Genomic DNA, 52,908 nt, shown 5'->3' on the forward strand with positions numbered 1-52,908 from the left:
AATGGGCGCCACCGACTGCGTCAATCCGAAGGATCACGACAAGCCCATCCAGCAGGTGATCGTCGAGATGACCGGCTGGGGCGTGGATCATTCCTTCGAATGCATCGGCAACGTCAATGTGATGCGCGCGGCGCTGGAATGCGCGCACCGCGGCTGGGGCCAGTCGGTGATCATCGGCGTGGCCGGCGCCGGCCAGGAAATCTCCACGCGTCCGTTCCAACTGGTCACCGGCCGTCGTTGGATGGGCACCGCGTTCGGCGGCGTCAAGGGCCGTACCCAGTTGCCGGGCATGGTGGAAGACGCGATGAAGGGCGACATCCAGTTGGCGCCGTTCGTCACCCATACGATGGGGCTGGACGAGATCAACCATGCCTTCGATCTGATGCACGAAGGCAAGTCGATCCGCTCGGTCGTCCACTACTGAACAATCCTCCTGTAGGAGTGGTGCCGGCATGCCGGCACCGGTAAGTCGCGATGCTTTGCGTGTAGCCCCATCGCGACGCACGTCGCTCCTACAGGAAAATACCCACGGACCACTGGAGTAGCGCTTTGGAACGCATCGAACACCGCGCCTGTTTCGGTGGCTGGCAGGACGTCTACCGGCACGCATCGGAAACGCTGGGTTGCGGCATGAACATCGCCGTCTACCTGCCACCGCAGGCGGCTACGCAGAAGCTGCCGGTGCTGTACTGGTTGTCCGGGCTGACCTGCACGGAGCAGAACTTCATCACCAAGGCAGGCGCGCAGCGCTATGCGGCCGAGCACGGCATCATCCTGGTGGCGCCGGACACCAGTCCGCGCGGCGACGACGTGGCCGATGCCGAAGGCTACGACCTGGGCAAGGGCGCCGGCTTCTATGTCAACGCCACCCGGGCGCCGTGGTCGACCCACTACCGCATGTACGACTACGTGGTATCCGAACTGCCGGCGTTGATCGAAGCGCATTTCCCGGCGAGCGCCGCGCGCGCCATCAGCGGCCATTCGATGGGCGGACATGGCGCATTGATCGCCGCGCTGAAGAACCCGGGCCGCTACCGCAGCGTGTCGGCGTTCTCGCCGATCGTCGCGCCGTCGCAGGTGCCGTGGGGCGAGAAGGCGTTTGCCGCCTACCTGGGCGATGACCGCCAGGCATGGAAGGCGTGGGACGCGACCGAGCTGGTGGCCGCTGCGCCGGAAAAACTGCCGCTACTGATCGACCAGGGCGATGCCGACGAATTCCTGGCCAGCCAGCTGAAGCCGGAACGGCTGCGCGACGCCAGCGCCGCCGCCGGCCATCCGTTGCAGCTGCGCCTGCGACCAGGCTACGACCACAGCTACTACTTCATCAGCAGCTTCATCGGCGAACATATCGCCCACCATGCCGCGGCATTGCGGTCCCCTGCACGCGCCTATAAAGAAGACGCCAGCTCAAAATCGGTATAGGCGAAGCGGCCATCGCGCAGCACGGTGTCGCCGCGCTCCAACCTTATCGGCGCGGAAAACATCGGCCCGTCCCAAACGCAGGTATGGAACTCGCCGTTCTCGCCGCAGGCATCCACCTGTGCGGGAAGACTGTCCAGCAATGCGGCATCGAAATCGCGGCCGGCGAAGCCTGCGTCGAGCTGCGTCGTATCCACGCAGCACAGGTTCGCGCGCAGGCCGCCTGCCATCATCTCGCGCGCCAATTGCGCGGTGTCGCTTCCGAACAGCGGGGTCAGGATTTGCCAGCCCAGCCGCGCGCAGCTGCCCTCGCGATAACGGCGGATGTCTTCCAGAAACAGATCGCCGAAAGCGGCGGTCGCCAGTCCCGGCCAGCGCGCGGCCGCCTGCGCCAACGCATCGGCCATCGCCGATTCGTACTCCTGGTTGCCGCAGCCGGCCGGAATCATCGCTTCCAGCAACGGCAACCCGGCCGCCCGGGCCTGCGCATGCAGCACCGTGCGGCGGATGCCCTGCATCGAGACGCGATCGTATTCGGCGGTCACCGTGGTCAGCAGCGCAATCACCTCCACGTCGCTGCGCTGGCGCAGGGCATGCAGCGTCCATGCCGCATCCTTGCCGCCGCTCCAGGCCAGCAGCACCGGCAACGGGCGGGACATCAGGGCTTGTTAACGCTATTGGGATAGGTCACGTTGCTTTCCAGCGGTTGTCAGGTGGTTGTGCGTGGCGCAGCGGCAGGCTGGTGGCCTGTCCAAGCCGCGCGCGGCTGCCTGGCGACCGCTGGGATAGCAACCCGGAGGGCCGTCACTGAGTGCGCGCGGTACTGCGTCATCACTCGGGCGTGTATCGACATACACTTCCTCATTCTTCCTTGTCCCGCACGCACTCAGTGGCGGCGTGACCTATCCCAATAGCATTAATAAGCCCTAGGCCGCGGACACGTCGCGCAACTCCCAACTGCTGCCGGCCAGCAGGCGCAGGCGGTGCTTCAGCACCAGGCCGGGAATCGAGGTGGTGGCGACCAGCGCGATCTGCAGGTTCTTCTGCTGGCCGCTGACCTGGGCCTGCGGATCGACCACGCCCAGCGAGGCATCCACCTCATCGGGGTCGTCCTGGGCCCGGCGCCAGCGTTCGAACAGGCTGGCGCTGCGCAGCGCATCCTGCAGCTGCGCGGCAAATTCGTCGGCGCCCTGGGCGCTGAAACTGAAGGCCGCATTGTCGCCGCGCGCGCGTGCGGGAACCGGCAGGTTGATGTAGTAGCGGACGGACATTGCTGGCTCGCCTCCTTGGAGGCGGCTAGCTTAATAAAGCCGCGTTAGGCGGCCGTTATGCGACCTTGAAGGTATGCGGCTCGGAGGCGAAACCGACCACCACCGCACCCTTGCCCACGTTGACCATGCCGGTCAGGCTCATCACGCTTTCGAATACTTCCACATTGTGGTTGGCGCAGATGTCGCGCAGGCGCTGGTAACCGGGCAGGGCGCGCAGCTCGGCCAGTTCGCCGCCGTAGCTCAGGCAGACGGTCGGCGTCATCAGCCCGGCGGCGACCCGGTTGCCGGCGAACTTGAACAACTGTTCGACCGCGTTCTCGAAGCCCTTGATCTTGGCCACCGGCTCGGTATTGCCGCGGTAGCCGCGCAGCACCGGTTTGATGTCCAGCGCGCTGCCCAGCGCGGCGCTGAGCAGGCCCACGCTGCGGTCGCCCTTGGTGCGGGCGCGGGCGCGCAGGTAGTACAGATCGCGCGGAATCATGTAGCCGTGGGTGTTGGCCGCCAGCAGCTCCAGCCGTTCGCGGATCTGCTGCACGCCGGTGCCGGCCGCGCGCATGCGCACCGCTTCGACCGCGGTCACGCCCTGGGCGGCGAACAGATTCTGGGTGTCGATGACCCGCAGCGCGAACGGCGAGTTGTGCCCGGCCGCCTGCCGCACCGGCTTGTAGTCGTTGAGGATGGCGAAGCTGGCCTGCATCGCGTTGTCGTAGATCGGGCTGCGCGTCTTGGTGATGGTCATGCAGAAGACGTGGTCGTAGTCGATCACCAGCTGGCCCAGGAACAGGTCGCGAATCTGGTTGACGGTGAACGGCGTGGTCTCGGCCTCATGCCCGCGTTCGGCCACGTGCGCATGCAGGAAGCCGAGCGTGGCTTCCTCGTCGCGATGATCGGCCAGCACCGCGTCGCCAATGCGCACGGTAATCGGCAGCACCACGATATGGTTCTGCTGCAGGAAGTCCTGCGGCAAATCGCAGGCCGAATCCACCACAATCCCGATGCGCATCTCGGCCCCTCCCGGCTTTGCTCGCATTCGACTTACGAAACGTAGTCCGATTAGACACGATTGGCCGTGACGGTGGCTACTGATTTGTGCGGCGCATCACTTTTCCTGTTCTACCTCCATCCAGCCGGGACGCAGCGTATGGCCGCGTCCCGGCTGTGCGCTCAGTACGAATATGCCCGCGGCAGCCCACCGGCATCGCGCAGGTAACGGTCGCGCAATTCGGTCTGGCGCGAGCGCATCGGCAGCGCACGGCCGTCCAGCCAGATCTGCTCGGCGGTGTGCGCCACGTCCAGCGGGTCGCCGGTCCACAGCACCAGGTCGGCGCGCTTGCCGACCGCAATCGTGCCCAAGCGCTCGTCCACGCCAAAGGCCTGCGCCGGCACCCGGGTCAGCCCGGCCAGGCCGTCCTGCCACGGCAGGCCGTTGGCGACCGCGTTGCCGGCCAGCTGGCGGATCTTGCGCGCATTGTGCGAGGCATCGCCGGACTGGCTGAAGCCGACCGCCACACCTGCGGCCTGCAGCCGCGCGGCGTTTTCCAGCGTTGCGCCGATCTGATCGAAATCGGCCGGCAGGTCCGCCAGCGCATCGACGAACACCGGCACCTTCGCCTGGGCCAGCTGCGGCGCCAGTTTCCAGGCTTCGGCGCCGCCGGCGATGGCGATGCGCACGTTCTCGCGCTGGGCCCAGCGCAGCAGCTGGCGGATGTCGGCGGCGCGGTTGACCGCAACCACGATGCGGCCATTGCCGGCCAGGTAGCGGGCCAGCGTGGCACGCCCGGCGGGAGTCAGCAACGCGTGCGGCGAATCGCTGGGCATGCGCCCGCGCGCTTCGGCGACCAGTTGGTCCAGCAGCATCCACTGCGCGGCACGCGAATTGCCGCTGAGGCTGGCGGCCGGGCTGCCCAGACGGATGAACAATGCGCGCGGGCCGGCCGGGTCGGCGCTGCCGTCCAGCCGCATCACCGCGCCCTGGCCGGCGATGAACGAACCGCCGGTGGTCGCGCCCAGCAGGGTGAAGCCCAGCCCTTCCACGCGCGCCACCGGAATCAGCACCGAAGCCGGGTTGTAGGCCAGGGTGACATCGAATTCCGGCCACATCGGCTGCTGGGTCAGGGTCAGCGCGCCATCGTCGGTGGCCGATTCGCCGGACACCTCCTCGATACCGATCTCGGTGATGCCGCCGAACAGGGCCGGGGTCAGCGGGCGGCCATTGGCCTCGACCACCGTGGCGCCGGCCGGTGCAGCCAGGCCGCTGCCGACGGCGCGGATGACCCCGCCTTGCACCAGCACATCGCTGGCGTTCAACGACCCCTGCGGCCCGGCGGTATGCACGGTGGCATTGCGGATCAGCATGTCCTGCGCGAACGCGTTGACGGACACGGCCGCCATGCATGCTGCCAGCGCCACCGCTTTTGCCGTCGTTTTGGCCGTCATCCCGGTGCAAGCCGGGACCCAGCGACGTCCGGTCGGACATCCGCCAGGTGCAGCAAAAGGCACTGGGTCCCGGCTTGCGCCGGGATGACGAGCAGAAACGGGATGACGGGCGGGATGACGAATGGAGAGAACTCGAATGAACTTCATGGCGCCACCTCCTGGCCCAGCAGGAAGTCCGATTTCGGTTGCCGCGCCGGATCGTTGCGGTCGTAGATGCGCGCGCCGTCGATATAGACCTGTTCGGCCTTGGCGTAGACGCTGAAGGGGTTCTGGTTCCATACCACCACGTCGGCCATCTTGCCCGGCTCCAGCGAGCCGGTGACATCGGCCACGCCCAGCGACTTGGCCGCGTTGCTGGTCAGCCAGCGGATGGCGCGCTCGGGCGCGATTTCGATGCCGGCGCGGCGCGCGTTGGCGATCACCTTGGCCGCTTCCTGGTTGAGCCGCTGGATGCCTTCGTCCGAATCCGAATGCACGATCGCGCAGCCGTTGGCCGGGCGGTCGACCAGCGCGATATTTTCCTGGATGCCGTCGAAGGCCTCCATCTTGAAGCCCCACCAGTCGGCCCACAGCGCGCCGCAGACGCCTTCGGCGGCCAGCCGGTCGGCCAGCTTGTAGGCCTCCACGCCATGATGGAAGGCGGCGACCTTGAAGCCGAATTCGTTGGCCAGATCCAGCATCGTGGCCATTTCGTCGGCGCGGTAGCAGTGGATGTGGACCAGGATCTCGCCGTTGATGGCGCCGGCCAGCGTGTCCAGCTTCAGATCGCGCTTGCCGCCGGAGTCGCCGCCGCTGTCGGCCTTGTCGTCGCCGGAAGCGCGTTCCCACCAGCGCTTCTTCTTCGACTGCTGCGGCTTGGTCTCGTTCTTCTTCAGGTACTCGGCCGCATCGATGAAGGCGGCGCGGTAGCCGGCCACATTGCCCATGCGGGTGGCCGGACCGCCTTTCTGCCCGTACACGCGCTTGGGGTTTTCGCCGCAGGCCATCTTGACGCCCCACGGCGCGCCGGGGAATTTCATCGCCTGGTAGCTGGTGGCCGGCACGTTCTTCAGCGTCACGCCGCGGCCGCCGACCAGGTTGGCCGAGCCGGGCAGGATCTGCAGCGAGGTCACCCCGCCGGCCAGCGCGGTATGGAAACCCGGGTCCTGGGTCCAGATCGAATGCTCGGCCCAGACATTGGCGGTGACCGGCGCGATCATTTCGTTGCCGTCGCTATGCGCCTTGACCCCGGGGCTGGGATAGACGCCCAGGTGCGAGTGCACGTCGATGATGCCGGGCGTGACCCATTTGCCTTGCGCGTCGACGGTGGCGGCGCCGGCGGGCGCCTGCAGGTCCTGGCCGACAGCGGCGATTTTGCCGCCTTCGATCAGCACGTCGGCATTGTCCAGCCGCTGTCCGGTGCCGGTCAGTACGGTGGCGCCGCGGATCAGCAGCGGCGCCGATGCCAACGGCCGGTAGGTGCTGGGATAGGGGTCGTGGGTGAAGCGTGAGGTGGGCGTGGCGGCGTGCGCGCCGCTGCATAGCAAGGCCAGGCCAAGGGCGGCCGTCAGTTTCAATCGCATGGTGGATCCCCGCGGAGGTCGCCCAAACCTAACCGCCCGGGCGCCCGCTTGCCAAGTGCCATAATCGCGGCAAACAACAAGAACCAGACCCGCCATGAAAGACAAGACCGAAATCGTCGACAACTGGCTGCCGCGCTACACCGGCGTGCCGCTGGACCAGTTCGGCGAACACATCCTGCTGACCAACTTCGGCGGCTACCTCAATGTGTTTTCGCAGCTGACCGGCGCGCCGATCGTCGGCCTGGACCGGCCGATGGCCAGTGCCACCTTCGACGGCATCAGCATGATCAATTTCGGCATGGGCAGCCCCAACGCCGCAACGATGATGGACCTGCTGTCGGCCATCATGCCCAAGGCGGTGCTGTTCCTGGGCAAATGCGGCGGTCTGAAGCGGAAGAATCAACTGGGCGATCTGGTGCTACCGATCGCCGCGATACGCGGCGAGGGCACCAGCAACGACTACCTGCTGCCGGAGGTGCCGGCGCTGCCTGCGTTCGCGCTGCAGCGCGCGGTATCGACGATGATCCGCGACCTGGGCCACGACTACTGGACCGGCACCGTCTACACCACCAACCGCCGCGTCTGGGAGCACGACGTGGATTTCAAGGAATACCTGCGCAAGCTGCGCTGCATGGCCATCGACATGGAAACGGCGACCGTGTTCGCCGCCGGTTTCGCCAACCGCATTCCCTGCGGCGCGCTGCTGCTGGTTTCGGACCAGCCGATGATTCCCGAAGGCATCAAGACCGAAGCCTCCGATGCCAGGGTCAGCTCGCAGTTCGTCGAAAACCACATCACCATCGGCATCGAGGCGCTGAAGCTGATCCGCCGCAACGGCAAGTCGGTGCGGCACCTGCGTTTCGATGAATAGGCGCGCGCATACGCAACGGCGGCAGGCCTCTGTATTATTCAAACACCACAAGGTCCGGAGGAAACGGCAATGACGACGCAGACGTATACCGGAAGCTGCCACTGCGGGGACGTGAAGTTCGAGGTCGATCTCGACCTCGCCGAAGGCGGCGGCAAGTGCAACTGCAGCATCTGCCGCAAGACCCGCAACTGGTCGGCAAGCGTGAAGCCCGACGCCTTCCGCCTGCTCAGCGATACGGCAGCGACCACCGACTATTTCCGCAACGGCGTCGTCCACTGGCCTTTCTGCAAGACCTGCGGCGTGCGCCCTTACGGCTATGGCGATATCCCGGAAGCCGGCGGGCCGTTCGTGTCGGTGCAGCTCGCGTGCCTCGACGATGTCGACAGCCAAGCCCTGGCCGAAGCACCGGTGCGCTACGCCAACGGCCGCGACAACGACTGGTGGCACGAGCCTTCGGATGCGGAGAAGGCGTTCCTATGAGCGGAAGCGTCGCTCCCGGTCCGGTGGTCGATTTTTGGCGCGAAGCCGGCTACGAAAAATGGTTCGCCAACGATGATGCCTTCGATGCGGCCTTCGACCAGGGCTTTCGCGAACTGCATTTCCGCGCGGCGCGGCGGGAGTTGGAAGATTGGATGAGCGGTGCGGAGGGCGCGCTGGCCTTGGTATTGCTGCTGGATCAGTTCCCGCGCAATTGCTTCCGCGGCAGTGCGCATTCCTATGCCACCGACGGATTGGCACGGCACTACGCTGACCGCGCGGTCGCTTCAGGCTATGACCGCCAGGTGGTCCCGGCGCTGCGCATCTTCTTCTATATGCCGTTCGAGCACTCCGAATCGCTGCAAGACCAGCAACGCTCGCTGGATCTGTTCGGCGCGGTAGGCGACGACAACTATCTGAAGTACGCGCAACTGCACTACGACATCATCGAGCGCTTCGGCCGCTTCCCGCACCGCAATCGCGCGCTGGGCCGCGAGTCGACCCAGGAAGAAGTCGACTATCTGGCCAACGGCGGATTCAGCGGCTGACGCTTTTTCCCTTCTCCCCTCGGGAGAAGGGGCCCCGAAGGGGCGGATGAGGGCGTGTGTTTTCAGAATGACGGAAGCTCCAGTGAGCGGCATTCTCCCGCCCTCATCCGGCGCTACGCGCCACCTTCTCCCAATGGGAGAAGGGAAGCGATGGACCACCGGATGGGTCCGAATTCACCTTTGTCAGTGCAGATCAATACTTCGCCAGGCCCGCATCCACGTCATCGGACCAGGCATTGGTGCCGCCGGCGATGTTGTAGACGTTGCCGAAACCCAGTGCGCGGAATTCTTCCGCGATCTGCTGGCTGCGGCACGGAACGTGGATAGTCATGCCTCATTCGCGGTGCCGCGTGGTCCTGAAGGTCAGCCGTTTGTGTCCTACGTAGCTGGTGACCACCGGCACTGCAACGCCAATGGCGTGAGCGACGGTCTCCGGGTGAAAAGCCATGCCTATTGCCGGGAAGGCCCAGCGGGCGAACAGCAGGCTGACCGCGAGCGTCTGCAAGAGAGCCGCCAGGTTGATTGCGATAAACCAGAGAGCCTGGTGATGCAGCCGGGTTCCCGGATTGGCGAAGACGAAGGCGCGATTCAACAGGAACGCGGTCAACATGCCGATGCAGTACGCCAGAACGATGGCTGGCACATAAGCCATGACCAAACCCAGCGCGATCCGGGAGCCGAAGTTGGCCAGGGCGGCGATCCCGCCGGCGAGAAGGAACAAGAAGAACTGGCGGCTGAGCACGTCTGATGTTGGCCTATAAAGGATTGCCTGGATCAGTCCAGATAGATCAAGCCCGCCCGCAGGGTGTGCGTGGACGCATCGGCCGCCTGCAGTCTGGGAGAACCGGGTTTCGGCGGGTAGGTCCATATGGCCAACGGATGACTGGCGCCTTCGGTGACGATGCGGAATTCGACGGCCGTACCGGCCTGCAGCCATATCGGGTCGGAAAGCTCCATCGCAAACGAGCTGTTGTCGCTGGAGGTGGCCAGCGGCCTTGCCCCGTGGGTGCAGGCGCGGGCAGAACAGACCTCCACGTTCAGGATTCCGTCCGATGCGCCGTGGTAGTTGCCGATGAACACGGAAAAGCTGCGGACAAAGCCGCTGCGCGGTGCGTCGAACGTACCGCCAAGGGGGCGGGTGTCGTCCACCTGTCGGGCCATGCCCTCTACGTTCGCGGCCACTGGCAGGGCGACAAAGTGGCGCAGAGTTCCTCGGTCGGCCAGATCGAACAAGCGGCGGAGAGCAGCTTGCAGATCGAGTGCCACTGCGCTCAACGGCGCGATTTCTGTGGGTGAATCGAAGGCCAGCCAACCTTCAGTGGTGGAGTCCGTCACCTGAAGCTGAAACGGCCGGCCTGGTGGGACCGGGAGCAAGGCATTCGGGGTTTTCGGTTCCACCATGATGTCAGCGCCTTTCCCAGCTTCCGAGCCCAGGCGCAACGACAGGCCTTCCGGATTGCCTCCGGCCGATAGCGGAACAAGCACTTGGCTATAGCGGCTCCGCATCTCCGGGCCTTGCCATTGGCCGGTACCGCTTTCGCAGCGGGGACGGGTACAGGAACTGAACGCATAGCCTGAATCGGCTGGTCCGACCCTGAAGTCGCCGGATGGCGTACCGTTGCCGACAGCAATAGGCGCCCTTACCGAAGCCGGAAGAAGCTCGCGCAAGGTCGGATCCGACAGCAATCCGGCCAATCGTTTGCGATCCGGATAGGGAATATCCATGAAAGGCTGATCGAGTGTGGAAGCGTCTGCGCTGAACACGAACCGGCGTACGTTCTCGGTCTGGATCAGCGAAACGGCATTCTTCGCGCGCGCATGATTGAGGTCGATGGGGGTGTGACGCAACATCACGGTGAGGATCAGCAGGCCGTAGACCGTCACGGCGCCCGGACCGAGCCAGCGGACGGAAGACGGGCGGGATTGCAGCCATCCTTGGCCCAGCCTGACGGCAAGCCAGAGATTGACAACCACACCGACCGCCAGGATGTCGACGTATCGTGCGCCGACCACACTGGATTCGCTGCCGCGGGAATAGCCGATGGCGGCGCACTGCAGGATCACCCAGGCACCCAGGCCCAGTGCCATCAGCTCGTCCGCACGCGTACCGCGATGGAAAAGAAAACGCCAGGCAGTCACCGCAAACGGAGCCCAGACGATGATAGCGCCCAACCGGCGCCGGCCGAATGGCCAACCCAGATGCAGGACGAACGTCCTGAACCATTGCGCCGGATCCGCAGCCTTCAACGGATCGTGCCCGTCGATATGGGGAACCAGCAGATAGCCGGCGACCGCCACCATAGCCAGTGCGGCCGTTCCGGCCAGTGCGGTTCGCCAGCGTAGTCCCCCCCGCCATGCCCTCGCCATTAGTACGCCGCCTGCGGCCACCGCCGCCAGCAATCCGGAGGCCATCGTGAACAGCCCGGCCATTGCGAGCGCAACTACCCACACCATGGACATGAAACGATCGGCGGTATAGGCAGCTACCGCGATGGTTGCCATCGCAAATCCAGCCATCAGATAGAACTGGTTCTGAAACGAGATCAGCGAATTGGTATGACCGTAGGGCAGCCATGCCAGTATCACCAACGCCACCAAGAGCACGGTGCGCTCAATCCATGCCGCAGTAGAGCGGGACAGCGCCAGATACAGAAGAGCCGCCACTGCGGCATAGACGAAGATGTTGGCGTAGACCGCGACAAGGTTGTCCCATTGCCCTTGGTTGGCTTCGAACAGCGCCAGCGAGATCAGACGGGTGAACAGGATGCGGTGCTCGTTGTGCGCCGAAAACAGATCCGCCAGGCGCAGATTGCCTTCGACCCAGGGTTTGAGCAGGAGCGCACCTTCGGAGTCCCACTGATCCCAGTACGGCACGCTCTCAGCAAACAGGCTGACGAAGACCGTCCGGCCGCAGACGATCAATAGAAACAGGGCGATTAACCACGGCAGGTTCGACGGCGTACGGACCGGCGAATGGAGTGAGTTCATTGCTTGGGGTTCTCAGGCTTGACCATGATGGAGATGCCGGCTACGCGGAAAGTGCGGTTTCCGCCAACCGGGTACCCACCGCGAGGCTTTCCGAAATCGAGCGATCCTCGGGGTAGTAATACGCGGTGTCGGCCATGAAGAAGCCCTCCACCGGCGTACGCATCGGCGGCAGCGTGTCCTGGAATCCGGGAGGGCAGATGGTCTGTGCGAACTCGTAGCGATGGCAGTGGCTGGCGACCACCCACTCCGGCTGGAATCCGGGATTCAGCCGCGACAAGTAGCCGATCACCTCGGCGATCAAGGCGTCGTTGGAGAGCGACCACTTCGGATGCGTCTTGGGCATGTAGAAGGGCGCGTACAGGATGCTGTCGCCAGAGTGCTGGCCGGGATTGAGATTGCTGTACTCGATGACCCCGGGAATGGCGATATCCGGGTCGCTGATGTTCATCCAGAAGTTGGGGCTGATGGGCTGCGTCAGTTTCAGGATCACGCAGGCTACCGGGATATTGTGGATTGCGCGAATCGCATCGGCGAACTCCGCGGGTAGCCCCGGCACCATGGTAGGCACGTACGGAAGCGGAGCGGTCGACAATACGCCATCATAGGGTTTGAAGGTCCCGCCACTTCGTACGCCGGCGACTTTGCCATCGACACTGACGACCTCGTCGATGCCGCTGGACAACAGAATGCGGCCACCGCGTTCGGTGATGTTGGCGGTCATCGCCTGTAACAGTGTGGCCGAACCGCCTTCCAGGTAGCCGAGGCTTTCGTGCATCAGGTTACGGCGAGACAACGCGATTCGCTTGATGCGGGTGCCTATCCAACTGGCGGACAGGTTGTCCGCATACTCGAAGAACTTGAGATGGAATGCGTTTCGCCACAGTACCTCGTAGGCGCGCGCGCCTACCCAGCGGCGGATCCATTGGGTGGCGTTGGCCCGATCCAGCTGGCGCCAGTCGCTGATGCCTTTGGTGTACATGACATGCGCCGCATAACGGATCTTGTCCACCACGCTAAGATGCGGAAAGCGCAGTAGCGCCGCCGGATTCCCCCAAGGATACAAGGTTCCGTTGTAGAAATAGCCCATCCTGGTGTCGGTCCAGTGCAATCTGTCCGACAGCTTCAGCCGCGCCAGCAGATCGAACAGCGGTTGATCGGTTTTGCAGATGAAATGGTAATAGCGTTCTATCTGCAGACCATCGAAATCGAAGCTGGCGGACATGCCGCCGATGCGGTCGTCGCGTTCGTAGATATCGACCTGATGGCCACTATCGAGCAGTGCGATGGCGGCCATAAGGCCCATCGGACCAGAACCGATGACGGCGTAATGGGAACTCATGAGCGGATCATTCCTTCGGTGGAAGCGTCAACGTCCATGGACGCGGGTGTATGTCAATGACCGCTTCGCGGTCGGCGGGAAGCGAGCGCGTAGCTTCTGTCCAGTGAATATCTGGTAACGGAGCGCGTACGAGGTGACTGCGGTTATTCGCCGCGACCAGTACGACACACAGCACGATCGCCATCAGCGCACGGCTGCCACCTAACCACGCGAAGCGGCTGAGTGCGATGTGTGCCGATAACCAGAACATCACCTTGAACAGGACGAAATACCGATCCCCCACCCCCAGCACGTCGGCCATCAGTTTTGGCTTGATGGAGCCAAACGCGATTTGTAGCAGTGCCACTCCGCAGGAAATTACGATCAGTCCCTTCAGGCGTGCAGACAGGTTCCCATGCAGTATCAGCAGCAGAATCAGCACAAGCAAGCCAAGAAAAAGGATTGCGGGCATCAGCCTCATGCCGAAGGTATGGGTCTGCGACATTCCTGCTATTGCTGACAGGATGGTATGCAGAGAAAACTCGACTGGCTTCTGTCCGGAAGCTGACAACGCTACGCCGATCTGGGTCAGCCCGCCGGCCCATAGCGCGATCAGTCGCCACGGATCCAACGCCGAAACGAACGAAGAGACCCAGGACGTCAATTGCCAGCGCTGTGGAAGCCTGCTCGCTGCCAGCAACACAGCATGCATCGCCAGCATCATTGCCGAGAAAGGCCCAGTCAGTGCGCCACCAAGAACCAGTACGGGCATTATCCAACGCAGGTGCGAGGCCGACGCGGGCAGGAAGCAAGCCGCCAGCAGGAAGAACTGGACGAACCACTGGCTATTGGTCAGCGTGCCGAATACTTCTCCGTTGGTCGGCGTAAGGAACAGTCCAAGGAAGGCAACCAGCGCAAGCGATACAGAACTCAAACGCTGCAGAAAATAGGCGATACTCGCAGAGGCGACAACCAGCGCGGTTAGATTGTAGAGCGCCGGTGCAAGCCCTATCGGGAAGAACGAAGCCAGCCACGCGGCCACTCGCGGAAGCAGATGGTAGTAGCCGGCGTAGGGAACCAGAATCCGTGGCCATTCGTGATTCCACTGCTGTTTAAAGAAGATGACCGCGTCTTCCGCCCAGAACTGCGGGTTGAGGTATGCATCCGGGCTTTTAAGGAAGAATGCCCCCATGCATAGCAGGAAGACTGCCAACCATCGTCTATATGCTGATTGTTGCTGCATCACTATTCGTCTTCCTCGCACTGTGATGCGTCGATGAACAGATAGTCAGTCGGGCTGTGATAGGTATGCAACGTGCTTACCGGAATGCCGCTGAATGTGGACGCGATGGTGTCGACGATCCGGAAGCGTGCGGGCAGATCGCGCAGGAACCGGCTAGACCAGTCGTCATTGAAGGTGCTGACGCTGTACAGCGCGCATGTCTCTCCTTTCGGATAACGCTTGGCATGCACATCAGCGAAGGACAGACGCGAAAGAGAGGTTGCGCCAATACGAATCATGACCTCGCCGCTGAACGCTTCCCGGGACTCGCGCATCGCCAAGTAGGGGCGCCTGTCGAAGAAGGCAGCCAAGTCGCGCGTCACCAGGAAGGCGGATGACCAGCAGAACAGCAACAAAAATGCTGACAATACTGCTTGCGGCCAACTGCTCCAGATGGGTTTCGGCAGCCATCGTCCTAGCCATTGGACGAGGTTGTCCAGACCGACGATGGCGATGATCACGAATGACGGGAGCAGTAGGCTGAAGTTGCGCTCAAAGAACACCTTCTGCAGCAGGAAGCCTCCCAGTGTGATTATCAGGATGGCTAGGTAGGCGTATTTGGCGGAGTTCAGGCCTTTGCCCACGTATCCTGCCAAGTGCAGCAATAGCGGCAACGCACCCAGCGCGGCCAGGTAATAGCCGGCTATGGCTGCTCCTTGGGAAAACATGCCGGCCTCGATGCGACCGTGCGGGGGATGTCCGACTGCATATTGGCGCTGTAACGCCTGAAGGCCATCCAGGTAGCCAGCGGGATCGAGCAGCGTCGCGGGTGCTCCGATGACGAATCCAACCATCAATCCAACAGTTGCCAATGCGATGATCAACCCGAGCGTTGTGATGCGGACACCATGGTCTCGCGAGTGAGACCACTGGTCGACAACAATGGGTATCAGGAACAATGCAGTGACCGCGTAGGTGATCTTGATCGAAGCCAGAAACCCAGACAGCAGTGCGACTGCTGTCAGCGCGATGGACCTTCTCACCGTCGTCATCGGGCGTAGCAGGCAGATCGCGAAACACAGGGTGAAGCAGAAGGTCGATAAGGCTTCCGGTCTGGCATAGTTGGCGTCCTGCAGCAATTGCGGGACGCTGGCGACTGCCAGCGCACAGGCAACGCCAGCGGGGATCCCTCGCTTGGTTGCCAGCAGAAGGAACACCAGCAACAAGGTCAAAGTGGAGAACACCCTCGAGATTCGCCGCAATTCCACATTGAGACGTAGATCGTCGGTAAACGCATCCGGCTGGTTGAAACGTATGATCGCGTAGGCAGCTATCAGGTAACCGGAGAAGTTATAGCGGCAGACGCGGAAATACTCCGGTAGATCGGCCTTGGCCCAGTCCGTATCCAGATCGCTACGGGCATGCATCGACTGCAGCACTTTGACGGGAATCGCCTGATCCGGGTGGGCCCATAGATCCGCAGTCTTGTTGCGGTAGAACCCGTTGCCAAAATACAGGATCGCGAACGCGAGTGCGACAATGGTCCAGCGACGAAAAGAGGCTTTTGACGCCGTCGTGCTCGTGCCATACCAGGCTAGTATTGTGGGGGAGGTAGCATCAGACATGGGTCAGCGCTGCAGGACGATATCGCTGTACGGTTTTGCGCAGTAGCTTTCGTACACCGCCTCTTCGAACGGCGTCTGCCGTACGCCAAAGGTTTCCCAGGTATCCACTCCGCTGAAATCGTCGCCTGCAGAAAGTGCTTTCAACTGATCGGCTGTGAACGGAGGCTTGTGGCTGAACAGCGCATAGGCGCGCAGCAGAAAAGAGAAGAAGCCAATGGGGATGTGCACGATCGCCGTCCGCAGCCGTTTGACCCGTTTGATGGTGCGAATGATGTCGACGTAGTCGATGCGGGTATCGCCGACGATGTCGTAGACACGCTTGTCCGGCTGGGTTTCGATGCAGCGCACGATGCAGCGGCAGAAGTCTCGCTCGTACAATGGTTGGCGCATGAATCTGCCGTCTCCAGGAATCGGAAACACCGGCGTCCTGGCCATGAAGCGCGACAGCCAGCCCAGGTGCTTGGGGTCGAACCAGCCGAACATCAGCGTCGGACGCAGCACGCAATACCGGACCCCGTTTTCGGCGACCAGTTGTTCCTGTGCACGCTTGGTGCGTGTGTAGTCGTCATCGGCAACCGAATTAACCACCGACGAGCTGATGTGGACCAGAAAAGCCAAGGGTGCCCGTGCGCATGCCGAAAGCACGCGGCGAGTTGCGTCGATGTTGTTGCGTACGAACAGCTCTGGGTACTTGCCGGTAATCTGCGCGTGCAGTTGCACGATGCATCCGGCACCGTCGAATGCGTTTTCCCATTCGCCCGGCTCGGCTAGGTCGGCCTCTAAAGTTTGGACGGCTGGATGCAACTGCCGCAGGATGGCCAGGTTGTGCCGGTGCTTGTCGATGGCGACAAGATTGCGATAGCCCTGGGCCTCGAGTTCGACGATCAGGTTCTGGCCAACCAGTCCCGCCGCTCCTGTGATGACGATCTTGATGTTCTTGTCGGTCATGCGTCAGAGCTTGATGCGGCGGAACACGAATTCCGGAATGTATTTGATGATGGCCATGATCAGCCACCAGAATCCGGGGAGATAGACGACCGCCCGGCCGCCGTCGATGGCCTTGACGATGCCGGCGGCTATCTTTTGGGGCGAGGCCCAAAGCAGGCCTTTGCGGAAATCCCGCGTCATCGGCGTGTCGACGAAGCCCGGCTTGATGGTCAGCACGTTGACCCCACTGCCTTGCAGTCGTTGCCGCAGCCCGCTGGCATAAGCGCTGACGGCAGCCTTGGCGCTCCCGTACAAATAATTGCTGGCGCGGCCACGGTCACCTGCCACCGACGAAATGACCGCCAGCGTGCCACTACCCTGCGCCTGCAGCCGCTGTGCCAGACGCGCCATCAGCGCGATAGTCGAGGTGCCATTGGTGGCGAATTCAGAAAGCGCCAGCGCCACATCGCCCTCGCAGGCGACCTGGTTCGGCAGCGTGCCGTGGGCAATCAGCGCTATATCGATGCCACCGGCTGTCGACCAGGCGCAATCCAGCATCGCTTCGTGCGCGGCCAGGTCGTTGACGTCCATGACGTGGGTGACGATGCGGCCGCCGGTGCGCTGCGCCAAATCCGCTGCGATAGTATCCAGACGTTCCTGCGATCTGGCCACCATAAACAGATCGCAGCCGCGTGCCGCCATCAGCCTGGCGTAGTGTTCGGCAATGGCGGAGCCTGCGCCGATAATCAGAACTCGTCTCATTCATCACCCATAACCCGGCGCCACAGGCCGGAGGAAAAGCGGGGATCCACGAACGGCAGAAACTCGCGCCAGCGCGGAAACGATGCCGCGAACATCCGTGCGGACATGCGCGCGTCCTTGGCCGGGTATACCGCGCCTCCTGCTGTTGCGACAATACCGTCCAACCTCGACAGCAGGTCCAGTGTCTGCTTGCCCAGGAAAGGAAAATCCAGCGCCAGCGTGGTCCCCTGGCGCGGGAACGACAGCATACCCGGCGATGGCAGCGAACCGAATTGTTTGAGGACGACCAGAAAGGAACCCTGGCGGCTGGCGGCAATCCGTTCCAGCAATTCCGCGATGGTTGCCGGCGCGTTGGCCGGCGGCATCACGCACTGGTATTGCAGAAAGCCACGCGGACCATACATGCGGTTCCAATCCGCAACCGCGTCCAGCGGATAGAAGAACGGCTCGTAGTGGACGGTGCATTGCCGGGGCCGGCGCGGTGCGCGATGGAAATACAGCGTATTGAACGCCCGCAGACTCAATCGGTTCACCAGCGAGAATGGCAGCGAGAACGGCATCGCCAGACGCCGGTGCCCGGGATGCTGGCGACGGTCCGGCAGCGCGGTCGCATGGTCAGCCTGCATGAACACGCCGCGTCCCAGGCTGCTTCCCCGCGCCAGACAATCGATCCAGGCCACGGTGTACTCGCTGGATGCGGATTGTGCCGAGAGCGCAAAGAAATCCTGCAGCCGCTCGAACCGCTGGGTCTGCGTATGCAGCCAAGGGCCGCGAATCCGGCGCAGCTGCAGCCGGACGCGGGTGATGAGTCCAGTCAGCCCGAGTCCGCCGACGGTCGCGGCGAACCAGTCCGCAGCGCTGTCCGGGCCGCAGGACAGGCGCTGGCCATCGCTCCGGAGCAGTTCCAGGCCAAGCACGTGGCGGCCGAAACTGCCGGCGACGTGGTGGTTCTTGCCATGCACATCGTTGGCGACGGCACCGCCCAGAGTAACCAGGCGGGTGCCCGGGGTGACCGGCACGAACCAGCCTTGCGGCACCACCAAGTCCAGCAGATCGGATAGCAGCATGCCCGCTTCGCATTCGACGATACCGCTTTCTGGATCGAAGTCGATATGGCGGTCCAGGCCGCGGCCGAGCAGCAGGGAGCCGCCTGGATTCAGGCAACTGTCGCCGTAGCTGCGGCCGTTGCCGTGCGGTAGCGCCGTACCGTTGAAACGGGGCAGCGGCGCCTGCCGATCGGACAGCGCAATCAGCCGCTGCTTGGCGCGAGGGTATCGGCCCCATGAACCACCGGCCGCGGCCATCAGATCGCGCCGACCACGATCAGCGCGCCCAGCGCCAGTAGGCATTGGCTCATCCGATCGGTAGCCGCGAACACGACCGGATCGTCGTGCATGCCGCCGCGATGGGCGACCACCCAGACCCGGCTGATCCAGTAGAGCAGGATCGGACAAAGCAGCCACAGCAGTTGCGGGCGCGAGTAAAGCTCCAGGCTCTCGGGACTGTTGATGTACAGCGCCAGCACAAGCACCGCGATATAGCCGCTGGCTGCGCCAAGCGATTGCAGTAGCGGCAGATCGTCGACTGCATAGCCGCGGCCACTGGCATGGACCTTGCCGTTGGATAGTGTGATTCCCAGTTCCACGTAGCGTTTGAGCATGGCCAGACTGAGGAAGATGAACATCGAGAACGCCAGCAGCCAGAATGACAGTTCGGTGGCGATGGCCATCGCGCCGCCGATTATGCGCAGCGTGTAAAGCGCCGCCAGAATCACCACGTCCAGCATAACGATGCGCTTGAGGTGTAGCGAGTATCCGAGCGTGACCAGGTAATAGACGCCCAGTGTCAGCACGAACTGCAGATTGCAGCTCAGCGCCAGCGTGAATCCGGCCAAGGTTAGCGCAGGTGCTGCGATCAAGCCGTGCAACAGCGGCAGGTTGCCCGCCGCAAAAGGGCGCAGGCGCTTGGACGGGTGTTGCCGATCTGCGGGAAGATCCAGCAGATCGTTCAGCACGTAGACGCCGGAAGCGCAAAGGCCGAACGCCAGGAACGCGGTCAGTGCGGCGATTACCGAGCCCGGTTCCACGAATTGGTGCGAGGCCAGCAATGGGATAAGCACCAGCAAATTCTTCAGCCATTGGTGCAGGCGGATGGCCTTGAGCCAGGTGCGGACACCGCCGCCCTGGGCGGGCAGCGTACCGGCGACTTCGCACACGCGGGCGGCGGCAGCGGCCAGCGAGGCGGTCGCATTGACGACCCAGGCCGAGCGGGCATGCCGCCAGACCTGCAGATCGATGCGCGAGTTGCCGGCATAGACGAAACCCTGTGTGCCATAACGTTCGATCAGCGCCTGCGCCTTGCGCGATCCGTTGAGATTGGATCTGCCGTCGCTGGCGATGACGGTGTCGAACAGTCCCAGGTGGCTGGCGACCGATTCCGCGAGCTCGCTGTCGGAGGCTGTGCATAGCACGCGCGGGCCAACGTGCTGGTCAGCCAGCGCGAGTACGCGCCGGTCATAAGGAAGGGACGCCGTATCCAGGCGCACACGGCTGGCGATCGCCCGTTTAAGCGCCGCCTTTCCGCGCAGCAGCCACCAGGGTAGAAGCAGCAGGTACAACGGATTGGCCCGAAGCAGCGCCAGCAGGGACTCGTACAGCAGGTCGCTCTTTAGCAGGGTTCCATCCAGATCCACGCAAAGCGGGAAGCCGGAATTCCGGATATCGGCATTGTCCATAAGGGACCGATGGCATCCATGGTGAACGACAGCCTGCGATTATAGGCGGTGTTTCTGTCTTACCCATGCCGCCAAGAGAGGGGCGACACTTCTGCGCCCCTGCCGGCTCTGTATGGCAGAGCACGCCATCGGGCGCGCTCGGTGTTTTGTATCAATACTTCGCCAGGCCCGCATCCACGTCATCGGACCAGGCATTGGTGCCGCCGGCGATGTTGTAGACGTTGCCGAAACCCATTGCGCGGAATTCTTCCGCGACCTGCTGGCTGCGGGCGCCGCTGCGGCACAGGAACGCCAGCGCGGTGTCCTTGGGCAGGGCTTCCAGTTCGGCGCGGCCGGCGCCGTCGAGGGTCTTGAACGGCAATGCGACCGAGGCGATGGCGCGTTCGTCGGCCGGGCGCACGTCGACCAGCAGCACTTCGCCGGCGCGCGCCCTGGCGTCGGCTTCGGCCGGCGTCAGCGTCTGTACCGGCTTGGGCGCGTTGGGGTTGTCGATGGCCAGGCCCTTGCCGCGGATGTCGTCGACCCAGTCGATGGTGATGCCGTCGGCGCGGCGCGCGCTGGCCAGATCGAACTGGATGCGGATGCCGTTGGATTCGGCGGCGATGGCATTGGCGTCGTACTGCGCCAGCTGGAAATTGGGCTGGAACTGGGCATTGATCGACAGCGCCAGCGCGGCGCCTTCGCCAGCATCCTCGACCGCGTTCTGCAACATCTCGACCGCGGCGGGCGTCACGGTGATGGCCGGCGGCGTGCGGTCGGGCGCCTGCAGGCCCAGCAGGGTGGCCAGTTCGCCGGAGTTGGTCATCTGCTCGATGATGTCGCTGCCGCCGACCAGTTCGCCGTCGATATACAGCTGCGGGATGGTCGGCCAGTCGCCATAGACCTTGATGCCTTCGCGGATGTCCTGGTCGGCCAGCACATTGACGTGGGCGAAGTCCACGCCCAGCGCGCCGAGCGCACCGACCGCCTTGGCGGAAAAGCCGCATTGCGGCATGGACGGCTGGCCCTTCATGAACAGCACCACGCGATTGGACTGCAGCAGGGATTCGATACGGGAACGCAGAGCGGGGTCGAGGGACATGAAGGGGTACCAGGGAAATGGGGAGGATGATTCCAGCAAGGCGATTTTACGCCGCATGGCATCATGGGACATGACTACGGCTATCTCATTGCACCGGCCGCCACGCCATCCCTACGCGATATTGGGCCTGTTGGCGCTGTCGCAAGTCGCCGTGGCGCTGCTGTGGTGGCGGCTGGGCTGGCGCTGGGGGCTGCCGGCAATGGTCGTCAGCCACCTGACCGTGGTCTGGGCCACGCTGTACCCGCGCGCGGCGCTGTTCTGTCCGGCGCTGTCGCGGCTGCCGGTCGCGGCCCGGCAAGTCTGGCTGACCATCGACGACGGTCCGTCTGCCGATACCCTGCCGATGCTGGATCTGCTGGACCGGCACGGCGCCAAAGCGACCTTCTTCCTGGTCGGCGAACGCGCGCTGGCGCAGCCGGCGCTGGTGCGCGAGATCCGGCGCCGCGGCCATGGCATCGGCAACCACAGCGCCAGCCATCCGGACCGCTGGTTCTGGGCGCTGGGACCAAAGCGGCTGGAGCGCGAAATCGCCCGCAACCAGGCCATCCTGGCCGAAATCGCCGGCCAGCCGCCGCGCTGGTTCCGGTCGGTGGTGGGCATGACCAATCCCTTCGTCGGCTTGTCGCTGCACCGGCACGGACTGGCGCGGGTGGCCTGGAGCGCGCGCGGCTTCGACGGCGTGCACTGCCTGCCCGGGCAGGTGCTGGCGCGCATCCGCCGCGCTATCGCACCTGGCGCCATCGTGCTGCTGCACGAAGGCGCGGCGCACGGCCACAACATCGCCATTCTGGCGCAGTTGCTGGACTGGCTTCACAGCCAGGGCTACCGCAGCGTACTGCCGGAAGACATCGAGGACGCCAACGCGGTCGCGCACCTGTCGGTGGCCGACCCCGCTGCCAGCTGAAGCGCTTCAACAGCCCCTAGAGCGTGTTATGGCCTTTGGGATGAGATGCGTTGCACGCCAGCGCCGTTGCAGCAAGGCGGCCGGCGCCGTCCTTGGGTGGTGCCCAACGCAAGCCGGGCAACGCGGCTGCGGCGGCGCTGGCGCGCAACCCGTCGGGAAGGCCGCTGTCGCGGCGCCATGCCGTGTTGCGCGCCTTGGCCAGGCGGCCAGCCTGACCGGCGGCGTGCGCCTTGCCTGACACCGCGACAGCAGCCTTCGCACTCACCCCAAAGGCCATAACACGCTCTAGGGCTCGCGGGCAGTCAACCGGCGATCAACAGCCGGTGCGCCACCGGAAACGCCAGCCGCACCCATTCGGCGTACATCGCCGCCGACGGGTGCAGGCCGTCGCTTGCCAGCATGGCCGGCTCCGCGCCGCGCCCGCGGCTGAGCGCAGTGATATCGATGAAGGCCACGCCGCGCTGCGCGCAGGCTTCGCGCGCGGCGGCGTTGCAGGCATCCAGTTCGCGCGCGATCTGCGCGGGGTCGCGGCCTTCGCTGGCGGCGAAGGGAGTCACTCCCCAATCGGGAATCGACAACACCAGCACCCGTCCGGGCCGGTTGCCGGCAAGGCCTATCGCCTGCCACAGCAACGCGGTGAACTGCACCTGGTATTCGTCCAGCGGACGCCCGCGGTACTGGTTGTTGACGCCGATCAGCAGGCTGACGAAATCGTATTCGCCCAACGGCTCGGCCGCGCGGATTGCCGCTTCCAGTTCGTCGGTGGTCCAGCCGGTCTGCGCGATGATGCGCGGGTCGGCCAGCGCGACGCCTTCGCTGCGCAGCGCGCGCGCCAGTTGCAGCGGCCAGCGGCCTTCTTCGGCCACGCCTTCGCCGATGGTGTAGGAGTCGCCCAGCGCCAGGTAGCGCAGTTCCGGCAGCAGGGCGGTGGTGTGGGCGGCGTTGGTGGTCATGGCGTCATTCTGCGCCGTATTCCCACGCGGTAAAAGCCGCCGGCATCGCTGTGATGTGGGAGTCGCAGCGGCATGCCGCTACGACTCCCACCGCATCGGGCAGGCAACGCCGCCGGCCGGCTCAGGCCGCGGCCGGCCGCGACCTGGCGGTAATCGGCACCACCTTGGTGACCGCTTCGGCGCGGCGGGCAAGCGCGCGCTCGATGCGGGCGAACACCTCGCGCATCGTCGCCGGTTCCGGCAGCAGGGTCACGCGGAAGTGGTGGCGGTAGGGCACGTTGAAGCTGGAGCCGGGCACCACCAGCACGCCTTCGGTTTCCATCAGCTCCAATGCGAAATCGTGATCGTCGAAACCGCGCGCGGCCGCGCCGATGACGGCGGGGAAGGCGTACAGCGCGCCGGCCGGCGCCACCAGATCCAGGTGTTCGCTGGCCTCGCAGGCTTCGATCACCGCACGACGGGTTTCGTACAGGCGGCCGCCGGGCGCGCACAACGCGGAAATGGTGTCCGGGCCGCTGACTGCCGCCTCCACCGCGTACTGGCCGGGCACGTTGGCGCACAGCCGCAACGCGCTCAGCAGATCCATCGCGTGCAGGAAATCGCGCACGACTTCGCCGTCGCCGGACAGCAGCGACCAGCCCACCCGCCAGCCGCAGGCGCGGTGCACCTTGCTCAGCCCGCTGAAGGTCAGGCATGGCACGTCGCCGGCCAGCGGCGCCACCGGCTGGAACTTCGCATCGTCGTACAGCACCTGGTCGTAGATCTCGTCGACCATCAGCAGCAGCTTGTGCTTGGCGGCGATGGCGACGATGCGCTGCAGCAGTTCGCGCGGGTAGGTCGCGCCGGTGGGGTTGTTGGGGTTGATCAGCACGATCGCGCGGGTGCGCGAGGACACCAGCGTCTCGATCTCGCTGGGGTCGGGCAGGAAGTCGTTGTCCGGATCGCAGCGGTAATAGACCGGGCGGCCGTCGTTGAGGATGGTCGCCGCCGACCACAGCGGGTAGTCGGGCGAGGGCACCAGCACTTCGTCGCCGGGATTGAGCAGCGCGCGCAGCGACAGGTCGATCAGCTCGCTGACGCCGTTGCCGATGAATACGCGGTCGGCCACCGCATCGGGCATGCCGCGCCTGGCGTATGCGGCGGCGACCGCTTCGCGTGCGGCCGGCAGACCCTGCTGGTGGGTGTAGGGATCGGTGTGATCGATGTCGCCGACGATGGCGTTCTGCAGATGCGCAGGCGCGCGGAAACCGAATGCGCCTGGGTTGCCGATGTTCAGCTTGATCAGCTTGTGGCCCTGCGCCTCCAGCTCGCGGGCTCGCCGCGCCAGCTCGCCACGGATTTCGTAACGGACTTCGGACAGGCGTTCGCGGGTCTTGAGGGTAGGCATGACGGGGCGGGAGGGCACGGATTGAGGGTCCAGCTTAGCGGAAATTGGCGGCCGCAACGGTTGTCGGGTTCAGTGCCCGTCTAGAATCCCGCCCATGACCACAGATTTTCCGGATTTCGCCCCGCTCCGCGCCATCGGCTGGCCCTATGCCGGCATTCCCGAGGACGCGGCCTGGCGCGAGGCCTTCGCCACCCATCCCCAGGCGCGCCCGGCCCGGGTGGTGGAGCAGCACCGCTCCGGCTATGTGGTTGCCGATGCCCCGGGTGCGGCGGTCAAGGCCGAATCGCTGCCGGAATGGCAGCGGCCAAGGTTCCCCGCGCATGAGCGGCCGGCGGTCGGAGACTGGGTGCTGCTGGAAGGCAAGCGCATCGTCGCCCTGCTGCCGCGGCACACCGCGATCAAGCGCGGCGCCGCCGGCGAGCACTACCACCAGCAGGTCATCGCCGCCAATATCGATACCGTGTTCATCGTCTGCGGTCTGGATGCGGACTTCAATCCGCGCCGGATCGAGCGCTACCTGCTGCTGGTCGGCGGCGGCGGCGCGCAGACCGCGGCCCCGCAACCGGTCATCGTGCTGACCAAGGCCGACAAGACCGAATACGGCCCCGATGCGGTGGCCACGCTGGAAGAACTGGCGGTGCAGGGCGTGCCGGTGCATGCCGTCAACGCCAAGGATCCGGCCAGCGTGGCCGTGCTGGAGCAGTACCTGGGCCCGGGCCGCACCGCGGTGCTGGTGGGGTCGTCCGGCGCCGGCAAATCGACCCTGACCAATACGCTGCTGGGCATCGAAAAGATGAAGACCGCGGCGGTGCGCGAAAACGATTCGCGCGGCCGCCATACCACCACCCACCGCGCGCTGATTCCGCTGCCGTCCGGCGCCTGCCTGATCGACACCCCCGGCATGCGCGAGCTCAAACCCACCGGCGAAGAGGACCTGGGCGAAGGCGGTTTTGCCGACATCGAAGCCCTGGCCGGGCAGTGCCGGTTCCGCGACTGCTCGCACCAGCGCGAGCCCGGCTGCGCGGTGCGCGCGGCGATCGAGCGCGGCGAACTGGATGAAGAGCGCTTCCTCAACTACCTGAAACTGCGCGATGAAGTGGCGGTGGCCGCCGACAAGCTGGCCAACCGGCTGGCGCAGAAGTCCGAGGCCAAGGTGCAGGGCAAGGCCCTGCACAAACGGCTGGAGGACAAGTACGGCAAGCGTTGACGCCCTGCGGCGGTCGGTGCCGGCAGTGCGATTTCTTCACCGTCCGCGCAGGCAGTTGCCGGCATGCTGTCGGCATGAAGCTGCGCCGCTACGCTTGGGGCCTGTGCGCGTCGCTGGCGATCGCGTCGGCGGCGCAGGCCGCGGCATCGCCGGCCTGCGTTGAATCGGTGCTGCGCCGGCTCGGCTGGCGGATCGAGACCGCTGCGCTGCCGGCCGTCCGCATCGACGCCGGCACGCCGTGCGCACGCGCGGATCTGGCGCAGGCGCAGAGCGCAGACGATCTGTGGCTGCGATTGCCGGCGACGATCGAAGCCGGCGATCGCGAAGCGGCGCTGCAGGCGGCGCTGCAGCATCCGGCCACGTTGTGCGCCTATCTGTTCGTGCTTGGCGATGCTACCCGGCGCGCAACCGCGGCGCTGGCCGCCAACGAGGGTTACCGCTTCAATGCGCTGCAGTTGGGCTGGATCGGTTTCGGTCCCCGTGGCGCGATGGCCCAGGGCTGGCGTCCGTTCCGCAGCTTTGGCCGCGGCTACGCGCCGGCGGCCGGCAATACGCGCGCGCTGGATGCGTTCTACCGCGGACGCGTGCGCAGCGAATGCGGGGTCGGCCGCCAGGTGGCGCAGTTGGCGACCCAGCGCGAGCTGTACGGCGACGCCGGATTCGACGCCGAGTTCTCCGCCGGCGAGCTGTCGATTGGCACCTTCCTGAGCCTGCACGGCACCGACAGCATCCTGCTCGGGCGCGGCGCCGGTCAATTGCTGGCTGACGGCAACGCGGTGCGCGCGGCGCGGCTGGGCCGGCACGGCCTGGTCGGACTACCGGGCGCGATCGTGCATGCCTATGACCGCATCCTGCTCGACGATGTGCACAACCAGGCCGAGAACTTCGTCGTCGCCGAGGTCAGCGCCGATGCCGCCGAGGCGCTGCGCCGCGCCGGCGGGCTGGCCCACTACGATCGCGTCAACCTGCAGGTATGGCAGCTGGCGCGGCAACTGCGCCAGCGCGGGCCGCGCGATTTCCAGCAACTGCTCTACCACCGCGATGCGGCACAGCGCGCGCGGCTGGACCTGCGCGATCGCGCCATCGTCGTCCGTATCGATGCGCTGCTGGCGGATCCGTTCTACCGCGGGTTTCGCATCTATGTGCACCGCCAGGGCGTGCAGCCGATCGCTTATCACCTGGTGCGCCTGCTCGACCGCAATCCGCGCACGCCGTATACGGTCGAGCTGACCCTGCACAACCTGCACACCACGCTGTACCGGCGCTGGATCGATCACCAACTGCGCGCCTGCGCGGCCGGGCGGTGATCCGCGCTTGCCAGCAGCGTCCAGGTGCTGCATAGATCGGCGATGAACCCCGCAGACGGCGACATCGCCCACCACACCGCGCTGGACCAGCGCATGGTCAAGGCGGTGCGCGGCATCAAGCTGCTCAGCCTGGCCAGTTGGCCGGCCTCGTTGCAGGCGCCGTTTCTGAACAGCGTCGCGCGCGGGCAGCCGAAGCTGCCGCAGATCGACTACCCGCGACTGGATTTCGGCGATGCCCGCCGCGAACTGGCCGGCATCGCCCGCGCTGCCGATCCGGCGCATCCGCTGGGCGTGTACCTGCGCGAATCCGCGCACAGCTGGGACATTGCCGCGCAGTTGCTGGAGGCATTGGGCACTGCCGCCGTCACCACCCATTCGATCGCGCTGTTCGGCCAGCCGGACGAGGCGCTGCCCGGCAACGGGCCGACCACGCGCGAGGCGGCGCGGCATTTCATCGCCATCGCCAACGAGCTGGATCGCGAATTGCTGGCGCCGGAGGAACAGATCCCGGTCTCGGCGACCGCATTGCAGCTGCAACTGCAGACGGATCTGGATGCCTTCTTCGGTGGTCGTGTGATCGCGGTGGAACTGGACCCGGATCTGATCGCCAAGGCCGCCGCCGGCGCCACCCGCATCCGCCTGCGCCACGGCGCGGCTTTCAGCGACTACGACCGCCGCCAGCTGCTGCAGCACGAAGCGCTGGTGCATTCGCTGACGGCGTTGAACGGGCGCGAACAGATCCGGCTGCCCAGCCTGTCGCTGGCTTCGCCGCGGGTGACCGAAACCCAGGAAGGCCTGGCGACCTTCGCCGAACAGATCACCGGCAGCATCGACATCGAGCGGATGAAGCGGATCAGCCTGCGCATCGAGGCGGTGGCGATGGCGCTGGAGGGTGCGGATTTCATCGATGTGTTCCGCTATTTCGGCCAGGCCGGGCAGAGCGCCGAGGAGAGTTTTTCCTCGGCCCAGCGGGTGTTCCGCGGCGTGCCGGTCGGCGGCGGCGCGGCCTTCAGCAAGGACACCGTGTACCTGCGTGGCCTGATCGGCGTGCACACCTTCTTCCGCCGCTCGCTGCAACAGGACCGGTTGCGGCTGTGCCGGCGCCTGTTTGCCGGCAAGATGACGCTGGCCGACGTGCAGGCCTTCGAGCCATTGTTCGACGACGCGGTGCTGGCGCCGCCGCGCTGGCTGCCGCGCTGGGTCAGCCGCGCCAACGGCCTGGCCGGCATGCTGGCGTTCTCGCTGTTCGCCAACCGCATCCGCCTGGACAGCATTCCCGCATAGGCGGCGGCCGCAGCCCGGTTCAACCGCCTGCAAGCGGTTGCTTGTGTCGGAGCGACACCGCCGGCCGGCTCAGCGTTCGAAGCGCGGCGGCCTTTCGGTGGAGTGCAGCACCCGCACGTAGGCGCGGCCGAACTGATCCGGGGCAATGCCGGCCAGCAGCCGTTCCACCGTGCGCCGGTCGGCGGCGTCGCCGGGCACCAGCCCGACCCAGGCATGCTTGCCGGCGCCCTTGGCCGCGTACAGGCAACGGTCGGCCAGCTCCACGCTCTGTTCCCAGTCGCCCACCGACGGCCACGCGCTGGTGAATGGCCAGGGCGCAAACCCGATCGAGCAGGTCAGGTACAGCGGCACGCCGGGGCGGATTTCGATCGGTTGCCCGGCCATCGCATCGCGGATGCGCTCGGCCAGCTGGGCGGCATCCTGGGCCTGGGCGAACCGGCTGATCAGCAGGAATTCCTCGCCGCCCCAGCGCACCAGCAGGTCGTGCTCGCGGCACAGCAGGCGCAGCCGGTCGGCGAAGGTCACCAGCACCTGATCGCCGGCGGGATGGCCGTGGCTGTCGTTGACGCGCTTGAAGTCGTCGATGTCGATCATGAAGAACATCAGCTGCTGGTCGGCGCGGTTGCCCTGCTCGCGCCTGAGTTGCAACTGGGCGGCCTCGTGGTCCAGCCAGTGCTTCAGATCGCGGCGGTTGGACACCCGCGTCAACGGGTCGCGGCGGGTGGCCACATCCAGTTGCGCGTTGCTCTGGCGCAGCAGCCGGTTGGCCTGCTCCAGCTGCGCGGTGCGCTCGGCCACGGTGCGGTTGAGCAGATCGATGCGCTGGCGCTCGCGGCGCACGGTGGCGCCTATCCGCCGCAGCCACCAGCCGGCCAGCAGCAGGCCCAGCAGGGCGTAGCCGGCCCAGGCCAGCGGGTGCCGCCACGGCGGCGGCGCCATCCGGATGTCCAGGCGGCGGGGCTGGCCGAACTGGCCGTCGCGGCCAGCGGCTTCCACCTGCAGCGTGTAGTCGCCCGCGGGCAGGCGGCTGACCGAGAACTCGCCGTGCGCGGCCGGCAGGTAGACCCAGTCGTGGTGCAGCCCTTCGACGCGGTAGCGCAGCCGGGCAGCGTCCGGCGCGGTGAAATCCAGCGCGGTCATCGCAATCGAGAACACGCTGTCGCGATGATCCAGCTGCAGGCGCTGCGCGTAGACGATGTCGATGTCGCTGTTCACCGCAAGGTCGTTGCCGTCGCGGATCCGGACCAGGCCGGTCAGCAGGGGCCGGGCCGGCTGGCTGCGCGCGGACAGCCCGCGCGGATCCAGGGTGTCCAGGCCTTCGGTGCCGCCGAAGTAGAGCAGGCCCTGGGCATCGCGAAAGGCCGAGCCGCTGTTGAATTCCTGGTTGTTCAGGCCATCGCGGCGGCTGAGGTTCTGGATGATGGAGGTGGCCGGGTCCAGCACGCTCAGCCCGCTGTTGGTGCTCAGCCACAGACGGCCATCGGCGTCGGCCAGGATGCGGTAGATGACGTTGTTGTTGAGTCCCAGGTGACTGGTGAAGGCGCGCGATTGGCCGGTGGCGCGGTCGATGCGGTACAGGCCGCCGGAAAAGCTGCCTGCCCACAGGGCACCGGCCTGGGCATGCAGCGACCACAGCGAATCGTGCAGTCCGGCGCCGCCGGGTTCGAATCGCGTCGCGGCGCCGTGCGATGCCAGCCGCCACAGGCCGTTGGCATTGGTGGCGATCCATAGGCTGCCGTCGGCATCGCGCAGCAGGCTGGTGATCAGGCGGCCAGCCAGCGGGGCCAGCCGCGCATCGTCCACCACCGCGCCTGCCTCTACCCGCGCCAGGCCGTTGCGGGTGGCGACCCACAGCGTATCGCCCTCGACCAGCAGATCGTCGATGCGGCTGTCGGGCAAGCCCGGCAGCGGTGTGGCGCGGTCGCCGCCGTGCCAGCGCCACAGCCCGCCGTGCGTGCCCACCCACCAGCCGTCGCCGGAGGCGGCGGGGCGGATTACCCGTACCGACTGGCCGGCGAAAGCGCCGACGCTTTGCCACGCGCCGTTGCCGCGCCGCTGCATCAGCCCGGCATCGGTGCCCACCAGCAGGTGATCGCCCTGGCGCCACAGCGCGCGCAGGCTGCGGCTGGGCCAGCCGGCAAGGTCGCCGGTGTCGGCGCGGTCGTGACGGATGGCCGCCGACAGCGGCCGCACCCGGTACAGACCCGAGGTGTAGGTGCCGATCCACAGGGTGCCCGACGGGTCCTGGTGAAACGCCAGCACCGGGCTGGGCAGGGTCCGGTCCAGTGGCAGCGGGCGCGGGTCCGCGCCCGCCGTGGCAATGACCATGACATTGCCGTCGTTGAAGCCAATCAGCACGCGGCCATCGGCCAGCCGCGCCAGCGCGCTGATGTGGACCGCAGGCCCGCGCAACCGCTGCGGCGGGTAGTGGCGTAGCCGCCGGCCGCTGGTTGGGTCCAGCAGGTACAGGCCCTGGTTGTCGCTGGCGACCCAGACGCCTTCCGGTCCCAGTTGCAGGTCCACGCAGGCGCCGCTGGCCACCGGCGCATCCAGCAGCGGCGCCATCGCCTGGCGTCCGACCCGCCACAACCGGCACTGCCGGTCCAGCGCCAGCGCGTTGTTGCCGCCGCCGGTCAGCGCAAGTCCCACCACGTCGGCGCTGCGTCCCAACCGGCGGACCTGCTGCAGTTCCGCATCGATGTGATCCACGCCGGCACCGGTGCCGACCCAGGCCCCGCCGGCCGGATCCAGCAGGATGCGGTTGGCCGAATGGTGCGACAGGCCCTGCGCGGTACCCAGATGGCGGCGGCGCCAGTCCGGCAGGTGCACCACTTCCACCCCCGCGTCGTTGGTGCCCAGCCACAACCGCTGGCGTCCGGCTTCGAACGCCAGCGCATCGAAACTGCTGCTGGCCAGCGAACGTGGATCGGCCGGATCGCGCCGGTGGATGCGGAAGCGGTGGCCGTCGAACCGGTTCAGGCCTTCCTGGGTGCCGACCCACAGAAACCCCTGGTCATCGCTCTGCAACGCGCTGATGGTGGACTGCGACAGCCCGTTATCCGGACCGTAGGCCTCCAGCCGCATCGGTGCGGAAAGTTCGCTGCGTACGGCGGGCACCGGCGCACCTGCGGCCAGTGCCGGCAACGGCAGCCACAGCGACAAGGCCACAGCCGCCGACGACAGGCCGTTGCACAGAGAACGCACGCAATTCCGCAACATGGCGGCCGCCCCCGGTGCCGGCCTGCATGGAGACGCCCCTCCTGGGCATCTTGGTTGATATCTCAGCCAAGGATAGCGGCATTTTCCGGGCGGACTTGATGGCGGTCACGTCAGCGGTTCGCCGCTGACGATGCGGTCTTGCGGCGGAAGGGGCTCAGAAATCGAACTGCAGGCGTCCGGCCAGCGTGCGGGTGTGGTCCAGCGTACGCGCGGCCAGCTGGTCGTAGTTGCAGCTGTCGGTCCAGTCCAGCATCACCCGGAAGTGCTTGCGGGCGTACCAGTTGACGCCGACGCTGTAGGCCTCGCCCTGGACATCGCGGAAGTCCGGCAGGCCATTCAGGCGCTGCTCGCCGTCGATGCGGTCGTAGCGCAGCGCCAGTTCCCAGGCGCCGCTGGCGCGCTGCGGCTTGAGCTGGACGAAGCGGCCGGCGCGGGCGTCGTAGGGGCGCGATTCGCCGGTCAGCAGCCAGGTCGCCTGCAGGTAGCCGCTGCGGATATCGCCGCGCTGGCTGCCGTCGTCGAAACGGGCGCCGCCGTATTCGGCCTGCAGCGACAGCGGTCCATGCACGGTGGCCAGCTCCAGCCCGTACTTGTCCACGTCCACGTCGCGGCCGCTGCTGAAGTCGACCAGGGTCAGCCGGCTGTTGTCGCCGAAATAGCCGGCGATGCGCGGCCGCACCCGCAGCGCGGAAGCGCCGTCGGCGCCGGGATGGTCGTAGCGCTCGTGCGCCAACGCGCCGCCCAGATGCAGCACCCGACCTTCCTCGCGCAGCGGCGCATAGCCGGCGCGGACGCCGAATGCGCGGCCCTTGGTCTGCCAGACATCGATGCTTTCCAGGCTGTAGGCGCTGGCCGACCAGAAAACGCCGTTGCGGTCGCCGTTGAAGCCCACGCCCAGCCGGTAGGTCGGCGCCAGCGCCTGCGCCAGGTAGCTGCGCTCGACCAGCGAGATGTGGTTGGAGCTGCCGCGGTCGTCCAGCGTGTAGAACTGCTTGAACTGGCCGACGGTCAGCGTGCCTGCGGCGAACTTCCTGGTGAGATAGACATCGCGGGCAATGACCTCGTCGCCGGCAAAGTCGGCTTCCAGCTTGTAGTCCACCGCGAAGAAACGGCCGGAAATCGCCAGCCAGGCCGCGCGCAGATCCTGATCGTCGCGATTGGCGCTGCCGCGGCCGTCGTTGTCGAAACGGGCAAAATCGTAATGCAGCCGTCCGCTGGGTTTGACGGTGACGCTTTCGTCTCCGGCCCAGGCCGGCAGCGCGGCCAACGAAAGAACGATGGCCACCGGGGCCGCGATGCGATGAAAGGCGGACATCCCGCTGCCCTCGTACTGAAGTGGCAGCGACAATGGCAGGGCTGCGCGCAGAGCACCAATAGCGCAATGGTATTAGGGTATGCGCTGTCTGCATCTTCACGCACGCAAACCCGGCCTCTGCAACGCACCAGGAACCACGGCCGCGGCTATTAACGCCGGCCGGCGCGCGTGCCACACTGCCGCGATGAGCCTGCCGAAGATCCTGGTCGCCGACGATCATCCGCTGTTCCGAGCGGCGGTGCTGCATGCCTTGCGCGATGTGGTCGATGTTCAGGCCACCCTGGAGGCCGCCAGCGTTTCCGCGCTGACCGCGGCGGTGGACGAACATCCGGATGTGGAACTGGTGCTGCTGGACCTGGCCATGCCAGGCGCGCGCGGCTTTTCCTCGCTGGTATGGCTGCGCGGCGAACGCCCGGATCTGCCGGTGCTGGTGATTTCCTCCAACGATCACCCGCGCGTGATCCGCCGCGCCCAGCAGTTCGGCGCGGCCGGTTTCATCCCCAAGTCGGCGCCGGTGGACGCCATCCGCACCGCGGTGCAGGCGGTGATGGAAGGCGGCACCAGTTTTCCGCCGATTACCGCCGAACGCTCCGAGCGCGATGCGCAGCTGGCCGCGCGCCTGGCGCAGCTGACCCCGCAGCAGTTCCGCGTGCTGCTGGCGGTGGCCGACGGGCTGCTCAACAAGCAGATCGCCTACGAGTTCGGATTGGCGGAAAACACCGTCAAAGTGCACGTCACCGCCATCCTCAAGAAGCTCGAATGCCACAGCCGCACCCAGGCCGCGGTGCTGGTCAAGGCGCTGGAACCGGAAGGCGATTTCGATCCCGCCGCCTGAGCATCCGCATCCTTGTAGGAGCGGCCTCCCGGCCGCGAGCTCTTTCCTTGGTCCTGACGCAGAAGCAAGAGCTCGCGCCGGGGACGGCGCTCCCACGGACGTGGCTCCAAGCGGTCGGGATTATTCCATCACCGGATGAAATCACCTTCCTTGGCGGGTCATGTGGGAGCGACGTGAGTCGCGACGGGGTACCGGGAAAGCCCCATCGCGACTGACGTCGCTCCTACAGGAAGGCATTGCTTGCCCCGGCAGTGCGTCGTGTCCATGACTGCATCGCCTTGGACATGGGGTATGCCGGCATGCAGATACGGGTGAGTTGCGAAAGCGCTGAGTGGTTGTGGGAGTCGTAGCGGCATACCGCTACGGGTGAGTCGCGACAGGTCGCTAGGAAAGCCCATCGCGACTGACGTCGCTCCCACAAGATGGGTTGAGAGGAAAGCTTCGTCGCGACCGACCCGGATCGGCACGCCGAGGTAAGTCCCACAGGCGAATCAGGGCCCGTTGCGCAGGCGCAGTTGCATCATCAGCGCGCGCAGCGCCGGGGGGCGCACGGGTTTGGGCAGAAAGCCCCAGCCCGATGCCCGCGCGCGGTCGCGCAGGGCCTGGTCGCGTTCGGCGGTGACCAGGATCGCCGGCGGCTGGCTGCCCCACAGCGCGGCCAACTGCGGGTACAGCTCCGGCCCGGTGATATCGCCCAGCAGTACGTCCAGCAGCAGGATTTCCGGCGCGGCTCCGCTCCGCGCCGCTGCCAGCGCCGCATCGGCGCCAGCGGCCAGTTCGACCCGGCAACCCCAGCGTTCCAGCAGGGTGCGGGTAGCCTCGCAGACGCGCACATCGTCATCGATGCACCAGACCCGGCAACCGGCCAGCAGCGAATCGTCCGTGGCTTCGGCCGTCACAGGCTGCGCTGGCGCGGCCGCCGCCGGTGCGGTTCCCAGCAACGGCACGGTCACCGAAAACACGCTGCCGCGCCCGACCGCCGAACGCAGGCCGATGCGGTGGTCTAGCAGGCGCGCGATGCGGTCGACGATCGCCAGCCCAAGCCCGGCGCCGCGCTCGCGCGCCACGTCGCCGTCCAGGCGGCGGAACTCTTCGAAGATCTCCTGCTGGCGTGCCTGGGGAATGCCGCGGCCGGTGTCGTGCACTTCGATGCGCAGGCGGTCGCCGTCGCGCCGGCAGCCCAGCAGGATGCGCCCGCGCGGCGTGTAGCGGATGGCGTTGGACAGGAAGTTCTGCAGGATGCGCCGCAGCAAGGCCTCGTCGCTGCGCACCAGCGCACGCGTTGCCACCCAGTCCAGGCGCAGGCCGTAGGCGCTGGCGATGATGCCGAACTCGCGCGCCAGCGCCTCCAGCAACGGGCCGAGCGCAAAATCGCGCACCCGCGTTTCCAGCGCGCCCGATTCCAGCCGCGAAATATCCAGCAGGCTGTTGAGAATGGCGTCCTGCGCGGCCAGCGCGCTTTCCACGTTGTCGGCGACCTCCTGGGTGGCGGCATCGTGCAGCCGGCCGCGCAGCGCCGAGGCGAACATGCGCGCCGCATTCAGCGGTTGCAGCAGATCGTGCACCGCGGCGGCGACGAAGCGGGTCTTGGAGCGGTTGGCGCGTTCGGCTTCCTGCTTGGCTTCGGCCAGGTCATGGGTGCGCTCTTCGATGCGCCGCTCCAGCGTGTCGGCCAGCGAACGCAGATCGCGGGCGGCGTCCTTGTAGGCGGTGATGTCGGCGTAGCTGGTGACAAAACCGCCATCGGGCAGCGGATTGCCGCGGATTTCGATGACGCTGCCGTCGCTGCGTTCGCGTTCGTGCATATGCGGCTTGCCCGAACGCAGATGATTGAGCCGGCGCGCGATGGCATCTTCGATGGGCCCCGGGCCCAGCAGGCCGCGCCTGGCGTTGTAGCGGAACACGTCGGCAATCGGCCGGCCCACATGGATGAAGCCGGGCGGAAACTTGAACAGTTCGATGTAGCGCCGGTTCCACGCCACCAGGTTGAGATCGGCGTCGACCACGCAGACGCCCTGCGGCAGATGCTGCAGGCTGGGGCTTTCGCCGTAGTCGGCGGCGTGCGCGGCCTGGACCAGACCATCCTGCGCCGAGCGCAATTCGACCGCGTGATGTTCGACCAGCCGTTCCAGCTCGATGCGGCTGCGTTCGCGCAACTGCGCCATCCTGCGCCGTTGCAGCATCGCCAGCCCCAGCAGCGCGGCGGCCAGCAGGCCGGCAGCGACCGCACCGGCCACGGTACGGCCGAACGCCACGCTGGCGCGGGTCGAGCGCAGCAGGTGCAGCGTCCAGCCCTGGCGCGGCAGCGCCTGCGAAACCCAGATGACTTCGCCGACGCCGGGCAGGCGCGCCTTGCGCACGCCACCGCCCAGATCTTCGACGATGCGGTAGTCCAGCAGTTGCAGCGGCACCTCGCCGTACTGGCGGGTGCGCGCCAGCTCGCTGCGCACCGTCGGCGCCAACGGGCGCAGATCGCGGTAGCGCCACCCGGCATGGCCGGACAGGAAGATCACCCCGTGCGCATCGCTGACGAACACCTGTTCGGGCAGTTCGTTCCAGGCTTGTTCCAGCGGCCGCAGCACCACCTTGACCACGACCACGCCGATCGCCGTGCCATCGTCGGCGCGCACTGCCTGGGACAGGAAATAGCCGGGCACCGCCGTGGTCACGCCCAGCGCGTAGAAATCGCCCGAGCCATTGGCCATGGCTTGCTGGAAATACGGGCGGAAGCGGTAGTTGTTGCCGACGTTGCTTTCCGGCTGGTCCCAGTTGCTGGCCGCCAGCGCCAGCCCGTTGCGGTCCAGCAGGGTCAGCGTGGAGGTTGCGGCGGCGCCGTTGACGTGCTCGAGCTTGCGGTTGAGCCGTCCGGTCAGCGCCGCGTCGATGCCCTCGGCGGTCAGCGCCGCGCGGATGTCCGGGTCCAGCGCCAGCACCGCCGGCAGCGCGCGGTAACGCTCGATCAGCGCCTGCAGCGCATCGCCATGCAGGCGCAGCTGCTCGCCGGCCTGCACGGCATCGGTACGCTGCGCGCGCCGCTCGGCCTCGCGCATCGCCGCCCAGCTCAGCAGGGCAATGGCGGCCGCGGCCAGCAGCAGGGCCAGGCCAAAGCGCAGGCGGGGAATCCGGGAGGCAAAGAACGACATTGCGGCAATGCTGGTGCATGGCCGGCGGTTGCGCCAGCCCTTGGGCGTGTCATCAATTCGTTCTCCTCCGAACTTAATGGCTTCGGCAGGGGCCGCCGCCCGTCGGGGTGGGGGATGGCTCCGCCCTCCTGACGACGTCGTGTCTTTAAGTCGGGCCGTGGGCCATCCATGGCCCACTCTCCGCCACCCCCACCCCAACGGTCGCCACCTTTCGCGAGCGTCAACATTCGCGACTTCGGAGGGTGTTTTCCCGGATGCCGACCGTCTTTGCACAAGCCGTTGGCCATGACGGTGCGGGACCGTACGCGGCATGGATGCCGCGGAAGAGCCTACATGGGTGAGGCAAGCGCTTGCGAAGCACGGCTTCGCGCGCAGCCGAACGCCCGCCATCTGCGATGGTGGGCCGGGCCCGCCTCGCGGGTATTTACGGCGTGTCCCGCACCGCCATGGCCGATGGCTTCCTCGTAGACCTTCCCTCCCATGGGAGAAAAATCCACCTGTTCCCCGCATGAGGTGACCCGCCCTAGTACCAATGCGTTATCGGCAAGCCGGCGCCGGCGGCGTACAAAAGCCGCACGCAGCATCTGCCGTGGAGGCACGCCATGCACATCGACACCCATCCTGCCCCGGCGCCCGTGCGCCTGCCCCTCTACCGGCAACTGTACGTACAGGTACTGATTGCCATCACGCTGGGCGCGCTGCTGGGGCATTTCGAGCCGGCCTTCGCCGAGCAGCTCAAGCCGCTGGGCGATGGCTTCATCAAGCTGGTCAAGATGATCATCGCCCCGGTCATCTTCCTGACCATCGTCACCGGCGTGGCCGGCATGACCCAGCTCAGCACGGTCGGGCGCGTGTTCGGCAAGGCGATGGCCTACTTCCTGTTCTTCTCCACGCTGGCGCTGGTGATCGGCATGGTGGTGGCGCATGTGGTGCAGCCGGGCGCGGGCATGAACATCAACCCGGCCGAACTGGACGTGGCCGCGGTCAACGACTACGCGCAGAAGGCGCACGATCTGACCCTGACCGGCTTCCTGCTGGACATCATTCCCAGCACCATGGTCGGCGCCTTCGCCTCGGGCAACATCCTGCAGGTGCTGTTCATCGCGGTGCTGTTCGGCATTGCGCTGGCCATGGTCGGCGACCGCGGCAAGCCGGTGCTGGGCTTCCTGGAAGCGCTGACCCTGCCGGTGTTCAAGCTGGTGCACATCCTGATGAAGGCCGCCCCGGTCGGCGCATTCGGCGCCATCGCCTTCACCATCGGCAAATACGGCCTGGAATCGCTGGTCAACCTGGCCTGGCTGGTCGGCACCTTCTATGTCAGCTCGCTGCTGTTCGTGCTGATTGTGCTGGGCGCGGTGGCGCGCCTGTGCGGTTTTTCGGTGATCAAGCTGGCGCGCTACCTGAAGGCCGAACTGCTGCTGGTGCTGGGCACGTCCTCGTCCGAGTCGGCGCTGCCGTCGCTGATGGAGAAGATGGAAAAGGCCGGCTGCGAAAAATCGGTGGTCGGACTGGTGGTGCCCACCGGCTACTCGTTCAACCTGGACGGCACCAACATCTACATGACCCTGGCCGCGCTGTTCATCGCCCAGGCCACCAATACCGAACTGACCCTGTGGCAGCAGATCACGCTGCTGCTGGTGGCCATGCTGAGCTCCAAGGGCGCCGCCGGCGTCACCGGCGCCGGCTTCATCACCCTGGCCGCGACGCTGTCGGTGGTGCCGACCGTGCCGGTGGCCGGCATGGCGCTGATCCTGGGCGTGGACCGGTTCATGAGCGAATGCCGCTCGCTGACCAACTTCATCGGCAATGCGGTGGCCACCGTGGTGGTGTCGCGCTGGGAGAACGCGCTGGACCGCGACAAGCTGCAGCGCGCGCTGGATGGCGACCGCCAGCCGGATCCGCTTCCGGAACTGGAAGCGGAGCCCTCGTTCTCCACCGATTGAGCCGTATTGCCTGCGTTTCGCCGCATCCATACCCGCGCGCATGCGGCAAGGGGCCGTCGTTTGACGGCCCCTTGCCGTTGCCAGGGGGTAGAATCCAAATCCCTTTGCTGCCCATCTCCCAAAGACGCCCTCGATGTCCACCGACGATTTCAAACAGGCCGCCCTCGACTACCACCGCCAGAATCCCCCCGGCAAGATCAAGGTCTCCCCGACCAAGCCCATGCTGACCCAGCGCGACCTGGCGCTGGCGTATTCGCCCGGCGTGGCCTATGCCTGCGAAGCGATCGTCGAGGACGCCAAGGCCGCCAGCGAAATGACCGCGCGCGGCAACCTGGTGGCGGTGGTCACCAACGGCACCGCGGTGCTGGGCCTGGGCAACATCGGCGCGCTGGCCGGCAAGCCGGTGATGGAAGGCAAGGGCGTGCTGTTCCAGAAGTTCGCCGGCATCGACGTGTTCGACATCGAGATCGACGAAACCGATCCGGACAAGCTGGTCGACATCATCGCCAGCCTGGAGCCGACCTTCGGCGGCATCAACCTGGAAGACATCAAGGCGCCGGAATGCTTCATCGTCGAGCGCAAGCTGCGCGAACGGATGAAGATCCCGGTTTTCCACGACGACCAGCACGGCACCGCGATCATCGTCGGCGCGGCCGTGGTCAACGCGCTGGAAGTGGTGGGCAAGAAGATCGAGGACGTCAAGCTGGCTACCAGCGGCGCCGGCGCGGCCGGCATCGCCTGCCTGGACATGCTGGTGGCGCTGGGGCTGAAGCCGGAGAACATCCTCGCCGTGGATCGCGATGGCGTGCTGTACACCGGCCGCCCGCACCTGGACCCGGACAAGGCGCGCTATGCCCGCGATACCGGCAAGCGCACGCTGGCCGAGATCGTCGAAGGCGCGGATCTGTTCCTGGGCCTGTCCGCGGCCGGCGTGCTGAAGCCGGAGATGGTCGCCACCATGGCCGACAAGCCGATCATCCTGGCGCTGGCCAACCCCAATCCGGAGATCTCGCCGGAAGACGCCAAGGCGGTGCGCCCGGACTGCATCATCGCCACCGGCCGCAGCGACTACCCCAACCAGGTCAACAACGCGCTGTGCTTCCCGTACATCTTCCGCGGCGCGCTGGATGTCGGCGCCACCGGCATCAACGAGGCCATGAAGCTGGCCTGCGTGCATGCCATCGCCGGCCTGGCCCGCCGCGAGGCCTCGGACCTGGGCACTGCCTACGGCGATGAAGTGCCCAGCTTCGGTCCCGAATACCTGATTCCGCGCCCGTTCGATCCGCGCCTGCTGGTGGAACTGGCGCCGGCCGTGGCGCAGGCGGCCATGGACTCCGGTGTGGCCGAGCGCCCGCTGGAAAACGTGGAGGCCTATCGCGAAAAGCTGGGCCAGTTCGTCTACCGCACCAGCCTGATGATGAAACCGGTCTACGACCGCGCCCGCGCCGAAAAGAAGCGCGTGGTCTATGCCGAAGGCGAGGAAGAGACCGTACTGCGCGCGGTGCAGACCGTGATCGACGAAGGCCTGGCCTTCCCGATCCTGATCGGCCGCCCGGACGTGATCGAAGCGCGCGTCCAGCGCCTGTGCCTGCGCATGCGCGCCGGCGTCGACTACGAAATCACCAACGTCGGCGACGACCCGCGCTTCAACGAATACTGGCAGTACTACCACGCGCTGACCTCGCGCCGCGGCGTCACCGTGGCCGCGGCCAAGAACCTGATGCGCTCGCGGCCGACGCTGATCGCCGCGGTGATGGTGGCGCGCGGCGAAGCCGATGCGCTGGTCAGCGGCATCGTCGGCCGCTTCCACAAGAAACTGGGCTACGTGCGCAGCGTGATTCCGCTGGACCCGGGCGTGCAGTCGACCTCGGCGATGACCGGCGTCATCAACAACCAGGGCGCCTGGTTCTTCCTGGACACCCATGTGCAGGACAATCCCACCGCCGAGCAGATCGCCGAAGCCACCTTGCAGGCGGCCTACCGGCTCAAGCTGTTCGGCATCGAACCGCGCATCGCATTGCTGTCGCATTCCAATTTCGGCAGCCACGAGACGCCCAGTTCGCTGAAGATGCGCCAGGTGCGCGAGCTGCTGCTCAAGCGCAAGCCGGATCTGAACGTCGACGGCGAGATGCAGGGCGACACCGCCTGGGACGAAGTGCTGCGCAACCGCATCATGCCCGGCAGCACGCTCAGCGGCCGCGCCAACCTGTTCGTGCTGCCCAACCTGGACGCGGCCAACATCACCTACAACATGGTGCGCGTGGTCACCGACGGCGTGGCCATCGGTCCGATCCTGATGGGCATCTCCAAGCCGGTGCACATCCTGACCACCAGCGCCACCCCGCGCCGGGTCATCAACATGACCGCCATTGCCGCGGTCGACGCGCAGATCCGCCAGCAACTGGAAGCGGAGAAGGCCGCCGCCGGCTGACCCCGGCTTCGGCAACTCTTCTGTAGGAGCGACGTCAGTCGCGAACGGGCGCGATTTTGAATTGTAGGAGCGACGTCAGTCGCGATGAGGCTCTACTAGGAAAGCTCCATCGCGACTCACCCGTGCCGGCATGCCGGCACGACTCCTACAGGAAAGAGTTCGGGCGCGGTAGGAGCGCCGTCCCCGGCGCGAGCTATTCGCATTGCATCGCGGCTCGTTCGAAAAGCCCCAAGCCCGAGCGCTTCCCAAGTTGTGGGAGCGACGTCAGTCGCGATGAAGCTTTCCCGGTAAAGCCCCATCGCGACTTGACCAGCCATTCGGCTGTTGAAAGCCGTCGCTCCTACAGTCGATATCGTGACGGCCATCCCGGACCGCGGCTGAAGCCGGCTGTTCACCGTCCGGGCGCGCTGCGGCGCGTTCGTCATCGTGCGCACTGAATAGCTATCGGGGCGCCATCGCGACTGACGTCGCTCCTACAAAGAAGGGGCGCGCTGCCGCGTCAATCCGCCGACCACACCGCCAGTTCGTAACCGTCCGGATCCAGGAAATGGAAACGGCGGCCGCCGGGGAATGAGAACACCGGCTTGACGATTTCCGCGCCCAGGGCTTCCAGCCGTTGCTGGGTGGCGGCCAGGTCGTCGGCATAGAGAATGACCAGCGGCCCGCCCGGACGCACCGGTCCCTGCGTGGTCAGCCCGCCGGTCAGGCGGCCATCGTTGAACTCGCAATAGCTGGGACCGTAGTCGGTGAAGGTCCAGCCGAACGCTTTGCCGTAGAAATCGCGCGAACGGGCGATATCGCTGACGTTGAACTCGATGTTGTCGATGCGGCGGTCGTTGCCCTGCGTGCCCATCAGTCTGGTTCCCGTGTTGGTGCAGGCGGCAAGTGTGACATCCGCGGACGAATCTCGCGATTTCGACGTGTAGGAGTCGTGCCTGCATGCCGGCACGGGCGAGTCGCGATGGCGCTCTACCGGTAGATCCTTCCCTGCAGGAGCGACGGCTTTCAACAGCCGAATGGCTGGTCAAGTCGCGATGAGGCCTTTCCTGGTAAAGCCCCATCGCGACTCACGTCGCTCCCACAGGAAAGGATGCTGGCTCGGCAGCGCGCCCGGTACCAGCCCTGGACGGCTACCTGTGCAGTGGAGAGTCACGCGATTGCCATGAAGTGCTGGAAGCATATCGCGCGCCGTATCCCCACACCATCCGAAAGGCTTTCCCTCCACATGTCTTCCCCTTCACGGTTTCCCGCGCCCAAGCGCAGCTTGCTGGCGCTCATGTTGTTGCACGCCATGACGGTCCAGGCCCAGGATGCGCCTGGCGGCGATGATCCGGCCGCGTTGCCGGCCGCCGCCGGCGACAGCGGCGTATCCACCCTGTCGCAGGTGGAAGTGGTCGGCCAGGCCACCACCTACGCCAACGCCGTGGTCAGCAAGGAAATGCTGGACCGCCAGTCGGTGATGACCAGCGTCAACGACGTGCTCAACGAGCTGCCGGGCGTGCTGGTCACCGAAGCCGACACCTACGGTTCTTCCGACTGGGGCACGCAGATCAGCATGCGCGGCTTCGTCAGCAACCGCGACACCCAGCAGATCGGCACCACCATCGACGGCCTGCCCAACGGCGGCTCCGGCTACGGCGGCGGTTCGCGCGCCAACCGCTACCTGGACATCCTCAACCTGCAGACGGTGGAAGTCAGCCAGGGCACGGCCGACATCGCCTCGCGCTCCAACGAAGCGCTGGGCGGCACGCTCAACTACCTCACCGACGATCCGCTGGACGAGCAGCGCCTGCGATTCGTCTTCGGTGCCGGCGAACACCAGGCGCGCAAGTACTACGTGCGTTACGACAGCGGCGAGCTGCTGGGCAATACGCGCGCCTGGGTCAGCGCGTCCAGCGCCGAGAACCGCGACTGGATCGATGGCTCCGGCAAGACCACGCGCGACCACCTGGCCGGCAAGTTCATAAGCGAGCTGGGCCGCTGGACCGTGAGCGGCTACCTGTCCTGGGACGAGGCCAACGAATCCGAATACGCCAGCGTCTCGCTGGCCCAGTACGCCATCGACCCGGAGCACGACGGCCTGACCGGCACCTGGACCGGCATTCCGTACCTGGACCAGCAATTCCGCTCCGGCTCGCGCGCGCTGCGCGAAAACACCTTCGGCTACCTGCGCGGCCGCTTCGACGGCGAGCGCTTCAAGGCCACGGTGGCCGCCTACGGCCATCGCATGGAAGGCCGCGGCGACTGGATTCCGCCCTACCTGGCCGACGTCAACGCCGACGGCGCCGGCAATCCCGAAACCGAATACACCGGCGGCGCCACCAACTACGGCGGCGCCAACCTGGGCCGGTTCTATTTCGTCACTCCCGCTGGCGCAGCGGCTACGATGATCCCTGGCTGCAGCGGAACCGGCGGCATACCGGCCGAATACGACCCCAGCTGCTATCCGGCCGGTTCGCTGGCCGTGCAGTCCTACCGCCACAGCCACTACGACAACCGTCGCGTCGGCGCGACCGCCGATCTGGAATTGCGGCAGGACTTCGGCGCGGTCGACAACACCTTGCGCGGCGGCCTGTGGCTGGAACGCGGCCGCCGCAGCGTGACCCGCGACTGGCACCGCCTGCTCGATACGCGCATCGGCATGAACTACGACCACCGGCCGTACTGGGTGCAGTTCAAGAATGATTACGAACTGGACGAAACCATGTACTACGTCGAAGACGTGGCCCGCTTCGGCGCCTTCGCCGCGCGCCTGGGCGTCAAGCAGTTCTTCATCGACCAGCGCCGCGACGAGCGCATCAACGGCCAGGAGCACGTGCGCTCGGATTCCGAGTCCGATCCGCTGTTCTCCGCCGGCCTGACCTGGACCACGCCGGTCGAAGGAATGGAAGCGTTCGCCGGTTTCTCGCAGAACTTCGCCGCCATTCCCTCCGGCGTGCTGGGCGAAACCGATCCCATCGTTCTCAGCCGGGTGCAGCCGGAAACGGCCGACAACATCGAGCTGGGCCTGCGGGTGAGCCGCTGGCCGCTGACCGCCAGCGCCACGCTGTACGACATCCGCTTCGACAACCGCATCGTTTACGTGCCGGCCAACTTCGTCGACGGCATCGACTACCTGGGCGAAACCGACGGCGTCTACGAGAACTACGGCGGCGTGCACAGCCGCGGCCTGGAAGCGGCGCTGGGTTACGGTTGGGACAACGGCTGGCGGCTGTCCGGCGCCTACACCTACAACAAGTCCACCTATCTGGGCAGCGGCGACGCCGAACGCGACGAGGCGCTGGAGATCGTCGAAGGCGCGCAGGTGTTCGGCATACCCAAGCACACGCTGGTGCTGTCGGCCGACTGGCAGGGCGATGCCTGGAACTTCGGCCTGTCCGGGCGCTACCTGGGCGAACGCTACCTGGATGCGTCCAACAGCGAAAAGATCGGTGCGGTGACGCTGTTCAACGCGCACGTCGGCGTGGACCTGGTGGATATTTCGCCACGGTTCAAGGGCATGGCGGTGGACCTGACGGTCAACAACCTGACCGACAAGCGCTACCTGTCCGGCGTGGACGGCGGAGGCTCGGCCTTCATCGGCGCGCCGCGCGCGGTCAGCATGGCCTTGACCGTGGATTTCTAGGGCCTTGTTGCAACAGCGCCAACAGGTTCTGGAGCATTCTTGGCCGGGATCCAGCGACTTTTTGCCATCCGGTGTGCAAGTCATTGGGTCCCGGTTTGCGCCGGAAGCGCTTTTCGACAGCCGAATGGCTGGTCATGACGATGGCTATTCTTCATGAGCAGGCAGTTGATCCGAAAACGCTCTAGTTACGATGCGATGCAAGGACGCCCGGCGCACCGCCGGGCGCAGGAGCTGCAATGACCGATCCCGTACGCCGCCGCCTGCTGGCCGCCGCTGCCGCCGCAGGCGCGGGCGCCTTGCTGCCGCCCAGCATCGCCCGCGCGCTGTCCATCGCGCCGGATGTCTGCAGCGGCACGCTGCAGGACGTGGCCCATGTGGTGATCCTGATGCAGGAAAACCGCTCCTTCGATCACTACTTCGGCACGCTGGCCGGCGTGCGCGGCTTCGGCGATCGCTTCCCCATCCCGGCCGCGGATGCCGCCGGCGCCGCGCGCCGCAACGTGTGGCTGCAACCGCGCCAGGATCGCAGCCGGATGATGGCACCGTTCGCGCTGGATACCGCCGCGCATTTCGGCTACATGCGCGTGGAAGGCACCCCGCACAGCTGGCCGGATGCGCAACACGCCTGGGACCACGGCCGCATGGCCGACTGGCCGGCCAGCAAGCACGACCATTCGCTGGGCTATTACCGGCGCGCCGACATCCCGTTCCAGTTCGCCCTGGCCGAGGCCTTCACCGTCTGCGACGCCTACCACGCCTCGATGCAGGCGGGCACCAATCCCAACCGCCTGTTCCTGTGGACCGGCGGCAACGATCCGCACGCGCGCGGCGGCGGGCCGGCGGTGGCCAACTCGCACGACAACTTTGCCGAACTGGGCGGCCACCCGGCTTCGTACAGCTGGACCACGTATACCGAGCGGCTGCAGCGCGCCGGCGTGTCGTGGCAGATCTACCAGGACATGGCCGACAACTTTACCGACAATCCGCTGGCGGGTTTTGAAACGTTCCGCCAGGCGTACCAGGCCGCGCCTGGCCACGACTCGGCGTTGCGCCAGCGCGGCGTCAGCACCTGCGGCCTGGACCGCCTGCGCCACGACGTGCGCGAGGGCAGGCTGCCGCAGGTGTCCTATCTGATCGCCCCGGCGGCCGCCAGCGAGCATCCTGGTCCGTCCAGCCCGGCGCAGGGCGCGGCCTATACCGCGCAGGTGCTGGATGCGTTGACCGCCAACCCCAAGGTCTGGAGCCGCACCGTACTGCTGCTGATGTTCGACGAGAACGACGGCTTCTTCGATCACATGCCGCCGCCGGCGCCGCCCTCGCGCGACGACAGCGCACCCGATGGCTGGGCGGGCGCATCCATGGTGTCTACCGAAGGCGAATACCACCTGCATCCCAGCCCCGGCAACGAAAAGTACGACCTGCCGGCGCTGCGCGGACGTCCCTACGGCCTGGGCCCGCGCGTGCCGCTGTATGTAATTTCGCCGTGGAGCGCTGGCGGCTGGGTGGATTCGGAAGTGTTCGATCACACCTCGGTGATACGGTTGCTGGAGAAACGTTTTGGCGTGCCCGAACCCAACATCAGTCCCTGGCGGCGCGCGGTCTGTGGCGACCTGACCTCCGCCTTCGACTTTGCCCGCGTCGACCAAAGCGAGTTTCTGCACCGGCTTCCGGCCACCGCCGCGGCCGCCGCCCGCGCCGCCGCCTTGCCCGGGCGCGCCACGCCGGCCGGCCCTGCGGACATCGAAGTCTCCGTGCAGGAAACCGGCGTGCGGCGCTCGCGCGCGCTGCCGTACCGGTGGCGCGTGCACGGTGCCATCGACACGTCCGCCGGCAAGGTAGCGCTGGAGCTGATCAACGCCGGCACGGCGGCCGCGGTGCTGCAGGTCTACGACCGCCACCGGCTGGACCGGATACCGCGCCGCTACACGGTGGCTGCGAGCGGGCGCCTGCAGGACCGCTGGCTGCCCACCGAAACGGGCGCCTACGATCTGTGGCTGCTGGGACCCAACGGCTTTCACCGGCACTACTGCGGCCGCATCGACCAGGGCTGGATCGATGCCCAGGTCGAACCCGGCCCCGGCGATCGCATCCGTTTGCAGCTGCGCAATCCCGGCGCCGCCGAATGCCGGCTGCAACTGGGCGCCAACGCCTATGCCGGCGTGCCGGAAGGGCAGTTCATGCTGGCGGCCGGCGAGCAGCGCGTGATCGAATGGGCATCGGACCCCGCCGGCGGCTGGTACGACCTGCGCCTGACCGATCCGCAACGGCCGGACTGGCAGCAACGCCTGGCCGGCCGCGTGGAAACCGGCCGCGATTCGATCAGCGACCCGGCCATGGGCGGCGCCGCGCTGCTATGGCAGGAGCCCGCCGCGCCCCGATAGCCATCCGGTGTGCGCGATGACGAACGCGCCGCAGCGCGTCCGAAGGGTGAACGGAAGGCTTTGACTCTCCGGATTACCAATCGCAATTCCAACGTGTGGGAGCGACGTCAGTCGCGAACGCCCGCGATGCAGAATTGTGGGGGCGACGTTAGTCGCGATGAAGCTTTACCAGGAAGGCCTCATCGCGACTGACCCGTGCCGGCATGCCGGCACGACTCCCACAGGGAAGGATCTACCGGTAGCGCCTCATCGCGACTGACGTCGCTCCTACAGGAAAGAATTTACAGGAAAGAATTCTGGCGCCTACGAATGCGCAGGCGGCGGCTTGGGTTCGCTGCCCAATATCCGCCGCTGTACCCCGTCCAGATAGGCATCGGCCTCGGCAGTCGTGGCGAAAACGGCGTCCATCGGCACCGCCTGCACAATCTCGATGACCTTGCGCACCTGTTCCTGCGGGTGCACCAGCAGCAGCTTGCCTTCGTGCGGGGCCAGCGCCTTGCGCGCCTGCAGGATCGAGCGCACGCCGGCGCTGCTGATGTAGTCCACATGGCCCAGTTCCAGCACCAGCGCCTGCGGGCGTCCGGCCAGCAGCGGCGCCAGCGCCTCGTCCAGCGCTTCGTGGCTGTGCGAATCCAGCCGCCCGGCCAATACCACGTACTGGTTGCCATTGACCGGCGGGTAGATCTGGATGTCCAGGTTCATCGTGGTCCCGGTGCGGCGTTCCGCAAGCGGCTTGCCGGGGGCAATGCCGCCCGGGATGACGCCGCAGCCCGGCTCGCAGGGCAGGGCGCGGGGCAACGCCGCTCAAACCGGCACGCGCACTTCAACATGACCGGCACCGCCATCAGTCCTCGTCCTCGCCCTGCAGCACCTTGCGCTGCATCGCGTCCAGGTAGGCGTCGGCTTCGGCGGTGGAGCTGAAGATGTCGTTCAACGGCACCGCCTTGACCACGTCGAACACCTTCTGGATCTGCGGCTGCGGATTGACCACCAGCACCTTGCCGCCGTGGCCTATCAGGCCTTTGCGCGCCTTGAAGATGGAACGGATGCCGGCGCTGCTGATGTATTCCAGCGCCGACAGATCAAGCACCAGCGACCGCAACTGCGGGTTCAGCAGCGGCGCGATCGCCACGTCCAGGTCCTCGTAGGTGTGCGTGTCCAGGCGGCCGCCCAGGCTGACGCGCTGACTGCCGTTGGCGGCAGGTTGAATCCGTATGTCCAGGCTCATGCTTCACTCTCCGTAGTGGGGATGCGCAGACTGACACGCAGTACGTTGTAATCGCCGATGCGCTGATAGGCGATACGGTGGGCCAGGTGGCGGATCAGGTAGACGCCCAGCCCGCCGACCGCGCGGTCCACGATATCGGCTTCCAGGTCCGGTTCCGGCGCGCTCAGCGGGTCGAACGGCGCGCCGGTGTCGCGGAACTCCAGGTTCAGCAGATCCTCGACGATACCGATGTCCACCGACAGCTCGTGCTGGCCCAGGCGCGCGCCCTCCTTGCCGTAGTCGATGGCGTTGCTGGCCAGCTCCTCGACAATCAGCCGCACATCGTCACGGACATTACGGCTGATGCCGTGGCGTTTCAATACCGCTTCCAACGAGGCGTTGAGGTCTTCGACGCGGGCGTATTCGCCCGGCACGATCAGTCGTATCAACATGGCGTCTGCTCCTGCGTCATTGAGGGCTGCCTGCATCCTGGCGCAGGCGGATGGCCAGCACCGTGATGTCGTCGGACTGCGGGGCAGGATCGGCGAAGGCGTGCACTTGCGCAACCAACTGCTCGCATTGCGCCTTGGCATCAAGGTGCGGGCTCAGCGCGGCGATCAGGCGCGCTTCGCCAAAAGCCTGGTCCTGCGCGTTGAAGGCCTCGGTGATGCCGTCGGTGTAACCCAGCAGCGTCGCGCCCGGCGCCAGCCGCCCGCGCCATAGCGGAAACTCGCCGCTCACCTCGAAGCCCAGCGGCGGCCCCGACCGTACCGGCAGCGTCTCCGTGCGGCCATCGGCGTGCAGCAGCAGCGGCGCATCATGGCCGGCGCTGGCCAGCACGCAGTCGCCGTTGCGCACATCGATGCAGCCGCACAGCACGGTGGCGAACATGCAGGTGTCGTTGCCTTCGACCAGCCGCCTGGAGGCCTCGGCCAGCACCTGGTCCGGGCAGTCTGCCGCGCGCGCGGCCACCTCCAGCACCGTCACCGTGCGCGCCATGAACAGCGCCGCCGGCACGCCCTTGTCCGACACGTCGCCCACCGCAAACCACAGCCGGTCCGCGCCGGCCTCGATGAAGCTGTAGAAATCGCCGCCTACCGCCTTGGCCGGCTCCAGCTGCGCATGCGCTTCCAGATGGCTGCGGTCGCGATCGATGACGCGGCCGCGCGGCAGCATCGCCAGTTGGATGTCGCGGGCGATCGACAGTTCGCTTTCGAGCTTCTGCCGCGCCGCGCCCATTTCCTCGATCTCGCGCAGCTGGCGCTGGATGGAGCCGCGCGCGTGTTCCAGCGTGCGCGCCATCTGCCCGACTTCGTCGTTGCGGTAGGTGTGCGGCACCGGGCTTTCGTACTGCCCCTGCGCCAGATGCGCGGCCGATGCCGACAGCCGCTCCACCGGCAGGCTGATGCGCTTGGCCAGCTTGCGCACCAGCAGCATGCAGACCAGCGCCAGCAGCGCGCCCACCGCCGCCAGCAGCAACAACGCCCGGTGCAGGCGCTGCATGATCAACGCATAGGACTGCGCCACCAGCAGGCTCCAGCCGGACTGGCCGACCGGCTCGACCACGGTGTAGCGGGTTTCGCCGCTGATGGCGTCGGTGTGCACCATCTGCAGCGCCTTGCGCAGCCGCACCGCTTCGGCCGCTGGCGCCAGATCGTGGCGGCCGCTGCGCTGGATGTAGTCGGTCAGGTATTGACGCTGCTCCAGCGCCACTTCCGGGTTCAGTGCCAGCGTGCCGGCCGGTGCCACCAGGCTCACCCGCCAGCCAGGCAGGCTGGCCAGCGACTCGACCATGCCGGTCAGCGTTTCCAGCGGCAGGTCCAGGCTGACCATGCCGCGGGTGACCACGCCGCGGCCGGCGTCGCGCAACGGCATGTTGTAGGTGACCATCCAGCGGTGGCCGGCGGTTTCGTTGAAGTACGGCTCGGACCACCAGCCCACCGGCGAGGCCACCGTGCGCTGGTACCAGCCCTGGGCGCGGTAGTCGTAGCCGGTGGCGACAAAATCGCGGTCGCTGCCGTCGGCGGCGATATAGCGCGCAAACGGCGCATCGCCGGCCTGCCGCGGTTCCAGGATCAGCAGCCCGCCGGCCGCGCCGGGGGTGGCGCGCACCATGGCCCGCAGCGTGATGACCAGCTCGTCCGGGTCCAGCCGCGCCTGGCCGATCAGTTCGGACAGGCCCTGGGTGGTGATGGTGACCCCGTGCATGGCGCCGTCCAGCCGTTCGGCCGCCTCCTGCGCGCTGGCGCGGGTGTCCAGGCGCGCGTCCTGGATGATCAGCCTGCGCGCAAACCAACCCGTGCCCAGCACCAGCAGCACCAGCAGCAGCACGTTGATCAGGCCCGCCCACAGCGCAATGCGCGTGCGCAGGCTGTGACGCCAGTGCACGGCTCCGGTCCCTGCCTGCGGTACTGCGGCCATGCCGAACCCCCGCCCATTCCCCCTAGCGGCCGATGATATGCCTGTCGCGGCGCAGCAAACAGCGCCGCCCGTCAAAGGTCTTGTTTTGGTGATCCCGGCTGTCCCGGGACAACAGAAAACAGCATTCCATACGCCCGCGTAGCCACGTCGGCAAGCGGGCGCGTGCGTTACACTTCAGGGTTCTTGAAAACGACAACAACCGCGCGGTGAGCGTGGTGCAACGGGAGCGGTAATGAACTGGTTGAACGAGATGTTGCAGAGCGATCCGGATCCGGCGGAAACCCGCGAGTGGATCGATTCGATGCAGGCGGTCATCAACACCGATGGCGCGCTGCGTGCACATCAGTTGCTGGAAGGCATGGTGGAACTGACCCGCCGCAACGGCGCCTACCTGCCGTTCTCGCCCACCACCGAGTACGTCAACACCATCAGCCCGGCCAACGAGGCCAAGAGCCCCGGCGATGCGGCCATCGAGTGGCGCCTGCGTTCGATCATCCGCTGGAATGCGATGGCCACCGTGGTGCGCGCCAACCGCAAGCCCGGCGACCTGGGCGGCCACATCGCCAGCTTCGCCTCCAGCGCCACGCTGTACGACGTGGGCTTCAACCACTTCTGGCGCGCGCCCAGCGAAAACCACCCGGGCGACCTGCTGTTCATCCAGGGCCACAGCTCGCCGGGCATCTACGCGCGTTCGTTCCTGGAAGGCCGCATCAGCGAAGCGCAGCTGGACAACTTCCGCATGGAAGTCGACGGCCAGGGCATTTCCTCCTACCCGCACCCGTGGCTGATGCCCGACTACTGGCAGACGCCCACCGTGTCGATGGGCCTGGGCCCGCTGGCGGCGATCTACCAGGCGCAGTTCATGAAGTACCTGGAGAACCGCGGCCTGATCGAGAAGTCCGACCGCAAGGTGTGGTGCTTCATCGGCGACGGCGAATCGGACGAACCGGAAACCCTGGGCGCCATCGCCCTGGCCGGCCGCGAAGGGCTGGACAACCTGGTGTTCGTGGTCAACTGCAACCTGCAGCGCCTGGACGGCCCGGTGCGCGGCAACGGCAAGATCATCCAGGAATTGGAAGGCGTGTTCCGCGGCGGCGGCTGGAACGTCATCAAGCTGCTGTGGGGCAGCTACTGGGATCCGCTTCTGGCGCGCGACACCAACGGCGTGCTGCGCAAGCTGATGATGGAAACCGTCGACGGCGAATACCAGAACTGCAAGGCCTTCGGCGGCGCCTACACGCGCGCCAACTTCTTCGGCAAGTACCCGGAAACCGCGGCCATGGTGGCCAACCTGTCCGATGACGACATCTGGCGCCTGAACCGCGGCGGCCACGACCCGCACAAGGTCTACGCGGCCTACCACGAAGCGGTCAACACCCAGGGCATGCCCACGGTGATCCTGGCCAAGACGGTGAAGGGCTATGGCATGGGTTCGGCGGGCGAATCGCTCAACCCCACCCACCAGACCAAGAAGCTGGACGACGAGGCCATCAAGACCTTCCGCGACCGCTTCAACATCCCGGTCAGCGACAAGCAGCTGGAAGACGGCGCGCAGATTCCGTTCTACCACCCCGGCGAGGACTCGCCGGAAGTGCAGTACCTGAAGGAGCGCCGCGCCGCCCTGGGCGGCTACCTGCCGCAGCGCCGGCAGAAGGCGTCCAAGTCGTTCGTGGTGCCGGGGCTGGACAAGTACGAGCGCCTGCTCAAGGACAGCGGCGAGCGCACCTACAGCACCACCATGGCCTTCGTGCAGAGCCTCAACATCGCCCTGCGCGACAAGGAACTGGGCCCGCGCATCGTGCCCATCGTGGCCGACGAAGCGCGCACCTTCGGCATGGAAGGCATGTTCCGCCAGATCGGCATCTATGCGCCGTTCGGGCAGAAGTACAAGCCGGTCGATGCCGACCAGCTGATGTACTACCGCGAAGACCAGAGCGGCCAGGTGCTGCAGCAGGGCATCAGCGAGCCGGGCGCCATCGCCAGCTGGATGGCCGCCGGCACCAGCTATTCGGTCAGCGACGTGCCCATGCTGCCGTTCTACATCTACTACTCCATGTTCGGCTTCCAGCGCGTGGGCGATCTGGCCTGGCAGGCGGCGGACATGC

The 52,908-nt window shown here is 66.3% G+C and carries 40 protein-coding genes and 1 pseudogene (1 of these 41 only partly in view); 15 read left to right on the top strand and 26 right to left on the bottom strand.

Going from position 1 to position 52,908, the window contains the following annotated elements:
• Both CRO39_RS15055 and fghA read left to right on the top strand, forming a co-directional pair.
• Positions 1-424, top strand: partial view of an S-(hydroxymethyl)glutathione dehydrogenase/class III alcohol dehydrogenase gene (locus CRO39_RS15055; RefSeq protein ID WP_097122768.1) — the end only. 686 nt of this gene lie to the left of the window's left edge; the window shows 424 of its 1,110 coding nt (coding positions 687-1,110); its start codon lies beyond the left edge, outside the window; its stop codon occupies positions 422-424.
• Between the two features lie 125 nt (positions 425-549).
• Positions 550-1,422 carry an S-formylglutathione hydrolase gene (fghA, locus tag CRO39_RS15060; protein ID WP_097122769.1) on the top strand — a complete coding sequence of 291 codons (873 nt, stop codon included), beginning with the start codon at positions 550-552 and terminating at the stop codon, positions 1,420-1,422.
• Here fghA and CRO39_RS15065 read toward each other — a convergent pair.
• The 5 genes from CRO39_RS15065 to CRO39_RS15085 all read right to left on the bottom strand — a co-directional run bounded on the left by CRO39_RS15065 (position 1,389) and on the right by CRO39_RS15085 (position 6,688).
• The gene (locus CRO39_RS15065) at positions 1,389-2,078 is read right to left on the bottom strand and encodes a Dph6-related ATP pyrophosphatase (RefSeq protein ID WP_097122770.1); all 690 of its coding nucleotides are present in this window, start codon (positions 2,076-2,078) and stop codon (positions 1,389-1,391) included. The genes fghA and CRO39_RS15065 overlap by 34 nt on opposite strands.
• 267 nt (positions 2,079-2,345) lie before the next feature.
• Positions 2,346-2,690, bottom strand: a complete 345-nt coding sequence (locus tag CRO39_RS15070; protein WP_097122771.1) for a hypothetical protein — start codon at positions 2,688-2,690, stop codon at positions 2,346-2,348.
• Between the two features lie 55 nt (positions 2,691-2,745).
• Positions 2,746-3,693, bottom strand: a complete 948-nt coding sequence (locus tag CRO39_RS15075; protein ID WP_097122772.1) for a DegV family protein — start codon at positions 3,691-3,693, stop codon at positions 2,746-2,748.
• Positions 3,694-3,854: 161 nt separating this feature from the next.
• Positions 3,855-5,081 carry an amidohydrolase family protein gene (locus CRO39_RS15080; protein ID WP_097122825.1) on the bottom strand — a complete coding sequence of 409 codons (1,227 nt, stop codon included), beginning with the start codon at positions 5,079-5,081 and terminating at the stop codon, positions 3,855-3,857.
• A gap of 188 nt (positions 5,082-5,269) precedes the next feature.
• On the bottom strand, positions 5,270-6,688 hold the full coding sequence (locus tag CRO39_RS15085) for an amidohydrolase (protein ID WP_097122773.1): 1,419 nt from the start codon (positions 6,686-6,688) through the stop codon (positions 5,270-5,272).
• 94 nt (positions 6,689-6,782) lie between these two features.
• Here CRO39_RS15085 and CRO39_RS15090 point away from each other — a divergent pair, with 94 nt between their 5' ends.
• The 3 genes from CRO39_RS15090 to CRO39_RS15100 all read left to right on the top strand — a co-directional run bounded on the left by CRO39_RS15090 (position 6,783) and on the right by CRO39_RS15100 (position 8,584).
• Positions 6,783-7,559 (top strand): AMP nucleosidase, encoded by a 777-nt coding sequence (locus CRO39_RS15090; RefSeq protein WP_097122774.1) that lies wholly within the window; start codon positions 6,783-6,785, stop codon positions 7,557-7,559.
• Between the two features lie 69 nt (positions 7,560-7,628).
• Positions 7,629-8,039 carry a GFA family protein gene (locus CRO39_RS15095; protein WP_097122775.1) on the top strand — a complete coding sequence of 137 codons (411 nt, stop codon included), beginning with the start codon at positions 7,629-7,631 and terminating at the stop codon, positions 8,037-8,039.
• Positions 8,036-8,584 carry a DUF924 family protein gene (locus CRO39_RS15100; protein ID WP_097122776.1) on the top strand — a complete coding sequence of 183 codons (549 nt, stop codon included), beginning with the start codon at positions 8,036-8,038 and terminating at the stop codon, positions 8,582-8,584. The genes CRO39_RS15095 and CRO39_RS15100 overlap by 4 nt, the downstream gene beginning before the upstream one ends.
• A 193-nt stretch (positions 8,585-8,777) precedes the next feature.
• Here the strand turns inward: CRO39_RS15100 and CRO39_RS20985 are convergent, their stop codons facing one another.
• The 11 genes from CRO39_RS20985 to grxD all read right to left on the bottom strand — a co-directional run bounded on the left by CRO39_RS20985 (position 8,778) and on the right by grxD (position 21,241).
• Positions 8,778-8,915, bottom strand: coding sequence for a rhodanese-like domain-containing protein (locus tag CRO39_RS20985; protein ID WP_162125807.1), 138 nt, complete (start codon positions 8,913-8,915; stop codon positions 8,778-8,780).
• Positions 8,916-8,918: 3 nt separating this feature from the next.
• A complete protein-coding gene (locus CRO39_RS15105; RefSeq protein ID WP_097122777.1) occupies positions 8,919-9,326 on the bottom strand; it encodes a GtrA family protein in 408 nt (135 codons plus the stop codon).
• A gap of 32 nt (positions 9,327-9,358) precedes the next feature.
• Positions 9,359-11,572: a hypothetical protein gene (locus CRO39_RS15110; RefSeq protein WP_141400823.1), complete on the bottom strand. Its 2,214-nt coding sequence runs from the start codon at positions 11,570-11,572 to the stop codon at positions 9,359-9,361.
• 40 nt (positions 11,573-11,612) lie between these two features.
• On the bottom strand, positions 11,613-12,911 hold the full coding sequence (locus CRO39_RS15115; protein ID WP_097122779.1) for an NAD(P)/FAD-dependent oxidoreductase: 1,299 nt from the start codon (positions 12,909-12,911) through the stop codon (positions 11,613-11,615).
• Between the two features lie 7 nt (positions 12,912-12,918).
• Positions 12,919-14,103, bottom strand: a complete 1,185-nt coding sequence (locus tag CRO39_RS15120; RefSeq protein ID WP_141400824.1) for a hypothetical protein — start codon at positions 14,101-14,103, stop codon at positions 12,919-12,921.
• 32 nt (positions 14,104-14,135) lie between these two features.
• On the bottom strand, positions 14,136-15,737 hold the full coding sequence (locus CRO39_RS15125; protein ID WP_097122781.1) for a hypothetical protein: 1,602 nt from the start codon (positions 15,735-15,737) through the stop codon (positions 14,136-14,138).
• Positions 15,738-15,740: 3 nt separating this feature from the next.
• Positions 15,741-16,685 carry an NAD-dependent epimerase/dehydratase family protein gene (locus tag CRO39_RS15130; protein ID WP_097122782.1) on the bottom strand — a complete coding sequence of 315 codons (945 nt, stop codon included), beginning with the start codon at positions 16,683-16,685 and terminating at the stop codon, positions 15,741-15,743.
• 3 nt (positions 16,686-16,688) lie between these two features.
• Positions 16,689-17,426 carry an SDR family oxidoreductase gene (locus tag CRO39_RS15135; RefSeq protein ID WP_097122783.1) on the bottom strand — a complete coding sequence of 246 codons (738 nt, stop codon included), beginning with the start codon at positions 17,424-17,426 and terminating at the stop codon, positions 16,689-16,691.
• Positions 17,423-18,730 (bottom strand): FAD-binding oxidoreductase, encoded by a 1,308-nt coding sequence (locus tag CRO39_RS15140; protein WP_097122784.1) that lies wholly within the window; start codon positions 18,728-18,730, stop codon positions 17,423-17,425. The genes CRO39_RS15135 and CRO39_RS15140 overlap by 4 nt, the downstream gene beginning before the upstream one ends.
• A complete protein-coding gene (locus tag CRO39_RS15145; protein WP_097122785.1) occupies positions 18,730-20,160 on the bottom strand; it encodes a UbiA family prenyltransferase in 1,431 nt (476 codons plus the stop codon). The genes CRO39_RS15140 and CRO39_RS15145 overlap by 1 nt, the downstream gene beginning before the upstream one ends.
• A gap of 151 nt (positions 20,161-20,311) precedes the next feature.
• Positions 20,312-21,241 carry a Grx4 family monothiol glutaredoxin gene (gene grxD / locus CRO39_RS15150; RefSeq protein ID WP_097122786.1) on the bottom strand — a complete coding sequence of 310 codons (930 nt, stop codon included), beginning with the start codon at positions 21,239-21,241 and terminating at the stop codon, positions 20,312-20,314.
• A gap of 55 nt (positions 21,242-21,296) precedes the next feature.
• Here grxD and CRO39_RS15155 point away from each other — a divergent pair.
• A pseudogene (locus tag CRO39_RS15155) lies at positions 21,297-22,064 on the top strand (polysaccharide deacetylase family protein); the annotation flags it as partial.
• Positions 22,065-22,447: 383 nt separating this feature from the next.
• Here CRO39_RS15155 and CRO39_RS15160 read toward each other — a convergent pair.
• Both CRO39_RS15160 and CRO39_RS15165 read right to left on the bottom strand, forming a co-directional pair.
• Complete coding sequence (locus tag CRO39_RS15160; RefSeq protein WP_097122787.1) at positions 22,448-23,098, bottom strand: SGNH/GDSL hydrolase family protein; 651 nt, start codon at positions 23,096-23,098, stop codon at positions 22,448-22,450.
• Positions 23,099-23,219: 121 nt separating this feature from the next.
• Positions 23,220-24,485, bottom strand: coding sequence for an aminotransferase class I/II-fold pyridoxal phosphate-dependent enzyme (locus CRO39_RS15165; RefSeq protein WP_097122788.1), 1,266 nt, complete (start codon positions 24,483-24,485; stop codon positions 23,220-23,222).
• A gap of 94 nt (positions 24,486-24,579) precedes the next feature.
• Here CRO39_RS15165 and rsgA point away from each other — a divergent pair, with 94 nt between their 5' ends.
• From rsgA to CRO39_RS15180, 3 genes are all read left to right on the top strand, one after another.
• Positions 24,580-25,692: a ribosome small subunit-dependent GTPase A gene (gene rsgA, locus CRO39_RS15170; protein ID WP_097122789.1), complete on the top strand. Its 1,113-nt coding sequence runs from the start codon at positions 24,580-24,582 to the stop codon at positions 25,690-25,692.
• A gap of 74 nt (positions 25,693-25,766) precedes the next feature.
• Positions 25,767-26,999, top strand: a complete 1,233-nt coding sequence (locus CRO39_RS15175) for a hypothetical protein (protein ID WP_097122790.1) — start codon at positions 25,767-25,769, stop codon at positions 26,997-26,999.
• A gap of 42 nt (positions 27,000-27,041) precedes the next feature.
• Positions 27,042-28,283 carry a flavohemoglobin expression-modulating QEGLA motif protein gene (locus tag CRO39_RS15180; RefSeq protein WP_097122791.1) on the top strand — a complete coding sequence of 414 codons (1,242 nt, stop codon included), beginning with the start codon at positions 27,042-27,044 and terminating at the stop codon, positions 28,281-28,283.
• 69 nt (positions 28,284-28,352) lie between these two features.
• Here the strand turns inward: CRO39_RS15180 and CRO39_RS15185 are convergent, their stop codons facing one another.
• Entirely contained in the window at positions 28,353-31,487 is a 3,135-nt protein-coding gene (locus CRO39_RS15185) for a ligand-binding sensor domain-containing diguanylate cyclase (RefSeq protein WP_162125808.1), read from the bottom strand.
• Between the two features lie 169 nt (positions 31,488-31,656).
• On the bottom strand, positions 31,657-32,817 hold the full coding sequence (locus tag CRO39_RS15190) for an OprO/OprP family phosphate-selective porin (RefSeq protein ID WP_097122793.1): 1,161 nt from the start codon (positions 32,815-32,817) through the stop codon (positions 31,657-31,659).
• 184 nt (positions 32,818-33,001) lie between these two features.
• On the opposite strand from CRO39_RS15190, the gene CRO39_RS15195 reads away from it, so the two are divergent.
• Complete coding sequence (locus CRO39_RS15195; RefSeq protein ID WP_097122794.1) at positions 33,002-33,652, top strand: response regulator; 651 nt, start codon at positions 33,002-33,004, stop codon at positions 33,650-33,652.
• A gap of 491 nt (positions 33,653-34,143) precedes the next feature.
• Here CRO39_RS15195 and CRO39_RS15200 read toward each other — a convergent pair whose 3' ends face one another.
• Complete coding sequence (locus tag CRO39_RS15200; RefSeq protein ID WP_097122795.1) at positions 34,144-36,795, bottom strand: hybrid sensor histidine kinase/response regulator; 2,652 nt, start codon at positions 36,793-36,795, stop codon at positions 34,144-34,146.
• A 602-nt stretch (positions 36,796-37,397) separates the two neighbouring features.
• Between CRO39_RS15200 and CRO39_RS15205 the strand changes: the two genes are divergently transcribed.
• A complete protein-coding gene (locus CRO39_RS15205) occupies positions 37,398-38,738 on the top strand; it encodes a dicarboxylate/amino acid:cation symporter (RefSeq protein ID WP_097122796.1) in 1,341 nt (446 codons plus the stop codon).
• A 133-nt stretch (positions 38,739-38,871) separates the two neighbouring features.
• On the top strand, positions 38,872-41,169 hold the full coding sequence (locus tag CRO39_RS15210) for an NADP-dependent malic enzyme (protein ID WP_097122797.1): 2,298 nt from the start codon (positions 38,872-38,874) through the stop codon (positions 41,167-41,169).
• Positions 41,170-41,668: 499 nt separating this feature from the next.
• Here the strand turns inward: CRO39_RS15210 and CRO39_RS15215 are convergent, their stop codons facing one another.
• On the bottom strand, positions 41,669-42,022 hold the full coding sequence (locus tag CRO39_RS15215; RefSeq protein ID WP_097122798.1) for a VOC family protein: 354 nt from the start codon (positions 42,020-42,022) through the stop codon (positions 41,669-41,671).
• A 372-nt stretch (positions 42,023-42,394) separates the two neighbouring features.
• Between CRO39_RS15215 and CRO39_RS15220 the strand changes: the two genes are divergently transcribed.
• Positions 42,395-44,794, top strand: coding sequence for a TonB-dependent receptor (locus tag CRO39_RS15220; protein WP_097122799.1), 2,400 nt, complete (start codon positions 42,395-42,397; stop codon positions 44,792-44,794).
• A 236-nt stretch (positions 44,795-45,030) separates the two neighbouring features.
• Entirely contained in the window at positions 45,031-47,175 is a 2,145-nt protein-coding gene (locus CRO39_RS15225) for a phosphocholine-specific phospholipase C (RefSeq protein WP_097122800.1), read from the top strand.
• A 303-nt stretch (positions 47,176-47,478) separates the two neighbouring features.
• Here the strand turns inward: CRO39_RS15225 and CRO39_RS15230 are convergent, their stop codons facing one another.
• The 4 genes from CRO39_RS15230 to CRO39_RS15245 form a co-directional block, all read right to left on the bottom strand.
• Positions 47,479-47,877, bottom strand: coding sequence for an STAS domain-containing protein (locus CRO39_RS15230; RefSeq protein ID WP_097122827.1), 399 nt, complete (start codon positions 47,875-47,877; stop codon positions 47,479-47,481).
• Positions 47,878-48,019: 142 nt separating this feature from the next.
• Positions 48,020-48,403 (bottom strand): STAS domain-containing protein, encoded by a 384-nt coding sequence (locus CRO39_RS15235; RefSeq protein ID WP_097122801.1) that lies wholly within the window; start codon positions 48,401-48,403, stop codon positions 48,020-48,022.
• The gene (locus CRO39_RS15240; RefSeq protein WP_162125809.1) at positions 48,400-48,834 is read right to left on the bottom strand and encodes an ATP-binding protein; all 435 of its coding nucleotides are present in this window, start codon (positions 48,832-48,834) and stop codon (positions 48,400-48,402) included. The genes CRO39_RS15235 and CRO39_RS15240 overlap by 4 nt, the downstream gene beginning before the upstream one ends.
• Positions 48,835-48,850: 16 nt before the next feature.
• Entirely contained in the window at positions 48,851-50,770 is a 1,920-nt protein-coding gene (locus tag CRO39_RS15245) for a SpoIIE family protein phosphatase (RefSeq protein WP_162125810.1), read from the bottom strand.
• 265 nt (positions 50,771-51,035) lie between these two features.
• On the opposite strand from CRO39_RS15245, the gene aceE reads away from it, so the two are divergent.
• Positions 51,036-52,908, top strand: a 1,873-nt coding sequence (aceE, locus tag CRO39_RS15250; protein ID WP_097122804.1) for a pyruvate dehydrogenase (acetyl-transferring), homodimeric type, incomplete at its 3' end; no start/stop codon positions are given.

Origin of the sequence: Pseudoxanthomonas wuyuanensis (assembly GCF_900215535.1) — a bacterium.
In the GTDB taxonomy this organism is placed as follows: domain Bacteria; phylum Pseudomonadota; class Gammaproteobacteria; order Xanthomonadales; family Xanthomonadaceae; genus Pseudoxanthomonas_A; species Pseudoxanthomonas_A wuyuanensis.

Coding starts and splice junctions, on each gene's coding strand:
- CRO39_RS15080 (WP_097122825.1), bottom strand. CDS start 5,081: ATGGCGGCCGTGTCCGTCAACGCGTTCGCGCAGGACATGCTGATCCGC.
- CRO39_RS20985 (WP_162125807.1), bottom strand. CDS start 8,915: ATGACTATCCACGTTCCGTGCCGCAGCCAGCAGATCGCGGAAGAATTC.
- CRO39_RS15115 (WP_097122779.1), bottom strand. CDS start 12,911: ATGAGTTCCCATTACGCCGTCATCGGTTCTGGTCCGATGGGCCTTATG.
- CRO39_RS15180 (WP_097122791.1), top strand. CDS start 27,042: ATGAACCCCGCAGACGGCGACATCGCCCACCACACCGCGCTGGACCAG.
- CRO39_RS15100 (WP_097122776.1), top strand. CDS start 8,036: ATGAGCGGAAGCGTCGCTCCCGGTCCGGTGGTCGATTTTTGGCGCGAA.
- CRO39_RS15090 (WP_097122774.1), top strand. CDS start 6,783: ATGAAAGACAAGACCGAAATCGTCGACAACTGGCTGCCGCGCTACACC.
- CRO39_RS15145 (WP_097122785.1), bottom strand. CDS start 20,160: ATGGACAATGCCGATATCCGGAATTCCGGCTTCCCGCTTTGCGTGGAT.
- CRO39_RS15070 (WP_097122771.1), bottom strand. CDS start 2,690: ATGTCCGTCCGCTACTACATCAACCTGCCGGTTCCCGCACGCGCGCGC.
- CRO39_RS15225 (WP_097122800.1), top strand. CDS start 45,031: ATGACCGATCCCGTACGCCGCCGCCTGCTGGCCGCCGCTGCCGCCGCA.
- CRO39_RS15215 (WP_097122798.1), bottom strand. CDS start 42,022: ATGGGCACGCAGGGCAACGACCGCCGCATCGACAACATCGAGTTCAAC.
- grxD (WP_097122786.1), bottom strand. CDS start 21,241: ATGTCCCTCGACCCCGCTCTGCGTTCCCGTATCGAATCCCTGCTGCAG.
- CRO39_RS15230 (WP_097122827.1), bottom strand. CDS start 47,877: ATGAACCTGGACATCCAGATCTACCCGCCGGTCAATGGCAACCAGTAC.
- CRO39_RS15160 (WP_097122787.1), bottom strand. CDS start 23,098: ATGACCACCAACGCCGCCCACACCACCGCCCTGCTGCCGGAACTGCGC.
- CRO39_RS15220 (WP_097122799.1), top strand. CDS start 42,395: ATGTCTTCCCCTTCACGGTTTCCCGCGCCCAAGCGCAGCTTGCTGGCG.
- CRO39_RS15195 (WP_097122794.1), top strand. CDS start 33,002: ATGAGCCTGCCGAAGATCCTGGTCGCCGACGATCATCCGCTGTTCCGA.
- CRO39_RS15135 (WP_097122783.1), bottom strand. CDS start 17,426: ATGAGACGAGTTCTGATTATCGGCGCAGGCTCCGCCATTGCCGAACAC.
- CRO39_RS15085 (WP_097122773.1), bottom strand. CDS start 6,688: ATGCGATTGAAACTGACGGCCGCCCTTGGCCTGGCCTTGCTATGCAGC.
- CRO39_RS15065 (WP_097122770.1), bottom strand. CDS start 2,078: ATGTCCCGCCCGTTGCCGGTGCTGCTGGCCTGGAGCGGCGGCAAGGAT.
- CRO39_RS15240 (WP_162125809.1), bottom strand. CDS start 48,834: ATGTTGATACGACTGATCGTGCCGGGCGAATACGCCCGCGTCGAAGAC.
- CRO39_RS15210 (WP_097122797.1), top strand. CDS start 38,872: ATGTCCACCGACGATTTCAAACAGGCCGCCCTCGACTACCACCGCCAG.
- rsgA (WP_097122789.1), top strand. CDS start 24,580: ATGACCACAGATTTTCCGGATTTCGCCCCGCTCCGCGCCATCGGCTGG.
- CRO39_RS15235 (WP_097122801.1), bottom strand. CDS start 48,403: ATGAGCCTGGACATACGGATTCAACCTGCCGCCAACGGCAGTCAGCGC.
- CRO39_RS15175 (WP_097122790.1), top strand. CDS start 25,767: ATGAAGCTGCGCCGCTACGCTTGGGGCCTGTGCGCGTCGCTGGCGATC.
- CRO39_RS15140 (WP_097122784.1), bottom strand. CDS start 18,730: ATGGCCGCGGCCGGTGGTTCATGGGGCCGATACCCTCGCGCCAAGCAG.
- CRO39_RS15200 (WP_097122795.1), bottom strand. CDS start 36,795: ATGTCGTTCTTTGCCTCCCGGATTCCCCGCCTGCGCTTTGGCCTGGCC.
- CRO39_RS15165 (WP_097122788.1), bottom strand. CDS start 24,485: ATGCCTACCCTCAAGACCCGCGAACGCCTGTCCGAAGTCCGTTACGAA.
- CRO39_RS15075 (WP_097122772.1), bottom strand. CDS start 3,693: ATGCGCATCGGGATTGTGGTGGATTCGGCCTGCGATTTGCCGCAGGAC.
- CRO39_RS15205 (WP_097122796.1), top strand. CDS start 37,398: ATGCACATCGACACCCATCCTGCCCCGGCGCCCGTGCGCCTGCCCCTC.
- CRO39_RS15190 (WP_097122793.1), bottom strand. CDS start 32,817: ATGTCCGCCTTTCATCGCATCGCGGCCCCGGTGGCCATCGTTCTTTCG.
- CRO39_RS15125 (WP_097122781.1), bottom strand. CDS start 15,737: ATGTCTGATGCTACCTCCCCCACAATACTAGCCTGGTATGGCACGAGC.
- CRO39_RS15110 (WP_141400823.1), bottom strand. CDS start 11,572: ATGAACTCACTCCATTCGCCGGTCCGTACGCCGTCGAACCTGCCGTGG.
- CRO39_RS15130 (WP_097122782.1), bottom strand. CDS start 16,685: ATGACCGACAAGAACATCAAGATCGTCATCACAGGAGCGGCGGGACTG.
- CRO39_RS15095 (WP_097122775.1), top strand. CDS start 7,629: ATGACGACGCAGACGTATACCGGAAGCTGCCACTGCGGGGACGTGAAG.